Consider the following 55,800-nt stretch of genomic DNA (forward strand, 5'->3'; position numbering starts at 1 on the left):
GCTGAACGCACCGCCATGTTGGAGCGGGCGGCCGATGCGATGCAGGCGGAGATGCCGCTGTTGCTGGGGCTGATCGTGCGCGAAGCGGGCAAGTCGCTGCCCAACGCCATCGCGGAAGCGCGCGAGGCGATCGACTTCCTGCGCTATTATGCCGTGCAGGCGCGTGCTTCCTTCGGCCCTGCGCAGACGGCCCTTGGCCCCGTCACCTGCATCAGTCCGTGGAATTTTCCGCTCGCCATCTTTACAGGACAGGTCGCGGCGGCGCTCGCGGCGGGCAATCCGGTGCTGGCCAAGCCTGCCGAGGAAACGCCGCTGATCGCGGCGCAAGCCGTGCGGCTGCTGCATGACGCGGGCGTGCTCGGCGATGCGCTGCAACTGGTCCCCGGCGACGGCAGCATCGGGGCGGCGCTGGTCGATGCGCCGGAAACCGCAGCGGTCATCTTCACCGGATCGACCGAGGTTGCGCGCCTGATCCAGCGCCAGCTTGCGCCGCGCCTTTCGCCATCGGGCGCGCCGATCCCGCTGATCGCGGAGACGGGCGGGCAGAATGCGATGATCGTGGATTCCTCCGCGCTCGCCGAACAGGTGGTGGCGGACGTCGTCGCATCAGCCTTCGACAGCGCGGGCCAGCGCTGTTCGGCGTTGCGGATATTGTGCGTGCAGGAGGAGGTCGCCGACCGGATATTGACCATGTTGAAGGGGGCTATGGCGGAGCTGCGCATCGGCCGCACCGACGCCCTCAACATCGACATAGGCCCCGTCATCACGGCGGAGGCGCGCGACGGCATCGACCGGCATATCGCGGCCATGCGGGCGCTGGGCCGCGCGGTCGAACAAAGCCCGCTGCCGCCGGGAACAGCCCACGGCACCTTCGTGCCCCCCACGATCATAGAGATCGAATCCATCGCCGATGTCCGCCGGGAGGTGTTCGGGCCGGTGCTCCACCTGCTGCGCTTCCGCCGCGAGGGGATGGATGCGCTGGTGGACCAGATCAACGCTACGGGCTACGGGCTGACCTTCGGCCTGCACACGCGGCTGGACGCCACCATCGCCGAAGTCACGGGCCGGGTGAAGGCGGGCAACATTTATGTGAACCGCAACGTCATCGGCGCGGTCGTCGGCGTGCAGCCCTTTGGCGGGCGCGGCCTGTCGGGCACCGGGCCCAAGGCGGGCGGGCCGCTCTACCTTGGCCGCCTTGCTATGCCCGCGCCTGCCTTTCCCATGCGCGCCAGCCAGCCGCCGCCGCTACAGGCGTTCGCGCAGTGGCTGGAGGAGCGGGGGGAAGGCGATGCGGCCGCCTATGCGCGGCGGGCGGGGAGCGCTTCGGCGCTTGGCGTCGAACTGACGCTGCCGGGGCCGGTGGGGGAACGCAATCTTTATGCGCTGCATCCGCGCGGATTGATCCTGCTGCGCCCCTCCACCGGCCAGGGCCTGCTGCGGCAGATGGCGGCGGTTCTGGCGACCGGCAACCGGGGTGTGGTTGAGGGCATGGCCCTGCCATCCGGCCTGCCCGCCCCGGTCGCCGCCTGTTTCCCGTCGCGCCCTGACGGCCCCTATGCCGCCGCGCTTGTCGAAGGGGACGAGGACATGATCACCGCCATGGCGCAGGAACTGGCCGGTGGCGAAGGTCCGATAGTGCCCGTCCATGCCGAAGGGGAGGGTTATTGCCTCGACCGATTGCTGGAGGAGGTTTCCACCTCCATCAACATAGCGGCGGCGGGCGGCAATGCCAGCCTGATGATGATCGGATAGAAGGGGTTCAGCCGCCCAGCTTCGACAGCATGAAGGCCAGCAGGAAACCGCCCACGGTGATGAGGCCGGAAAATTCATGCGTCTCTTCGGTCGCTTCGGGGATCATCGTGTCGACCAGCATCGCCAGGATCGCGCCAGCGGCAACCGCCGTGGTGGCCGCGATCAGGTCGGCGCTCGCGTCCGCCAGAAGGACATAGCCGAGCAGGGCGGCGATGCCGGAAGCAAGCGCGATGCCGCCCCACACGCCGAAGATGTAGAGCGGACCCCGGCCCGCCTTCTTCATGCCCGCCGCGCTCGACAGCCCTTCGGGAACGTTGGACAGGAACACCGCCGCGACCGTCACCGTGCTGACGCCGCCGCCATGCAGCAGGCTGAGGCCGATGACCACCGATTCGGGAATGCCGTCCAGCAGCGCGCCGATGGCGATGGCCGCGCCGGAGCCGCTGTCCGCCGATGCCTGGCTTTGAGCGGGGTTTGATCCCGATCGCTTGCGATGCTTCGCGCCGGAGCGGGAAACGGCGATATTCGCGATCGTGTAGACCAGCGCCCCGGCCAGAAAGCCCGCCGCGGTCGAATCGAAACCGCCCCGCGCATAGGCTTCGTCCATGAGGTCGAAGGCGACGGCGGAAATCAGCACGCCCGATCCCACCGCCATGATCGCGGCGATCAGCCTTTGCGGCAGGCGGGCGGCATAGCCGACACCTGCCCCGATCAGCAGCGCCGATCCGCCGCCGAAACCCCAGAAACCCGCCTCCAAAGGCCCCGCCATAGACGATCTCCCTGGAGGCGAAACGGCACAGGCGGGCAAAAGGATGCAAGGACCGCCCAAACGGCTGCGGGTTGGAGCGGCTGGGCCTAGTCCGTCAGGCCCAGCCTTCACGATATCATCCCCGGCAACCAGCTTGAAACTCTGCGCCGCCGCCGCATTGTGTCCATCCTGTGCGACGAACAGGCCGCCCTCAATCGCAGGTGATAACCGCGTTGCGCAGTTCATACCCGGTGACGAGCGGGTTCCAGGCGAGGGAGGGCGCGTGTTCCAGCGTCAGGCCCGGCACGCGCAGCAGGCGGTCCAGGAACAGGCAGCTTTCCTGCAAGGCCACCTGCGCGCCGGGACAGCGATGCTCGCCATCGCCGAAGGACAGCCCGGCATTGCCATATTTCGCGCTGACCTGCCGTCCCGGCACCACTTTGCACACCCGGTCGCCGAAGGCGGCAGCATCCGTATTCGCCGCGCGCACATCGACCGCGATGGCCGCGCCCGGCTGCGCGGGGGCATCCTGCGGCATGCGGCGGTAGAGATAGCCGACGACCGGCTCCAGTCGCAGCAATTCCTCCAGCAGGGCGATCTGGCCGCCCTCGTCCGCCGTCAGGAAGGCGGTTTTCAGATCCTCCCGCTCCAGCATGTGCCATGCGGCCATGACGATGAACTCGCGCGTGGTCGCCATACCCGCAGCGCCATAGACCAGGCACTCCGTCAATATCTCGCGCCCGTTATAGCCCTGGCCGATCAGGTGGGAGATGACATCGTCCTGCCGCTGCCTCTTGCGCGCCCGGATGGCGGGCCTGACGTCGCGATAATAGAAGGCGAGCACACGAAACTGCGAGCGCAGGAAGAAGGCGAAGGCCGCCAGCTTGCCCCGTGGACGGTGGAAGTCGCCGGTAAAGAACACGTCCAGCCTCCTGGCGAGACCGGCGGGGTCGCTGTTCGTCAGCCCGACGATCTGGCTGGCCACCGCCACCGCCAGTTCCAGGCTCATCTGGTCGAGCCGTGCGCGCCTGTCCCTGCGAAAGCGGGAAATGAGGCCGTCGCTCAGTTCGATCATCAGCTCGCGATAGCGGGAGGTGACGATCTTCGGCGTGAAGAAGCGAGCCGTGGCGCTGCGCTGGACCCGGTGCGCCTCGCCCTCCAGGAACAGGATGGGCTGGCGCGTGGCGCTGCCGATCCGGCCCACCTGCTCGGCGAGGAAACCCGCCTGCCGCGCCTGATCGCTGCGCAGGACGGCGCGGGCTTCGGCGAAATCGCGGGTGCGCAGGTCCGGGTCGACCGTGCCCCCGCCCGCTGAGGCGGCGGCGGACTTGCGGTCATCGCCCTTCTGACCGAAGGGGCAGGCGCTGGGAAGATGGTCTTCCATGGAGCTTCAACCCTGTCGGATGCGGATCAGGCGCAGATTACGCTCGTCGAGGAGCGCGTCAAGGTGGCCGGAGATCGCGCTGTGGAGCGATTTCGAACGTTGCTCATCGCCGCGCATCGTTCCATATGGCGATATGACAATTCCATTACAGCCCGCGCCCGCTCTTTCGAGGATTCAGGAAAACTGGCTCGCCGCCAGGGAACGGCAGTTGCTGAACTGGCTTTGCGCCCGGATGCCGCGCTGGGTCACGCCCGACCTGCTGACGGCGGTGGGCATGGCCGGTGCGTTCATGATCTTCCTTGGCTATGCCGCCAGCAATTTCGGCTCCTCCTGGCTGCTGCTCGCGATTGCGGGCTATGTCGTGCAATGGTTCGGGGATTCGATGGACGGCAGCATCGCGCGCTTCCGCCGGATCGAGCGGCCATCCTACGGCTATTTCATCGACCATAGCTGCGACGGGCTGGCGACGCTGCTGATCCTGATGGGCATCGGGTTCAGTCCGTTCGTGACGATGGACATCGCGATGGTGGCGCTGGCGGGATATCTGCTGCTGTCGATCCACGCCTATCTTTCCGCCCGCGTGCTGGGCGAGTTCAAACTGTCCTACCTTGCCGCGGGGCCGACGGAATTGCGGCTGATGCTGATCGCGCTGACGGCGGCGATGATGGCGCTGGGGAACGGACCGGGATTGTTCGGCAGAATATCGGGCTTCGACATCTTCGTGGGATCGGCGGGGACGATCCTGATCCTGCTGTTCGTCATCCAGACGTTGAGCACCGGGCGGCGGCTCGCGCGGGCGGAACGTCGTGGCGAATGACGATGATCCAGATACTGGTCGATGCCGACGCCTGCCCGGTAAAGGAGGAAATCTATAAGGTCGCCTTTCGCCATGAGGTGCCGGTCATGGTGGTCAGCAACAGCCCGCTTCGCATCCCCACCCACCCGCTGATCAGCCGCACGGTGGTGAGCGACGGCTTCGACGCGGCGGACGACTGGATCGCGGAGAGGGTGACGGCAGGCACGGTCGTCGTGACGGCGGACATTCTGCTGGCGGATCGCTGCCTGAAAATGGGCGGCACGGTGATCGCGCCCAATGGCAAGCCATTCACCAGCGCATCGATCGGCAACGCCATCGCCGTCCGGGCGATCATGGCCGACCTGCGTGCTGGCGGCGACCAGATCGGCGGCCCCGCCGCTTTCAGCAAGGCGGACCGTTCGCGCTTCCTGTCGGCGCTGGACGAAGAACTGGTCCGGCTGATCAACGCCCGGCGCCGCGCGGGTGGCGGCCCGCTTTGACATTCCCGGCCGATGGCTGCACGGGAAAGCCGGTCAGCCGTGCGAGCAACCATGCAGATCCTGAATTTCGACATCGACCTTTTCCTCCGCGACTATTGGCAGAAGAAACCGCTGCTGATCCGCAATCTATGGACGGCATGGGCCAATCCGCTGGAGCCTGACGAGCTTGCGGGACTCGCCTGCGAGGAAGGCGTGGAATCCCGCCTGATCCGGCAGAAGGGCGGCACATGGACGCTGGATCACGGGCCCTTCGCGGCGGAACGGTTCGGCAAGCTGGGCCGCGAGCGCTGGACCTTGCTGGTGCAGGCGGTCGATCATCATGTGCCCGAAGTCGCCGCGCTGATCGATCCGTTCCGTTTCGTGCCCAACTGGCGCATCGACGATGTGATGGTCAGCTATGCCGCCGATCAGGGCGGGGTGGGACCGCATTTCGATCAATATGACGTGTTCCTGCTCCAGGGCTTGGGCAGAAGGTGCTGGCGGGTCGGCCCGCGCTGCGACGAAAACAGCGCGTTGCTGCCGCATGACGACCTTCGCCTGCTCGCGGAGTTCGAGGCGGTGGACGAATGGGTGCTTGAACCGGGCGACATCCTCTATGTCCCGCCCGGCTTCGCCCATGACGGCGTCGCCGTGGGCGATGATTGCATGACCTATTCCATCGGGTTTCGCGCGCCGTCCCGCAGCGAGTTGATCGGCGGCTGGTGCGATCATCTGCTCGACCGGCTGGAGGAAGATGATCGCTATGCCGACCCGGACCTGCGGGCGCAGGACAATCCGGGCGAGATTGCTCCATCCGCTCTGGCCCGCCTGCAAGCCATGATCGCGGACAGGCTGATGGATGCGGACGGCTTTGCCCGCTGGTTCGGCGAATATAATAGCAGCCCCAAATATGCCGAGGCGGACTGGCGGCCCGAACGGCCGGTGACACGGCGGGAGTTGCAAGCCCATCTGGCGGAGGGCGGCGGGCTGCTGCGCAATCCGGCCAGTCGCTTTTCCTTCATCCGGCGGGACGGCGGCAGCCTGTTCCTGTTCGCCGACGGGCAAAGTTTCGAATGCGCCGGGGCAGCCGCCGCCTTTGCGCGGCAGATTTGCGCGAAGGATCATGTCGTGCCGGGCCCGGAAACCGCCGATGATCCTGCCTGGCTGACGCTGATCGCCGCCCTGATCGATCGGGGCAGCGTCGCGCTGGACGGGGATTGACGGCGTGGCGCGGCTGATCCTGTTCAACAAGCCTTATGGCGTGATGTCGCAATTCACCGACGCGCGATCGGAAACAGCCCGGCCGACTTTGTCCGGCTTCATCGATGCGCCCGGCGTCTATCCGGCGGGGCGGCTGGACCTGGACAGCGAAGGGCTGCTCCTGCTCACCGATGACGGCAGGCTGCAATCGCGCATTGCCGATCCCAAATTCAAGATGCCCAAAACCTATCTGGTGCAGGTGGAGGGCGATCCGCAGCAGGCGGCGCTGGACCAGCTACGGCGCGGAGTGCGGTTGAAGGACGGCATGACCCTGCCAGCGGAGGCGCGGCGCATCGACATTCCCGATCTGTGGCCGCGCGACCCGCCGGTGCGATTTCGCAAAAGCGTGCCGGACTGCTGGATTGCGCTGACCATCCGGGAAGGCCGCAACCGGCAGGTGCGCCGCATGACGGCGGCAGTCGGCCATCCGACGCTGCGGCTGGTGCGGTGGCGGATCGGCGAGTGGACGCTGGACGGGCTGCAACCCGGACAATGGCGCGACGCCTGACCAGCCTCAGCGCTGGTCGAAAGAGGTCAGGATGGGGCAGGGCCCCGCAGAGCCGCTGCCGCATTCTTCGGCGAGCCGCCGCAGCGAAGCGCGGGCCTGTTCCAATTCCCTGATCTTCACGTCCAGCGCGGCGATCCGCTCCCTGGCGAGCGCCCGCGCCCGTGCCCGGTCATCAGTGGCGTCCAGCGCCAGCAGTTCCTTGATCTGCTCAAGCGTGAAGCCCGCCGCCTGCGCCGACCGGATGAAGCGCAGCCGCCTGACATCTTCCTCGCCATAACGGCGCACGCCGCCGCCACTGCTCGCGCTTCCGGGCCGCTCCGGCGTCTCCAGCAATCCTCGCCGCTGATAATAGCGCACCGTTTCGACCCCGACGCCAGCGCCCTGCGCCAGACCGGCTATGGTAAGCTGTTTCACCTCTTGACTCCGTACCATGGTACGGACCCTATATGGGTGTCATCTCAGTGCAATCCAGTCGAAAGCCGCTGTCATGACCAGTTCAACCTACCCCCGCCGCGCCACCTTGTACCGGATGGTGATGGACAAGCATGTCTGTCCCTATGGCCTGAAGGCAAAGCATCTTCTGGAGAGCAGGGGCTTCGCGGTCGATGATAAATGGCTGACCTCGCGCGAGGAAACCGACGCGTTCAAGGCGGATCATAATGTCAGAACCACCCCGCAGACCTTCATCGACGGGAAGCGGATCGGCGGCTATGACGACCTGCGCCGCTATTTCGGGATGACCGTCGCTGACCCCGACGCGACGACTTACAAGCCGGTGATCGCCCTGTTCGCTATGACCGCGCTGATGGCGCTGGCGGCCAGCCATGCGGCCTTCGGAACGGCGCTGACGATCCATGCGGCCGAATGGTTCATCGCGTTCAGCATGGCGGTGCTGGCGCTGCTCAAGCTCCAGAATGTCGAAAGCTTTTCGACCATGTTCCTGAACTACGACCTGCTGGCCAGGCGGTGGGTGCCCTATGCCACCATCTATCCCTTCGCCGAAGGACTGGCAGGCGTGCTGATGATCGCTGGCGCGCTCACCTGGCTGTCGGTGCCGATCGCGCTGTTCATCGGAACCGTGGGCGCGGTGTCGGTGATCAAGGCCGTCTATATCGACAAGCGGGAACTGAAATGCGCCTGCGTCGGGGGCTCCAGTAATGTGCCGCTCGGCTTCCTGTCGTTGACCGAAAATCTGATGATGATCGGCATGGCGGTGTGGATGACGGTATCCGCCCTTGGAGTGGGGGCGGGAGGCTGACCGGCCCGTGTCCCCTGCCGTTCAATTTTCAGGCATGGTGCCAGGGCGCAGATAGGGGAACATATGCGCCACATAATCCGGCTTGCCCAGGCTGACGCCTTCGCTGCGCAGGATGGCGTAGGCGATCATTACATGGAAATAGAATTGGGGCAGCGTCCAGTCGCGGGCATATTGTTCCGCCGTCAGGTCGAAGATGATGCCAGCGGGCAGTTCATGCGCGATCGGCTGATCGGGATCGACATCGAGCGCGGTGGGCGACAGGCCGTCGAGCAAGGCCACCGTCTCATCAATACGCGCCTTGGCTTCGGCGAATGATCCGGGACGCTCGCCCGCATTGCGCCCTTCCTCCAGGAGCGTGTTCACCAGCGCAGGCAATTCCTCTCCCTTGAGCCGGTGGACGCCTTCGATGGCCTGCACGCAGGCAAAGCGGATCTGCGTCGCCAAGGGAAACATATCGGGCGCGAGGCGCGAGGACAGCAGCGCTTCCCCCTTCTCCGGGATTTCGGCCTGTGCCTTGTCCAGCCAGCGGGACAGGGCCTGGAGCATCTGCTTGTAGGTCGGGACGAGAAGGCTGGTGAAAGGCATGGCGCTGCTCCCTTTTCCGGTTGTTTCAGCGCGCTTTCGCCCGATCTCCGGCGGATTGCCAGCCTTTTTCGGTGGCCTTATCGCGCTGTCGCTCACGGGAGCCATGGTTGCTAACTTAAGAAAGTGAGTATACTCATTTATATTAATAGAGGAGAGGTTGATGCCGCCATTTCGATTCGCATATTTTGCAGCCGGACCAAGGATGGCCGGTGCCGTCCTGTTGTCCTGCCTTCTGGCGGCGCCGTTCGCACCGGCTCAGGCGGAGGCCGGAAGTGATGCCGCGCGGGGAGGCGGTTTGTTCGCGCAGCGCTGCGCCATGTGCCACAGCGTGAGTGGCAAGGGCGGCAAGGCCGGGCCGGACCTGACGACCGTAGCTGGACGCAAGGCGGCGAGCACGGCCTATGCTTATTCCCCCGCGCTCAAGAAGCTCAACCTTTCCTGGACGGCCGCCAATCTGGACGCCTATCTGGCTGCGCCCGCCAAGGTCGCGCCGGGCAACCGCATGCCGCTGGCCATACCCAAGGCAGACGATCGCCGGGCGATCATCGCCTATCTGGGCAGCAGAAAATAGCAGCGGGCAAGGTCAGCGCCAGCGGATGATGCTGCCCAGCGCATCGCTCTGCGGCAGCCGCATGAACATGGCGGGCGCATCATCGGCGTCAACCGCTTCGGTGACGATGCGGTCGAGCTTTATCCGGCCATTTTCCAGCAGGCGCAGGAAAATGGCGGCGTCCTCCAGGCTGGTGGGCATGGCCGTGCCCTGGAGCCGCCCGGCGCTGTAGGGCCGCACCGGCCAGTCGAGCGGAGAGGTGACTTCGGTCGCGTCCAGCGACCAGGGCCGCGCGTTGAAATAGGCGCCGACGATCGACAGTCCTTCGATCCAGGCGCGGCCGAATATATCAACCTGATGCCCGCCGGGGATCATCGAGGCGGGAATGACACGTCCGCCCCGGCGCGTCAGCGCAAGGGCGGTCTCTATGGTGGAAGGCACGCCGCTGAGGTCAATGGTCGCGGCTGGGCCGCCGCCGGGAAGCGACCGGGCCAATGCGGCGAGTTCGCCGGACTGGTCAGCGCGAAAGCCATGGTCAGCGCCGAGTTCGCGCGCCAGATCGAGCCGTTCCTGCACCACATCGGTGACGATCAGCGGCGCGGCCCCGGCGATCCGCGCAACCTGCGTGGTGACGAGGCCGATCAGGCCCTGACCCAGGATCAGCAGCGGCGACCCTATGTCGAGGGCGGCGAGGCGGATGGTGTAGACGGCCATCGCCCCGATGGTGAAGAAGGCCGCATCTTCCGACGCGACATTGGCGGGAATGCGAAGGGCGAAGCGCTGATCGATGACGGTGGCGCTGGCGTGGCCGCTATGGACGATCACCCTGTCGCCGGGGGCGAAGGCGGTCACGTCCGGTCCTACGGCGGTCACATGCCCGGCCATGCTGTAGCCCGGCTCCACCGGATAGCGGTGGAATTTGGTCAGCAGCGACCTTTCCGTGCCCGCGCTGACGAGGGAGACATCCGCCTCCACCGCGATCTCCCCGGCTACGGGCGGCGCGAGATCGCGTTCCTCCAATATCGCGCTTCCCGGAGCGTCGAAGACGATTGCGCGCGCCATATGCCTCTTTCCCATGACAATCGAAAATCGCCGCACGATGGCTCAGCGACGAGCCGAACCGAAGGCGATAGCGTGGATGCCTGCTATCATCCCGGTCAATGCGGAATCCAACCATGGCGGCGATGACTCCTATTGATGAGATGGCATTGTCCCGCATCGTGCCGCGCCCTAGACCAGCGGCAGGGGCGAAAGGAGAGACGGCATGCGCTTGGCAACCCTGCGGGACGGGACAGCGGATGGCAGGTTGATCCTGGTTTCGCCTGACGGCGGCCATTATGCCTTTGCCCCGGTCGCGACGCTGCAACAGGCCGTGGAAGACTGGGCCAGTGCCGCACCCGCGTTGCGCGCCATATCCGATTTTCCCGCGAAGCTGGACGTGACGCAGCTTGCCGCGCCGCTGCCGCGCGCCTGGCAATGGCTGGACGGGTCGGCTTATGAAAGCCATGGCGACCTGATGCAGAAGGTCTTCAGCATGGACCCCGTGGAGACCGACAGGCCGCTCATGTATCAGGGCGTGTCCGATCGTTTCTATGGTCCCTATGATGATGTGAAATTCCCGGACGAGGAATTGGGCATCGATTTTGAAGGCGAATTCGGCGTCATCGTCGATGCCGTGCCGATGGGCGTGACGCCGCAGCAGGCGATGGAGCATATCCGCCTGATCGTGCAGATCAACGACTGGTCGTTGAGGGCGCTGGCGGGACCGGAAATGAAGACGGGCTTCGGCTGGATACAGGCAAAGCCGCCGTGCAGCATGGCGCCCTTCGCCATCACGCCCGACGAACTGGGCGATGGCTGGCGGAACGGCAGAGTGTGCATCGACCTGCTGGTGGATTGGAATGGCGACAGGTTCGGCGCGGCCAATGGCGAGCCCATGGGCTATGGTTTTCACGAACTGGCCGCCCATGCGGCGCGCACCCGCGATCTGGCGGCGGGCACCGTCATCGGGTCAGGCACCGTGTCCAACGCGAACTTTCGCGAGGTCGGCTCCTCCTGCATTGCGGAGCGGCGGGGCATCGAGATCGTGGACGAAGGCGCGGCGCGCACGCCCTTCATGTCCTTTGGCGATCGCGTGCGGATGGAAGGGCGCGGGCCCGGCGGCCGGCCCCCCTTCGGGATTCTGGAACAGAGGATCGTGAAGGGCTGATCCGCGCCCCGCATATTCTGGAGAAAGGAAGGCTTTCATGGAGACGAGCGATTCCGGGCTGCCCCCGGTTCAGCGGGTGGTTACGGGCCATGATGAAAATGGCCGCGCCACGTTCAAGTCGGAGGATGTGAGCCCGACGCGGATGATCCCCGGCGGCGATGCGGCTTTCCTGCTGCTGTGGACGACCGCGACGGTTCCCGCCGACAATAATGACGAGACGGACGGCCGCGAACGCGACGCCGGGCTGACGCTCAACCAGGGATCGGTGATCAGGATCGTCGACATGCTGCCGGGCAAGGAAAGCCCGATGCACCGCACCAACAGCATCGATTACGGCATCGTCATGAAAGGCGAGATCGAACTGGAACTGGAGGACGGCCGCAAGAAGATGATCAGGGAAGGCGGCATCGTCATCCAGCGCGGCACCAATCACCTTTGGCGCAACATCAGCGACAAGCCATGCCGCATCGCCTTCGTCCTGATCGAAGCGCCCGCCTATGTGCATGATGGCCAGCCCCTGCCCGAACATAAACCGGACTGATCCGCGATGTTCGGCCTGACCGGCAAGCGGGCGATCATCACCGGTTCCACCAGGGGCATCGGCAGGGCGATCGCGCAGGCGCTTGCCGCCGCGGGCGCACGGGTGATCATCTCCAGCGAGGATGGCGAGGATACAGCCCGTGTCGCGGCCGGGCTGGGCCAGACGGGCATTGCGTGCGATGTCTCTGACGACGGGGCGCTGGAGCGGCTGGTGGATGGCGCCCTGGCTGCGCTGGGCGGGATCGACATTTTGGTCTGCAATGCAGGGGTCACCGGGCAGCCCGGTCCCTTCGCAAGCCTGGACATGGCCGATTATGACCGGGTGATGGCGATCAACCTGCGCAGCCAGGTGAAGCTGTGCAACCTTGCCCTGCCGCATATCGCTGAGGCGGGGGGCGGCGCGGCGGTCCTGATTTCCAGCCTGTCGGGGTTGCGCGGCAATGGGGCGATCAACAGCTATGCCCTGACCAAGGCGGCGATCGCGCAACTGGCGCGGAATCTGGCGGTGGAATGGGGGCCAAGGGGCGTGTGCGTCAACGCGGTGTCGCCCGGCTTCATCGCGACCGAACTTTCCAGGCCGCTGATGGATGACGAGGCATTCATGCGGCGGCGCATGGCGATGACGCCGCTACGCCGCCCCGGCCTGCCGGAGGAGGTCGCGGGCGCGGTGCATTTCCTGGTGTCCGCTGCGGGCGCATTCGTCACCGGCCATAATCTGGTGGTGGACGGCGGCACGCTGATCAGCGACGGGACTTGATGCTCGCTTCGTTTCGCGGGATCAGCGACATTGCTGGCTATTATCAGCAAAGTTGATTCCTGTTCCAGCGCCGCCTGAACTAAATCTCAGCGGAGGAGGGCGAAGAATGATCTACGAAGTCGCGAGCCTGACGATCGATCCGGCCAAGGCACAGGCATTCGAAAAGGCCGTGGCGCAGGCCGCTCCCTTGTTCCGGGATGCCCAGGGTTGCCGCAGCATGTCGCTGGAGCGCGTGATCGAGAATCCCGCCCGCTATCAACTCGTAGTGGGCTGGGACAGGCTGGAGGATCATATGGAGCATTTTCGCGCCTCCCCGGCCTTTCAGCAATGGCGTGCGCTTGCCGGACCCTTTTTTGCGGCGCCGCCAGAGGTGGTTCACACGGCGCGCGCGGCCGATTTCTTTTGACGGGGGCCATCATGTCAGCCCAGCCGTCCGGGTCCGGCCCTGTCCCCTCGCTCGATCTCGATCCTTTTGACGAGGCGTTCCTGGCGGACCCCTACCCCCATCATCACGCCCTGCGCGATGCCGGTCCGCTGCTGTGGCTGGAACGGCTGCAATGCTATGCGATGGCGCGCTATGACGATGTGTCGGCGGCGTTGCGCGACCATCAGCGTTTTTGTTCGGGGCGCGGGGTCGGCCTGACCGATTTCGCGCGCGAGGAGCCATGGCGTCCCCCCTCGCTGCTGCTGGAAGCGGACCCGCCGCTGCACGATCGCACGCGGACGCTCATGAACCGCATCGTGTCGCTGCCTGCCCTGCGCGCGCTGCGCCCGGTCTGGGCGGAGCGGGCCGGGGAACTGGCCGAACGGCTGGTGGCGATGCGCCGCTTCGATGCCGTGCGGGATCTGGGCGAAGTCTATCCGATGATGGTCTTCCCGGACACGATCGGCCTGCGCAGGGAAGGGCGGGAGCATCTGCTGACCTACGCCGGGACGACATTCAACGCCTTCGGTCCGCGCAACGCTGTGCTTGCCCGATCGATGGAACAGGCGGCCGATGCTATCGAGTGGGTGGCCGCATCGTGCAAGCGCGAGAATCTGTCGCCCGGCGGGTGGGGCATGGCGGTCTATGAAGCGGCCGACAGGGGAGAATGCACGCCGGACGAGGCCGAGCGGCTGGTGCGGTCCTTCCTGTCGGCTGGCGTCGACACGACCGTGAACGGGCTGGCGCAGATGATGCTGGCCTTTGCGAGTTTCCCCGGTGAGTGGACGGCCCTGCGCCATCGCCCCGCCTTGCTGCGGCGCGTGCTGGACGAAAGCCTGCGCTGGGATGGGACCGTGCAGACATTTTTTCGCACCGCTGCTTGCGATGTCCCGGTTGGAGATATGGTGATCCCGGAAGGGTCGAAGCTGCTGCTGTTCCTGGCGGCCGCCAATCGCGACCCGCGCAAATGGGAAGCGCCGGACCGTTTCGACATCAGCCGCCAGACGAGCGGGCATGTCGGCTTCGGCTTCGGCATCCATCAATGCCTGGGGCAAATGGTGGCGCGCATGGAAGCCGACCTGATGCTGGAGGCGCTGCTGCCCCGCATCGCTTCGATCAGGCTGGCGGGACCAGTGGAGCGGCGGATCAACAACACGCTCCATGCGCTGGCCAGCGTCCCGGTGGAAATCGAACCGGCCTGAATGACGGTCAGGCCGCGCAGCCGGAGGCGTCAATATTCCTCCGCCAGCCTGTGGAGCGCGCCCGACAGCAGCGCGCCTGCGTCTTCGGCGGGGCCGCCGGACAATTGGATCCGCCCGATTGCAAGGCTGGTGACGACGACATGCTTGCAGCGATCGAAGCGGCGGTCCTCATAGGCCTGCAACCCTTCCGTCACATGCGATGCGCGGGCCAGTTCCTCCACCAGCACCAGCGCGCTTTCCACCGCCATGCCCGCGCCGGAGGCAAGGTGCGGCGTCGTGGCGTGCACCGCGTCGCCCAGCAGGACGATATGGCCCTTATACCAGGGCCGGGGCTGCAAGGCGGCGGCGAGCGGGCGGTAGTTCACCCAGTCGCTGTCCGTCATATGGTCGCGTATCCAACCGGCATTGCCGCCGAAATCGGCGAGCTTTTCACGCAGTTCCGACCGGACTTCATCATCGCCCAGGATGCGGTCGCCATATTCGTGCGGCGGCAGCAAATAGAGATAGCAGGAGTCGGGTGCGCAACAGGTGATCCCCACCGGATAGCGATGCCCGAAGTAAAATTCGCCGCGCTCCACATCGGGCGGCCGCTTCATCGATACCCGGAACGCGCCCTGGCCGGTGGGCGCTGCTTCGCCCATATGCGGAAAGGCGATGCGGCGCACGCCGGAATAGATGCTGTCCGCCCCCACGATAAGGTCGAAGCGCTCGCTGTAACCGTCGCTGAAGACCGCCTCTGTTCCGTCCTGCCACTCTTTCAGTTCCATGACGGTCATGCCCAGGCGAACCGTGACCCCCAGCTCGCGTACCCGGCTTTGCATGATATGGTGTAGGACGGGGCGCATGATCCCGCCGGTCGCGGGCAGGCCTTCTTCCAGCACCGGCTCGTCGAGATCGTGCAGCAACAGGCCGTCATAGCGGAAGATGCGCGAACCATTGGTGATAGCGCCTTTCTCCCTGATTTGTTCGAGAAGGCCAAGCCGCCGGTACGCGCGCAGTGTCGGCCCGGTGATCGTGATGCCCGCGCCATAGACCCGCCAGTTGGGATCGATGTCGATCAAGGTCACGTCCGCCTGCGCTTCGCCAAAGCGGATCGCGGCGGCCATCCCGCCGATGCCGCCACCCACTATGAGGATGCGCCGTCCTGCCAGATCCATGATATCCTCTCCCGTCCGTTGCTCGTGGCTAGAACCGGGGATGGGGGCTGAAAAACGATTTGGCTCGATAGCTTATATTGGGGGTCTGGATAGCTGCGGCGGGATCAAAGGACATCGCGGCTCGGCAATCCGCGTCTTAATCCTCCGGCAATTCGCGCCGGGCGGCGATGAATTCTTCCCGATGTTCCGCGATCCAATTGATCAAGCGGTCGGATTGCGCATTCAGCCGCTGGCCAAGTGGCGACAGCGAATATTCGACATGCGGCGGCATGACGCACTGCACGTTCCGGTCGACAAGCCCGTCCCGCTCCAGCGATCGCAGGCGCAGCGTCAGCATGCGTTGCGATATGGGGCGCTCATCCTTGCCCAGGCGCCAGATAAGGCGCTGCAATTCGGAATAGCGCAGCGGCGCGGCGGCGTTCAGCACCAGCAGGATCAGCTTGGTCCAGCGGTCGCCCAGCAGCGCGCACATATGGCGGATGGGCGCGCCGCGATCGCCCCCGTTCACCTCGATGGTTTCCGCCAGCCTGCAAAGCGCGTCCAGCCTTTTGCCGCTTAGCGCGGGAAATTCTTCAGGCGGGATCAGGCTGCCGGCATCATGCTCTGAAATCATGGGGCGATGATAAACAGGCGCGCGGGCTCCGCAAAGGGGGACGGGCAGGAACATTCATGTGCCTAATTCATCGCGGTTCCGCATGCCGGTATGACCGGGCCAACATATCGCGGAGAGGATGCGGAAATGGCCGATTACGACATCATATTCATTGGTGCGGGGCACAACGGGCTGACCGCCGCCTGCTACATGGCGAAAGCGGGCAAGAAGGTCCTGCTGCTGGAAGCAAAGGATCATGTGGGCGGCGGCGTCGTCACCACGGAACTGACCTTGCCCGGCTATTATCATGATGAGCATTCGACCGCTCACCAGTTGATCCTGGGCAATCCCATGATCACGCAGGACGAGCTGGGCCTGATGAGCAAGTTCGGCCTTGAATATCGCTATGCCGACGTCGCTCTGGCGGCGATCTTCATCGATCAGACGTCGATCAGCGTCTACAAGGACCTGGACCGCACCTGCCAAAGCATAGCGGAAACTTGCGGGGATGAAGATGCGGAGGCCTATCGCGCCTTTGCCAAGGCGTCCATGGCGATGCTGCCGATGTTCGTGAACGGCCTCTATTCGCCGCCATTGCCGATGGGCGCGTTCATGGCGATGCTGGACCAGAGCGAAGAAGGCCGTGACCTGTTCAACGCCATGCAGCGCAGCACGCTGGATATCGTATGCCAGCGCTTCCAGAGCGATAAGCTGCGCCTGTTGCTGGCGCGCTTCATCACTGAAAATCTCCAGATGCCCGATGAACTGGGCACCGGCATGGGCGCGGTGCTGTGGCCGGGGCTGGTTCACACCTTCGGCCTCGCGCAGCCGGTGGGCGGCAGCGGCAAGCTGACCGACGCGATGGTCCGCGCGCTCGCCAGTTTCGGCGCGGAGATACGCTGCAACGCGCAGGTGTCGCGGATACATTCCTCAGGCGGACGGGCGACGGGGGTCGAACTGGCTGATGGCGGCGTCATCACGGCCAGGGATGGGGTCGTGGCGGGGCTTCACCCGGCGGTATTGCGCCGCTTCGTGGAAGGCGTGCCCGAACCCGTCCTGCAACGCGGCGAGCGGGTCACCCAGGCGGCCTTTTCCGTGCAGGTCAGCCATTATGCCTTGAAAGAACCGGCCCGGTTCATCGCCGGAGGCGACGCGCAGAAAGGCGTGCTGCTGGAAATGATCGACACGGTCAAGCTCAGCGAACTGCTCGATGATTTCGACCAGTTGCGCAGGGGGCGGATGTCGGCACGGCGGCTTGCCGGTGGCGGCGACATGGCGATCAACGATCCCACTCGCGCCCCGGCAGGGGGCGGCATCTTCTACGGCGTGCAGTTCGCGCCCTACGAACTGGAAGGCCATGATGCTTCCTATTGGGATGAAGTCAAGGAAGCGGAAGCGGACAAGACGCTGGCGCATTATCAGAAGTTCATTTCCAACCTGACCAGCGACAATATATTGAAGCGCGTCGTGCATTCGCCTCTGGATATGGAGCGGCATTCGCCCAACAGCTTCCTTCGCGGCGACATCCATGGTTGCGCGCCCTATTTCTACCAGACCATGGCGCATCGCCCGACCGCCGATTATGGCAATATCGCCGTGCCGGGGGTGGAGGGGCTCTATCTGGTGGGCCCGTTCATGCATCCGGGCGGAGGCGTGTTCGGCGGAGGCCGCGCGGCCGCGATCAGGATGATGGACGACCTGCGCATGGACTTCGAGCGGCTGATCGGCTGACGGGGAAATATTCCCGGCAAAGTTGGCGCCGGGTGGAGCGGTCATCCCGCTGCATGGATAGAACACATCCAATCTGCCGATTTTGCCGATAAGCCCTCACAGGTTAGTTTTTCCAGATGGACCCCGCGCCAATGCGGGGCGGCAAACAGGCGGCACATAGGGCGGCACAGACCCGGCGCCAGCCATTTGCTGAAAACAATGAAAGGGGAGGGTTATGCGTAACTGGCTGTTCAGTGCGACCGCAATGGCGGCGATCTCTGCGGTTTTGCCCGTCTGGGCGCAGGCGCAGGAGGGCGCTCCCGCAGCGCAATCCGATGCACGATCGCAGGGTGGCCTGGCGGACATCGTCGTCACGGCCCAGCGCAGGGCGGAAAGCGCGCAGAAGGCCGCGATCGCGATCGATGCGGTCAGCGCGGACACGCTGCTGGATCGTGGCATATTGAAGGCGGAAGATATTACGAAGACCGCACCCTCCATCTCCATCACCAACGGCGGTGGCACATCGACGTCCATCTTTATTCGCGGCGTTGGAAACATCACCGTGGCCAGCTATTTCGATCCGGCGGTAACGCCCAACTATGACGGCGTGGTTCTGGGCCGCGCGGCGGGGGCTTTCGGCGCGGCCTTCTACGATCTGGAACGCGTCGAAGTGTTGAAGGGGCCGCAGGGCATTCTCTATGGCCGGAACGCCACGGGCGGCGCGATCAACGTCATTCCCGCAAAGCCGGTGCTGGGCGAATTCAGTGGTGGCTTCAATCTGTCCTACGGCAATTATGATGCGGTGGCGGTGGACGCGCATGTCAATGCCGGGATGGGCGAAAATGCCGCGCTGCGCATTGCTGCTTCGCGCCAGCGGCGTGACGGTTTCAACCGCGACGGCACGGACGACCTGGACCGCAGCGCCCTACGCGGACAGCTGCTATTTGAGCCCAGCAGCGACCTTTCCATACGTCTGGCGGCCGATTATACCAAGATCGGCGGGGTAGGGCCGGGCGGCAACTATTACGGGGCCTACACGCCGGATGGTACGGGCGGCTATGTTTTCAGCCTGTCGGGTATCGACCCGTCGGAAGGTTTCCTCACGCCTTTGTCCAATGCCTATCGGCAGACGCTGCTTGTCGCGCCGGGTTTCGGCTTTGCCGATCCGTTGAACCAATATCCATCCCTGGACGCCAGCTATTGGGGCGTGAATGGCGAGATCAACTGGAAGACCAGCATTGGCACCGTGACCGTCATCCCGGCCTACCGGCATTCCAAGGCGCTCAGCTACTTCAATGGTCCAGCTTTCAATACAGGATATTATGACGAAAAGACCAGTCAGAAGAGTCTGGAAGCGCGGCTGGCTGGCAGCAGCGGACCTATCGACTACATAGTCGGCACCTTCTATTTCAACGAGGAGATCAAGGGCAATGATGAGTTCAACCAGGAATTTATCCTGCCGATCCAGATTTTCACCCAGAAGACGGAGAGCCTGGCGGCGTTCGGCCAGCTGACCGGCCATGTCAGCGATCGTTTCCGTCTGGTCGGCGGGCTGCGGTATACGCATGACAAGAAGGAAATGGACGGCTTCATCAGCAACTTCATCGTCAGTTGCGGACCCGGTCTGGCGCCGCCTGCCTCCTTCGCCGCGGGCTGCGCCGCGCCTGGCGCGCTGCCGCATCTGCCCAACTACACTTCGCGCGCCGATGTCGTGAACTGGCTCGTGAGCAACGGCTGGATCGCACCGGGCTCCACGTCTCAGCCCAACCCGCAATTCTTTCCGCTGCTGAACGGACTGGGCGCCGTGATCAACACATTGAGCCCGACAGTCGGCGATCTGACCTTTTCCCGCGTGACCTGGAAGGCTTCGGCCGAGTTCGACCTTGGCCCCAGCAGCCTGCTCTATGCGACGGTGGAAAGCGGCTATCGCGCGGGCGGGTTGCAGCAGACGGACGGACGTCCGGTCTACCGGCCGGAATATATCACCGCCTACACCATCGGATCGAAGAACCGCTTCTTCAACAACAAGGTCCAGCTGAATATCGAAGGATTTTACTGGAAGTATAAGGATCAGCAGATTAATTACTTCACCGTCGATCCCAGCGGAACCTTGATCAACTCCACGGAAAATGCCGGTAGGGCAACAGTCAAGGGTATCGACGTCGACCTGATGGCCCGGCCGATGCGATATACGACGTTGACGGCCAAGGTTCAGTATCTGAAGGCGACCTATAAGGAACTGCACCTCTATACCGCCGCGCCGTTCGACAATTTCAACTGTCCCTTCACACTGACGGGGCAGGTTGCAGGCGGCGCGCCGGTGAAGGACTTCGACTGTTCCGGCCGTCCGCTGCTCAACGCGCCTGAATGGACGATCAACCTAGGCGGTGAGCAGGTGGTGCCGCTGAGTTCCGCGCTTGAACTGGCGGGTCAGGTCAATAGCGCTTACCGCAGTGCGGCCTATGGTGGTTTCGAATTCCTCGATTTCGAAAAGATCAGCGGCTATTGGCAGACGGACATTGCGCTGACCTTGCGGGATAGCGATAGGTCCTGGGCGCTCACCGCCTTCCTCAACAATTTGGAAGACAAGCGCCGCGTGATCTATCCGCAGCTCTCGCCATTTGGCGCGGCCGTCTACCATTATGGCGCGCCGCAGACTTATGGCGTGCGCTTCTCCGCCGACTTTTGACGGCGAAGAGAGGGGGAGGCAAGGCAGGACCGCGTGAGCGGCCCTGTCTTGCTTGGTTTGCGGCAACCTGAATATGTGCGGCGGTAATGGAGAAACATCGCATGCCCATCATCATTACCGGCGCCGGCGGATTTGTCGGCCGCCATCTTGTGGCGAAGCTCGTCGGCGCGGGGAAGGATGTCGTGGCGATGGACAGCTCGGTCCACGGCATAGCGGCAGGCGCGCGGATCGTGGCGGGTGATATCTGCGCGCCGGAGGTGAGGGGCGAAGCGTTGCGCGACGGATGCAGCGCGCTGGTGCATCTCGCGACGGTGCCCGGCGGCGCGGCAGAGGCTGATCCGGCCGCATCCCGCCGCGTCAACATAGATGCGATGTATGATCTGCTGCTGGAAGCCGCCGCCGCCGCCGGGAAGCGGCCGCGCGTCGTCTATGCCAGTTCGATCGCCGTGCTGGGCGACCCGCTGCCGGAAGCAGGGGTGGACGACACGACGCCGCTCGCGCCACGGATGATCTATGGCGGCCACAAGGCGATGATGGAAGATGCCGTTGCCATGATGCATCATCGCGGCGAAGTGGAAGGCGTAACCCTGCGTTTGCCGGGCATTCTCGCTCGCCCAAAGGGTCCCAGCGGCATGAAATCCGCCTTCATGAGCGACCTGTTCCATGCAATGCGCGCCGGGGAGCCCTTCATCTGTCCGGTCTCGCCCGAAGCGGCCATATGGGCTCAGTCGGTCGATCGCTGTGCGGATAATTTCATCCATGCTCTGACCATGGACGCCGGTCTGCTTCCACCCACACGGGCAGTGACCTTGCCAGCCCTGCGCGTCTCGATCGGTGCGCTGGCGGAGGAGATTGCGCGCCAGTGCGGCGTATCGGCGGCGCTGGTGCGCTACAGCCCCGACGAAGCGCTGGAGGCGGGGTTCGGCCGCCAGCCGCCCCTCGCGACGCCAGCGGCGGACCGGGCGGGCTTTGCGCATGACGGCAGTGTTGCTACACTTGTCAAAAATGCGCTGGCGGTCATCGCGGGCGGATGAGGAGATGGAGCGATGCGGTTCGAACGGCTGGACCTTAACCTGCTCGTAGCGCTGGATGCGCTGCTGTCCGAACGCAGCGTCAGCCTGGCTGCCGATCGCATATTCCTGTCGCAATCGGCCACATCTTCGGCGCTAGGACGCCTGCGCGACTATTTCGGTGACGAGCTGCTGGTCATGAAGGGGCGGCAGATGGTGCTGACCGCGCGCGCCGAAAGCCTGGTGGAGCCGGTGCGCGCGGTTCTGGAGCAGATCCGCACCTCGATCGCCATACCGCCGCCGTTCGATCCTGCGACATCCGATCGCACGATCCGCATCGTCGCGTCGGATTATGTGACCGATGTGCTGCTGGCGTCGGCCATTTCCGAAATTCAGAGCGGCGCGCCCAACATGAGGTTCGAGGTGATACCGATAGAAGACAGCATGATCGAAAATCTGGAGCGCGGTTTCGTCGACCTGCTGATCACCATCGACTACGGCATTTCGCCCGATCACCCCAGCCAGATCCTGTTCGAGGACGATTATGTGGTGATCGGCTGGGCTGACAACCCGGCGATGGCGGAGCCCATGACGCTCGACCGTTATCTGGATCTGGGGCATGTCACCGCCCGGTTCGGCCGGGGCAGGGTGTCCGCCTTCGAAGACTGGTTCGTGCGCCGCCAGAAACGGCAGCGCCGGATAGAGATTGTCGCGCCCAATTTCATGACGCAGGCCGGGTTCATCCTGGGCACGAACAGGATCGGGACGGTTCAGCGGCGGCTGGCGGTGCGAATGGCGGAGTATCTGCCGATCGTGATGCGGGAACTGCCGCTGCAAATCCCGCCCATCCGGGAAGCGATCCAGTGGCATATTTCAAGCAACAATGATCCGGCGATCCGCTGGGTCGTGGAACGGCTGGCCGCCTATGTGCATCAGCCAGGAATGCTGGCTGGCGATGTCATCATGCTGGATGAAGCGCGGCTGGGCGGCATGTCTCGCGAAGAGTTGACTGCCGGTTTCACGGATCATGCGAAAAGCCCGCGCAGGCAATCGAACTGATGGCGCTTGTTCCGGGGGAAATCAGTCCGCTTCCTCCCGCCATAAGGCGCGCGCCTCTTCTATCACCGTCTGATGATGCGTGGTCCAGTCGATCATCATGTGGATGTGCGATGCCAGTTCCCGGCCCAGCGGCGTCAGCGCATAGCTGACCTTGGGCGGCACGTCACCGCTGATGCTGCGGCTGACAAGGCCGTTGCGCTCCAGCTGCCGCAGTTTCAAGGTCATGATCCGCTGGGAAATGCTCCCTTCCGGGCTGAGCCGCGTCAGCAGCCGCCGCAGTTCGGCATGGCGGAAATCATCGATCCAAAGCAGCAGGACGATAAGGTTGGTCCAGCGGTCGCCCAGCAGCGCGAAGATCGTGCGGACCGGCCCGTCGCGGCTGCTGCCGTGCCGCGCCATCTCCGCTTCCAGCGCGTCGATCCTTTCGCTCGTGGAAGCTTCCGCCCGGCCATCCTGCGGCATATCCTCATCCTTGATAACGGTACATAAAAGTGCCCTCTTCCGATTGATCCCGCTTTGGGCGGATAATGCAAGACGCAAGGCGGATATCAATAATTATCCCCGGCGCGGATCAGTCAAGGCGGAGGATGGGATGTTTCTGAAGAACTGCTGGTATCTTGCGGCGTGGGCGGATGAACTGCAACCAGGGGCGATGCTGGCCCGGCAGATCGCGGGAGAGCATGTCCTGTTCATGAGAGGCGAAGATGACGGCGTTTCCGCACTTGCCGATCTTTGCCCGCACCGCTTCGTTCCGCTGTCCATGGGCCGCTATGAAGAAGGGCGGGTGACATGCGCCTATCACGGGTTGCGGTTCGACGGGCACGGGAAATGCATCCACAATCCGCATGGTCCCATCAGCGCGGCGCTGAGCGTCAGATCCTATCCCTTTGTCGAGCGGCATGCCGCGCTGTGGCTGTGGCTGGGCGAGGCGGAACTGGCGGACCCGGCGCTGATCACCGACCTGACCTTCATCGACGAGACAGCGCCTGAGGCGCGGGTTAAGGGACGGCTCCATTCGCAGGCTGATTACCGCGTGATGGTCGACAACATCATGGACCTGACCCATGCCGATTATCTGCACGCATCGACGCTGGGCGGCGGCATCAACACGATCGCGAAGGCGGATGTGGAACAGGATGGCGGCGCCATCACCATCACCTGGACGGCGGAGGATGAAGTGGTGCCGCCGATGATGCGCGGCTTTACGGGTCATGCGGATGGCGTGGGCGACTTTCTGAACCGCATCGCCTGGCACGCGCCGTCGATCATGGTGCAGGATGTGAATGTCGGCAGCACGGGGAGCCTTAAAAGCGGCCGCTGGAACCAGACGGCGCGGGGCTGCCACGTCATGACCCCGGAAACCGAAACATCGACCCATTATTTCTTCATGAACTGCAACAGCAGCACCAAGGCGCATCCAGAAACAGCGCCGATGGTCCGCGCCGCGCTGGTCGATGCTTTCTCGAACGAGGACGCGCCCATTTCCATCGCCCAGACCCAGCGCATCGCCGGGCGGGATTTCTGGTCGCTGCGGCCCGCCATGCTGCCGTCGGACAAGGGCGCGGTGCTGGTGCGCCGGGCGCTTGACCGGATGATCGCCGATGAGGCGCAACGCCTGGTTGCTGCCTGACCGGGCGTGAAAGCTATTTGCGCTGCCGATAGCCAAGCGCCATGAAATGCGTTTTATCTCGCCCGTCCGGCAATCCATAATCCGCGCAGGAAGAGGGAGCCGGTATGACGATTTTGGGTGTTGAAAGCGCGGTATTTGGCGTTGCCGATCTGGCTGAGCATGTCCGGTTCTGGAAGGATTTCGGACTGTCCCTGCATCATGAAGGGGCGGATGAGGCGGTGTTTCAGGTAGCGTCGGGCTCGCGGGTCGTGCTTTACCGCCATGGGGACCCCCGGTTGCCCGCGCCCGATCCCTTTCCCGGCGACGGCCTCAAGGAAACCGTCTGGGGCGTTCTGAACGCGCAGGAGCTTGACCGGATCGCCGCCAGCCTCGCCACGGAGGTCGAGGTGCGGCGTGATGCTGACGGGACGGTGCGGTGCGTCTGCCCCGACGGCCAGCCGATCGCCCTGCGGGTGTGGGCGAAACGGCAGGTCGTAAGTCACGCCAGCCCCGTGAACACGCCCGGTTCCTATCCGCGCTTCAACCAGCACCGCATCTGGCGTACACGCGCCATTCCCAAGACGATAAACCATGTCGTCTTCTTTTCGGCCGACTATGTCGGCAGCTTCGAATTTTACGAACGCCATCTGGGCTTTCGCTATATCGATCACAGCAAAGGCACGGGAATCTTCGCCCGCGCGCCGGGAACGTTCGAGCATCATTCGATCTTCTGGGTCAATTGCGACCTGCCCATCGCACCGGATCATTTCAAGTTCATGCACATCGCATTCGGGTGCGACGACATTGACGAAGTCATGCTGGGGGCGAATATACTGGCGGACAAGGGCTGGAAGAATGCCAGCATGAACAGTTCCGGCGGCATTTCGCGGCACCGCATCTCATCCGCCATTTATTATTATTGCGACATGCCCGGCAAGGCGGGCGAGGCGGAATATCATGCGGATACGGATTATCTGGACGACAACTGGATTCCGCGCGCCTGGGACTTTCGTTTCGGATCGCTTTTATGGGCGCATAATGCGCCGCCGATCTTCCGTGGGGACAATGTTCCCTGGGACATGACGTTCGACGCCGATCGCGCAAGCTTCGAACCTTATCGCAAGACGAAGCCGGGCAAGCGTCCGGTCACGGGAAAGCTGGCGGAGATTACAGAGGATGACGAGCACGCCCTTTAATGGGCGTGCCATCACCGCGCGGCGTTTCCAGATCGGGCAGGCTGACGCCTCAGCCCATTTCCGCGAAGGTTTCCGCGCACCAGTCGGCGATATAGTCACGCATCACCGTGCCATTGTCGGCGCCGCAATGTTCGACCTCGAAATCGGCCCTGGTGAAGATGCGCAGGTGGCGTTTGACTGAATTGACCGCCTGATCGAAGCTGCGATGGGCGTTGTGGACCGGTATCTGCCGGTCATTTTCGCCATGGGTGACGAGGAAGGGCATCTTCATCTTCTCGATCTGGCCGTCCAGCGTGATGTTCGCGCAATAAGACATGAAGTCGTCCAGATTGTCCTTGCCCCAGACCCACATCACATGGTCCCAATAATGCGGCACGGGATTTTCCCCTTCGGATGCCAGCCGCTCCTTCTGCCGCTCGCCCCAGACATGGTTCGCGCCCATGACGGCGCACAGGGCGTAACGCGGCTCGTTGGCCGCCACGCGCGGCGCATAATAGCCGCCGAGCGACAGGCCGAACATGCCGATCTTGGTTGGGATGACGTCGCTGCGGCCCATCAGATATTCAAGCGCGGGCGTGCCCCAGCGTTCGGCATCGTAGACGGCCGCCAGATTGCGCTGCCGCAGCGCCTGCCCTGTCCCCGGCTGGTCCACGAACAGCGTGTTGATGCCCCGTTCCAGATTCACTGCGCCGTGACCGGCGAGGTTGACCTGTTCCTTCATAGAATCGAGGCCGTTGCATGACACAAGCGCGGGACGCGGCGTGCCTGATCCGTCATGAACGAAGATCGCCGGGAAGCTCGTGCCGCTTTCATAGGGGATTTCGACGAAATCCACATGCAGCCCGCGCAGTGCCACCCCCTTGCGATAAAGATCGAGGCCCTTCTGGTAGGCGGCCCACCGGGGCGCATAGTCGCGGCTCTGCATCCGCTCCGCCGCCAGATAATAGCCAGCAGCGCGAAGATATTTGGTGCCCGCCGAAAGCAGATAGCCTTTTTCCTCGTCGGCCGCGGCATTGGCAGCGACCTGGTCCGCCACCCTGATCCAGCTGTCGAACAGCAGGGCCGTGCCCGCATCCGATCCCTGCCGGGCGGCTTCCATGACAGGCCGGTTGGCTGCGTCGATCTCCCCATGATTGCCGCCCGCGACGAGCGCGAGGTTGGTGGCGAGGTTCCAGACATAATTACCGGGGAAGGGTTCGAACATATCCGCTCCTGTGCAGCGCGCGGCATCCGCCACGAACGGACCGCGCATCCAGCATCTAGAAGCGCCGCACCTGCCACCGATCAAATCCAAATTTTCGCTGGAAGCTATCCATGGGCCGCATGCCCCCTCTTCCCGCTGCGATCGAAGGCACATTCATGTGCCTACTTTACCCCTTCCGCCTCGCCCCGCAGAGTGGATGCGAAGCGGCGCTGACCGCGCGGAAAGGCATGAGCAACCTCGCGAAGGTCTGCGGCAATGCAGGAGGAGGACCGCCTTGGCTGGCAAGGAACAGGCGAACGAGATGCTGATACTGGACGGTCAGGGCAAGGAACTGATGAACGTCCGCAAGGTGGAGCGTGACGGCAATGACCTGGTCGTCACCGGCAAGATCATGGGCGCTATGCCAATGAAGGCCCGCCTCACCCCGGCTCAGGCCCGGGCAGGGCTGAAGATGCTTGATTGGAGGACAATCCTGTTCCTGCTAACCCTGCTATTCCGCAAGGGATAGGGCGGCAGTTCCCTGGCGGCTCATCGCTACTTCTTGGCAAAGTCCGGGTTGTTGCGGCTGAGATAAGCGCCCAGGGCCGCAAGATCGGCATCGCTGATCTCCGTCTTGCGATAGGGGGCCATGATCGACACGCCATTGCGCACGAAATAGGCCACCGTTTCCGGCGTCAGGTCCTTCCTTTCGGCGAGAAGGGCGGGCAGTTCGCCCCTATATTTGACCTGCAATGCTTCGGTGCCTGTGCGCCACGGGTGGCCGGGATTGCCAATGCCAGGGCCGTGGCACGACGCGCAATGATATTCGAACAGTGCGTGTCCGCGCTCGACCGCATTGGCGGTTCGCTTACTCGAATGCGCTGCGCCAGCGCCGATGGAAAGGAGGCATGCTGCGCCCAGAAGAAGCATCTTTTTCATGGGCTCAGGCTCCCTTCCGGTAGGTGCGGGGCCAGAAGCCGCCCCGGCCGGGCGCGATGATGCCCCTGGGATCGACCGCATCCTTGAGCGTTTCGCAGAAGGTCCGCAGGATATTGTTGTTGAAATTATAGGTGCTCATCACCTGATCCTGGAAGGCGGGCGGAGTGCGATATTCGCCATAGCCATGCTGAGCCCCCAGGGTGATCAGCTTTTCCATGGTTTCACGCGACAATTTATTGACCTCAGGGTTGGAGCGGGATGTCGGCATGCCGGTGGCGAGGACGAAGGCACGAAAATTCCAGGTGAAGGGCGCGGAGAAGGGGCCATATGCCATGGGATAATCCACCTTCATGTCGCGCATGCCTTCGGTGAAGATACGCTGCGCCCTCAACAGTTCTTCGCCGCTCCGCGCGAAAGTCGGGGAAAAGAGAAGGTGACCGTCGGCCGGTTCCGGGTTGGTCCGGTTGCGGGCGCTCAAGGTGAAGACATTCATGTTGGGCACGCCCACCAGCACCTTATGCTTGACCGCATCTTCCTGTTCGGCGGTCAGCGGGAAGCGCAGGCTTTCATAATCTTCGAACCTGACGCCCGGTATTGCCTTTTGGAACCGTGACTTCGCATATTGCCATTTTGCTTCGTTGACGGCTTCCGGCCCATAGAAGCTGACGCCCAATTCCCATGGCGCGACGCCCTTTTCCGCCGCATAGCGATTGATGGCGTTGCCGTTCCAGACATCAGGTGCAAGGCCGATGGCGCGCAATGCCGGGTCCTGAAACTGAGCGGAGAACATGGGCGATTCATAAAGCGCCATGCCGATCATGCCCTGGTCTTCCAGCTCGTTGGCGACATCGACAAGGGGGATGATGTCTTCACGCCGGGGAGGATAGATCTTCTTGTGCAGGAAATGTTCGGGCTCCGGCATCAGATGGAAACCCATCTTGGTGACGATGCCGAAGCCCGCCTGCGAAAAGAGGCCATCGACATAGGGGCCGAAATTGCTGCGGAAATCGCCCCATGCATTCGATCCCGGCATCGCACCCATGCCGGTGCGCATGACCTCTCCGTTGGGCAGAACCACCTCCATGCCGCAATGGGACCAGAAATGGTCGCGATAAAGATACCAGGTGTGGCCGACGCCGCGATCCAGCGCATTGCCCATCACGCCGCCCCACCCCGGATCGGGAACGTCTATCCACACCTTGAGCTTGCGCTCCTTGATATAGTCATACAGATCGAAATAGGAGACGCCGGGTTCGACGATTGCGTAATTGCGCTTGTCGTTGACCTCGATGATCTTGTTCATGCGCTTGAGGTCGACGACGACGCTGCCGGACATGGTTGGCGCCGACCCGCCATAACCCAGATTCTTGCCGGTGGAGATGGGGTAGAGCGGGATGCCGAATTGATTGGCGATCCGTACGACCGCCTGCACTTCCTCCACGGATGCGGGCGCTACGGCGGCGCTGGGCATGCGCTCCTCCGGCTCATTCCAGTAGGGCGAATAGGCGTCGCGATAGAGGCCCGCGTCCTCGTCGCTGCTGAACACCCATTGCGCGCCCACCGCATTGCGGAAGGCGGTGAGGGCGGATTGCCACTGGGTCGGAGTGACATCGGACGGTGTCGTCATCGGGGATTCCGTTAAAAGGAGGAAAAGGTCAGGCGCGCCGGACTGGCGCGATCACCCATGTGGCGAGCGGATCGCCGGTCTGTCCGGCGGCACGGGCGGGCGCGGCATGGGTGCAATCCCGCCAGGCGGGGCGGGACGCGACGGCAAACCCGGCCGCCTGACGCCCATAGCTTGCTCCGCCGGCGTCAGGCAGGCCGGTCATTGCGGCAGGGATGCCAGCGGCAGCGATATGGCGGCAGTTTCCGCCCTGATCCTCGAAATGCTCGATGCGCAGCATGACGCGCATCCCAAGGTCCCACGCCATCCGCTCAAGGCAGAAAAGCGCGCCCACATGCGTCAGACCGGCTATCGCCTGCGGCCGTTCGCGAAGAGTGGGAGCCAGCGTCCTGCGCCAGAGGCGCGACATATCGTTGGCGAAGCCGAACGTGCGCAGGCCATGGGCAGCCGCTTCATCGCCAAAGTCACGTGCGGCGGAAAAGCGGCTGTCATAGAGGGCGATCTTCACCTGCTGTTCGGCCGGGAGATCACCCGCCAAAGCCGGTTCGATACCCAGTTCCCGCGCAGCGATGGCGGCCGCCGCTGAGTATAGAAAGCTGCGCCGAGTCACCATCGCTCTCTCCATATTTATGAGTGCACTCATTTTTAATGAGGGGCGTGGCGGAGTCAAGCCCGTTGACCCTGCGCCGCCATGATGGTTAGCCACAACAAGGATCGGGCCGGGACACAGGTGAAGCAGGAGAATGACGGTAGCGGGCAAATCCCTCAGCCGCCGCGAGCGCAACAAGCAGGAGAAGCTGGAACGCATCATCGCGGCGTCGCGCAAGCTGTTCCACAGCCATGGCTTTGAGGAGACCACGACCGCCCAGATCGCGCGAGAGGCGGGTGTCGCGGAAGGAACGCTGTTCCTCTATGCCGCGAAGAAGGAAGACCTGCTCATCCTGGCGTTCGTTGAGGAGATGAAGGAGGTCGTGATGGCGGCTTTCGAGACCATCGACCAAAGCGCGCCGCTGATCGAGCAGTTTCTGTCCTTCTTCCAGAAAATATTCGCCTACCATCATGCCGATCGGAAATTGGCGAAGGCGGTCCTGCGGGAAGTGGGATTTTACCGTGAACCGGGCTTGGGCGCGCAGGTCGAGAACATACCGATCGCATATTGCCTGACATTGATTGTGGAGAGAGCGAAAAAGCAGGGCCTGATCGATCCCGGCCTGCCAACGATGAACGCCGCGATGATGGCCTTCTCAGCCTATTGGTATTATCTGCGCGACTGGGTGAATGAGCGGATATCGGCCCAGGACTTCGCATCCGGGCTGCGCGATGGATTGAACATCCTCCACACCGGCCTGCAACCGGCTGCTGCCCGGCAGGACGGCCGGGACGGATCATGACTGCGCCGGCCAGGGAGCAGGCAGGAAAGCGGGGCAGCGCCAAGCGGGAAGCCGCGGAAGCCCGCAAGGCTGCGCTGCTGGAGGCGGCGCGCGCTTTGCTGGAAAAGGAAGGCTTCCACGATGTCAGCCTCAACGAAATATTGCGCCACGCAGGAGGATCGAAAGCCACGGTGGTCAAATATTTCGGTAACCGCAATGGCCTGCTCGCCGAGGCGCTGGCGTCTGGCGCACGGCAGAGAATGGTCGAACTGTTCGAAGAGGCGCGTTCCGCGGACCCTTCATCCTTGCGCACGGGATTGGAGCAGGCGCTTTCCGGCCTTCTGCGCTTCTATCTGCAACCTGAAGTCCTTCGCACCTACCGCGCCGTTTCAGCGGGCGCGGGTTATCCACCGGAACTGGCGCGGGCATTTTACGCCAATGGCCATGGCGTCATCGTCGATGAGCTGGTCCGTTTCCTTGAGCCGTGGCGGGGCAAGGGCCTGAGGCGCGACATCGACCTGCCCACCGCAGTCAGCCGGTTGACGCATATGCTGCGCAGCAATCTCTTCGAACGCGCATTGTACGGCATCCTCCCCGATCCGCCCTCCGACGAGGAGATAAAGGAGGAAGCGGTACAGACCGCCCGCCTCTTCCTGGATGGCGCCATGGATTGACCGGCTCTCCAATGATGTGTACCGATAGTACACATAAAGGTTGGGAGAGCGGTTATGACATTCTTGCGTAACATCTGGTATGTTGCCTGCTGGGATCATGAAATTGCCGAAGGAGCGCTGCTGGGCAGGCGGCTGCTGGACGAGGCGGTGGTGTTGTACCGCGACGCGGCGGGCAAGCCCGTAGCGCTGCGTGACCTTTGCCCACACCGGCTGGCGCCGCTCAGTTTTGGCAGGATCGTGGATGGTAGCCTGCGCTGCGGCTATCATGGTCTGGGCTTCGATGCGCAGGGGCAATGCGTCCATAATCCCTTTGGGCCGCCGTCCCGCACCATGAAGGTGCAAAGCTATCCCGTGGTGGAACGTCACAGCGCGATCTGGATCTGGATGGGAGATGCGCAGGCGGCGGACCCGGCGCTGATCCCCGACTTCGGCTTCAACGACCCGGACGCGTTCTTCGTCGGCAAAGGCTATATCGGGGTCAAGGCAGGCTATGAGCTGGAGATCGAGAATATCCTTGACCTCAGCCATATCGAATTTTTGCACCCGGACACGCTGGGCAGCGACCAGGTGTCACAGGGCGAATATGCCTGTCAGGTGGAGGGCGATGTCGTCTGGTCGAACCGCACCGTCCATGGCGAAATCATGAACGAGCGCCTGTCCGCCCGCATGGGGGTGGAGCCGGGCCAGCCAGCGGACCGCTGGATTCATGTCCGCTGGACGATGCCCGCCAACATGGCGATCTTCGCAGGCGCAGTGCCATCAGGGCGGCCGCAGAAGGAAGGCCGCGAAACCCCGACGGCCCATTTGTTCACGCCTGAAAGCGCGGGCAGCACGCATTATTTCTACTCCATCTCCTTCCCGCGCGCGATGGGCGACTACGGCGCGCAGCTTGCCCGTGAGCAGGTCGAATTTCTTTCGGTTCCCTTCGCCACGGAAGATCTGCCGATGTTGCAGGCGCAGCAGGCCAATCTGGGCAGCGGCGGATTGCGCGACGCGCGGATCGGCTGGCTGCCCGGCGACGCCGCGGGAGCGAGGGCGCGCAAGATATTGTACGAACGGATTGATGCGGAGCGCCGCCTTGCCTCGCCAATCGAGGCCGCCGCAGAAGCACCGGCCGCCTGACCGCACCCGATCACATCTCCAGCAGCTGGTGCCGGTTGCGATAGGCGCTGGGCGTCATGCCGAAGTGACGCTTGAAGGCCAGGTTGAAGGAAAAGGGCGTGGCATAGCCGAATTCGTCCGCCAGGCTTTTGACCCGCGCACCTGCGGAGAGCCGGGCGGCGGCCGCTTCCATGCGCAGCCTTTGAAGATGCTGGTGCGGCGTCACGTCCATCAGTTCGCGGAACCGGGCGCAAAAGCCGGATCGCGAAAGGCCGCTGATGCGGGCAAGCCCGGGGAGGGTCCATCTTTCCCCCGGCCTGTCGTGCATCGCCGCCAGCGCCGTACCGATGGCGGGGTCCACCAGCGCGCGCAGCCATCCCGCCACCTGTTCAGGACGGGTCAGCAATTCGGATCGCACGATCTGCATGAACAGCAGATCGGCGATCCGGCTCGACACGACGGCATAGCCGCCCCTTTGGCTCTCCGCCTCCGCGATCAGGAACTGCATCAACTGTTGCAGCCAGGGCCCTATCTGCGTGTCCGCCGCGCGCAGATGGATGAGGCGGGGCAGGGCCAGCAGCAGCGGATGAGGCGTGTTTTCATCCAGTTCGAAAACCAGAGACAATAGGGTGGTTCGCGGCCCGTCGCCGGGGATGGAAATAGAAAGCGGATGGTCCAGCCATTCGCCCGGCGTCCAGCGCACGCCTTTGCTGCGCGCGACGACTTCGCGGATCGTCAGCGTTCCTTCGGTCTTCGGCGTGCAGGACAAGATGTGCCGGTCCCAGCGGGGGAACATCACCAGATCGCCCGGTACAAGCCGCAGGGGCGGCTCTCCCATACGGTCGAGCCACGCTTCGCCGGACACGATATAATGGGTTGGCGCGCCGGAGTGCGCCGTTTCGAAATCCACGCTCCATGGCGCGGCGAAGTCCAGCATCGCGAGCAGCGATCCGCGCAAATGGGTGTCGGCCAGCGCTTTGCTGAGATGATCCACGGCCACTCCTCTCCCGCTGGACGATTATAGCCTTGTTTCGGACGATGCAGCGGTTTTTCAGCTATTTTCATTTTGTATGATGCGGCGGAAACGACAAATCAACCGGAGAGGGAGCGCCATGATCATCAACGGCATCGACATGCAGCCAGGAAATGCGCCTTATCCCCGCAACCATTGGTATGTCGCCGCCTTTTCCAACGAAGTCACGCGCGAGCCGATGCATCGCCAATTGTTCGGCGATCCTGTCGTGCTGTACCGTACGGAGGACGGGGAGCCGGTTGCGCTGTTCGACCGCTGTCCGCACCGGGGCATGCGGCTGTCGATGGGCGGCACGTTGATCGGCGACAATATCCAATGTTCCTATCATGGTATTCAGTTCGGCAAGAATGGACGGTCCTGCCTGATCCCGTCCGGCGGCGCAGTCAGTTCCGCGCTGTCCGTGCATCGTTACCCGCTCAAGGAAATCGGCGGATGGATATGGGCCTGGGCAGGGGACCCCGCGGCGATGGACGAAAGACTGATCCCGGATCATGAGGAACTGGGCCTCACTGCAAAGGGATTTTATTCCTATTATGGCGTGAAGCTCGAAGCCAATTCCAACTACCTCTTCTCTCTGGAAAATCTGGTCGATGCCACGCACATCACCTATTTGCATCATGGCCTGATCGATTCCGGCAATGTCGCCTCTCATCCCTTCGTCTGCGAAGTCGATGGATCGCGCGTGTCGATGATCCGCGAGTTCAAGGATGAGATTATCGCTCCAATGGTGGCAAAGACCATGCACCTCCAGACGGAAAGGGCGGACAGGACGCTGGAATTGACCAGCTATGCCCCCAATCTGTGCGTCGTGCGCACCCGCTTCATCGAAACGGGGGAAGGCGGCACACGGCGCGACAACAGGCTGATCTTCGGCATCACGCCCGTCAGCCGGACCAAATGCTATCAATTTGTCTGTGTCGCGAACGACTATGAAAACAGGCATGAGACGCTGTTCGACGATCTGCGCTTCCTGCTGATGGAGGATGTGGTCGCGCTGGACGATATTCAGCGGCTCTATGACGAACTTGGGCCGGAGCGCGCGCCTGAAGTGTCCATTCGCGCTGACGAGGGGCAGATCAGGACGCGGCGCATCATTGCCGCCCAGGTCGCCGCCGAACGGGCAGGTGCGGCCATCGCCGCCGAGTAAGCCGCTTCACCAGGGAGACGGGAAGCAATGACGAGCGGATGGGATGCGGGCAGGCGCCTGTTGGTGATCGGCGCGGGCATATCGGGCCTGACGGCCGCGGCGGCGGCCGGTCAGCGGGGCTGGCAGGTGGATGTCGTCGAACGCAAGCCGCAGGTGGAGGATGGCGGCGGAGTCGGCCTGACGCTGGTCGGCAATGCAATGCGCGCGCTCGCCAGCATCGGCGTGGCGGAACAATGTGTCGCGGCCGGGATGCCTGCCGACATCATGCGCATGATGCATGCGGACGGGTCTTTCATGCTGGACAATCCCCTGCCGCGTATCGGCGGCCCTGAATGGCCGGGGGGAACGGGCATCCGCAGAGCCGATTTCCACGCCATCCTCGTCGAAGCCGCAAGGCAGGTGGCGCGCATCCGCTGCGCAACGACGATGGAAAGCTGGGAAGACAGAGGCGACAAGGTGGACGTCCGGTTCAACAACGGTTCCCGTCAAGACTATGAACTGATCGTCGCTGCGGACGGTCTCTACTCGGCCACGCGTAGGGCGCTGATGCCGGAACTTGAGCCAAAGCTCACCGGACAGGCCTGCTGGCGCGTGCCGGTGCGCCGTCCGGCTGAGGTGCGCTGTACCCACCTTTTCCTGGGCGGCCGCCATGGCGCGGTCGGCATATGCCCGGTGTCCGAAGATCAGGCCTATCTCTACATCGTGCAATCCGATGACGGCGGCTGGCGGGATCCGGCGGCGCTGGACCGGCAGATGCGCGAGGAACTTGACGGCTATGGCGGGCTGGTGGCCGAACTGGCCGCACAGATCGTCAGCCCTGCCGATGTGAGCTTTCGCCCGCTGGAATGGCTGATTGCGCCGAAGCCATGGGGACGCGGCCGGCTGGTGATGATCGGCGATGCCGTGCATGCGAACCCGCCTGTGCTGGCGCAGGGCGCGGCGATGGGGATCGAGGACGCCGTCGTCCTTGCCGAAGAGTTGGACGGCGCGCAGGGAGGCATTGAAAGCGCACTCGCCCGTTTCATTACCCGTCGCTACGGCCGCGCCAGCCATGTGGTGGAGGCAAGCTGCCAGCTCGCTCGGCTCGAAACCGACGCGCATGAGGAGGTCGATGTAGCGGCGGTGATGCGGAGCAGCGCGGCGCGTCTGGCCGAACCCGTTTGACCGTGGGAAGAGCTCATGACAGTCGCTGGCAGATGAGATGACGGAGTGCGGCCAGTCTTCGGCGGTCCGGGGGCGCCATCATCAGTGTTCACCTGCGGCCAATGTCCATTCTCCCCTTTTCGACAGGTGAATTCATCCGTTCGACTGGCGGGATGCACCGTTAAACCGAAATATATTGTCAGCACGGAAATGCTCAGCTTGGGAAAAGGCAGGGGGGGCAACTGATTGGGAGAATTTGATGTCGCAGCCTTTAAATAAAATAGTCCCTGCATTCGTGATACTGGCCGGTTCTCTGGGCCTGACGGGCTGCGCGACCAAGGGCTTCGTGCGTGAGCAGGTCGCCACGGTGAACCAGCGGGTCGATGCCCTCGACGCCCGGTTGCAGGCGACGGACGGCACGGCGAAACAGGCCTTGGCGGAGGCGCAGTCCGCATCCGCCCAGGCGCAGAATAACGGCCAGCGTCTGGATCAGATCAACGCCCGCGTGGATAGCGTGGAACAGAGGATGCAGGAAAACCGGCGCAAGCGCGCCCGTAACTGACAGCCATCATCCTTCGCTGCCGGTCGTGCAGCGGATATGGACCGGCGCTTTATCAGGCGCCGGTTATTTTCGAGTGAATCCCTGATGAAAATGATCCTTGCGGCGCTGGCTTCATTGGCGCTTTGTGGCGCCATGCCCGCGCTGGCGGCGGATAAGGTCAAGACTGCCGCATCGCGCAGCGCCGCGCGGGGGAGCAGCACCATCGCCCCGCCGGATGTGCCGCGATCAGCGGACGCCGCGCGCGTCCTCGACTGGATCGCCGCCAGCGGCGACAACAGGTCGCTGCCCTATATCGTCATCGACAAAAATGCCGCCCATGCCTTCCTCTTCGATGCGAAGGGGAAGAATGTCGCCGCCGCTCCCGTCCTGATCGGCATCGCCGTGGGTGACGACGCCACGCCGGGCGTCGGCAAAAAGAGCCTTGCGGAGATCGGCCCGGCCGAAAAGACGACGCCAGCAGGCCGCTTTCTGGCGAAATTCGGCCTCGCCGCCGGGCGCCAGAAAGTGCTCTGGGTCGATTATACCACCTCTGTCGCGCTGCATCCGATCCCGAAGGGCAATCCGAAGGAGCGGCGGCGCAATCGCATGCTGTCCCCCACGATAGAGGACAACCGGATCACCTTCGGGTGCATCAACGTGCCCTTGAAATTCTACAATGGCCATCTTCGCCCGCTATTTTTGCGCAAGGGCGGCTATGTCTATATTCTGCCCGACACCAAGCCGCTGGAAGAGGTATTTCCGCCGATACGCGTCCAACCTTTCCTCAGCGCCAGGGCGGGATGAGCGAAATGAAGTCCAGGGCGATTCACATGGCGGTCCTTGCCATCCTTGGTCTTTCTGCTGCGCCTGCGCCGGCGGGTTTCTATTCAGGCAAGGACCTAGCCGAAGTCTGCCTGGCCAAAGCCGGTTCGCCCGACTATTTCGAAAAGACCTATGAATGCGTCGCGTACATCGCTGGGGCGGTCGATGCCTTCAATACGACGCGAGAGGTCAACAAGCTCAAAAGCTGCATCCCCGCAAAGGTGACCGTCAGCAAGTTGCGCGACGTGACCGTCAAATATCTGAGCACCGATCCGCCCGGCATGAACAAGTCCGCTTCCGCACTTGTCTTTGCAGCGACGCGCAAGGCCTGGCCCTGTCCCAAGAGGAAGTAGGGCCGGTCGCCATTCAGCCGCCGCGCATCAATACATATGCTGACCGCCATTGATCGACAAAGTGCTGCCCGTGATGAATGCGGCATCGTCGCTGCACAGGAAGGCGACGCCGCGCGCAATCTCCTGCGCCTGGCCAAGGCGGCCCACGGGGATCTTGGCGACGATCTTCTCCAATACCGGGGCAGGCACCGCCGCCACCATGTCCGTATCGATATAACCGGGCGCGATCGCGTTCACGGTCACGCCATATCTTGCGCCCTCCTGCGCCAGAGCCTTGGTGAAGCCGTGAATGCCGGACTTCGCGGCCGCATAGTTGACCTGCCCATACTGGCCCGCCTGCCCGTTGACCGATCCGATGTTGACGATCCGTCCCCAACCGCGTTCGCGCATGCCGCCAAAGGCCGCCTTGGCCATGTTGAAGCATCCGCCAAGGTTGATGCGCATGACTTCGTTCCAGTCATCGAAGCTCATCTTGAACAGCACGCCGTCACGCGTGATGCCTGCGTTGTTCACGATGATATCCACCGGACCCAATGCTTCGGCCACCGCAGCGCAGCCGTCCAGGCAGGCCTGATGATCCCCGACGTCCCATTTGAAGGCCGCAATGCCTGTCCGCGCCGAAAAGGCCTTCGCCTTTTCCTCATTCCCCGCATAATTCGCGGCGACCTGATAGCCCATTTCCTTGAGCGCAAGGCTGATCGCCTCGCCGATGCCGCGCGTGCCTCCAGTGACAATTGCAACTCTGCTCATATCCAACGCTCCGTACAATATAGCGGCAAAAAAATGGGGCCGGCAATTTGCCGGCCCAAGTTGGAGAGCCTTCGCAAGAAGGCTCCCGGGTCGCACCTGAAAAAGTGTGAGGATCTGACCGCCGCCACGCTGAAACCAAAGCGTTGGCCGCGCCCAACCGCCTTGTCCGCCTAGTCAGCGGCGCCATCCGCCACGGCCCAGAACCGCTCTTGCAGCGCCTTCGCCGCAGCGCCAGTCAATGGTTGCCGCTGAAGATCGGAATCAGAGGATGACCATGACCTGTGCACCAGGCCGGAAAATTGTCTTGCTCTGCTATACAATCTACCGTTCTTTCTATTCCTGACAGACAACGGCAGACATCCTCTCTAATCGTCAAGATATCGACTGATGCCATATTTGTTGTCAGCATCGTCTAAACTATGATGCTGTTTTACGCACAGGAACGACCTTCCGGGAAGATCAAAACTTTGTACGAAATCGTACATTCAACCGTCGCTTTATTATACAGGCGCGGGTGATTTCCCCAGCCGGAGTACCCCTTTTACGCCCATATTTTTCCGCTCCGGCACCGGAACGATTGCGCGGCCGGAGTGGTTATAAGCAGTTGAAAAAGAGAGATGCCGCCGAGGATTTCGACGGGCACCGCCGCTACAGGAGGGGCTCTGAGCCATGCAAGGCAACGCCATTGTTGCACGTACCGGCAATTACCTGCTGGCAGGCATGGCTCCGCAAGACCGGCAAATATTATGGCCCGATCTGCACAGCGAAGAATTGCCAGCCAGGGCCTATCTGGAACGGACGGGTCATCGTTCGGAAAATATCTATTTCATCGAGGCCGGTGTGATTTCCCTGCTGGAGACCGGCGATCTGCGGGAGCCGGTCGAGGTGGGCCTGATCGGGCGCGAGGGGATGGTGGGCGTCAGTTCGCTGGTGGCCGATCTTTTGCCCCAGCGCGACAGCTATGTGCAGATTGCGGGACGCGCACTGGTCATCACCCGGTCCGGCCTTTTGCGGGCAACCCGCTCCAGCGACGGGCTGCTCACCTATCTGCTGCGCTATGTGCAGACCCAGATCGCGCAGATGAGCCTGAACGTCAGCGCCAGCGTACGGGCCAATGTGCAGGCGCGGCTGGCGCGCAAGCTGCTGATGTATCATGACCGGGTGGGGCTGGACGACCTGCCGCTCACCCATGAAAATATGTCGATCATGCTGGGCGTCCGGCGCGCCAGCATCACCCACGCCATCCACCTTCTGGAAGGGGAGGGGTGGATCAGGGCGCAGCGGGGCCTTGTCACCATCCGCGACCGGCACGGGCTTGAAAGCTATTGCGGCCCTTTCTACGGCGTCGCCGAAAGCCGCTACGATCAGATCATGAATGCGCAGCGGCCGATCCATCCCGTCCGTTCGCCTCAGGCGCCGGGCGCTGCCGGAATAAGCGCCTAGCGCGTCGTGAATTCCGTGCAGCCAGCCGCGGTTTCGCGCGTTTTCTGGAACCAGGCAGGCGATCTGATCTATGTAATCTGCGCCGCAAAGCTGATGTGCGAGGGTCATCTATGTCCGCGACGCAAGCCAAACTTGAAAATCGCCTGGCGCGGGCGGAAGCCGAGCGAGACCGGTATCGCAGCCTCTTCGACTCGCTGGGGCAGGGCTATTGCGAACTGGAGCTTATCCGCGATGCAAGCGGGCGGGCGGTCGACCAGCGCTATATCGAGTTGAACCCGGCCTTCGAACGGTTTTTCGGCGTTCCGGCGGCGCAAGCCAGGGGGCGCACCGCGAGCGAGATCTTCCCCGGCCTGGAGGGCTTGTGGACGGAAGCCTTCGATCGCGTGGCGCGGACCGGGCAGGCGGAGCGGCTGGAATATCCGGTCGCATCCCTGAACCGCTGGTTCGAGGTGTTCGCTTATCCCGCGGGCGGCGACCGGGCCTATGCGCTCTACGAGGATGTGACGGTCCGCAAGCGCACCGAACTGGCCCTGCGCGAGAGCGAGGAGCGCCAGACCTTCCTTCTTAGGCTGGCCGATACGCTGCGGCCGCTCAGCGATTCTTCCAGGATCAAGGCGGAGGCGATGCGCGCGCTGGGCGAACATCTCCACCTCAGCCGCGCGCAATATTATGAGGCGGATGACAGCGGCGAATATTTCGAAGCCGGTGGCGGTTATGCGGACGGCGTGCCCGCGAGTGCCGGGCGCGGCCTGATGAACCAGTTCGGGGCGCATGTGAAGGAAGCCTTCAACCTCGGAATGACCGTCGCCGTGGCGGATGTCGCGCGCGACCCGCGCGTCAGCCCGGCCGAGCTTGAAGCCTATGATGCCATTGGCCTTCGCGCCTTCGTCGGAATTCCGCTCGTCAAGGTTGGCCGCTGGGTGGGGGCGATCGGCCTTCATCACTGCGCGGCGCATGAGTGGACCAAGACAGAGATCGCCCTGGCGGAGGAGGTTGCCGAACGCACCTGGGACGCTGTCGAGCGCGGGCGGACGGAGCAGGCGCTGCGTGAGAGCGAGGCGCGCCTCTCCGCGGCCTTCGAAAGCGTTCCCGCCGGGGTCGCCGTGATCGGCCTCGATGGCAAGGTGGTGATCGGCAACAGCGACTATCTGCGCTTCCTGCCCTCCGGGATCATACCGTCGCGTGATCCGGCGCATAAGGGCCTCTGGCAGGCATGGGATGCGCAGGGCAGGCCGCTCGCGCCGCAGGACTTTCCCGGAGCCCGTGCGCTGCGGGGCGAGAGGGTAGTGCCGGGACAGGAGATGGTCTATCGCGGCGAAGATGGCCGCGAGCGGTGGACCAATGTCGCGACTACCCCCACCCGCGACGCAGCGGGCAATGTCACCGGATGCGTCAGCGTCATCAGCGACATCACGGAGAGCAAGGCGGCCGAAGCGGCGCTGCGGGAAAGCGAGGAGCGGCTGCGGCGGTTCGGCGAAGCGTCGCAGGATGTGCTTTGGATTCGCAGCATCGACACGCTGCAATGGACCTATCTGACGCCTGCGTTCGAACGCATTTACGGCATCACGCGCGAGGAAGCGCTGGCCGGAGACAATTATCGCAACTGGGTCGGCCTGATCGAGCCGGAAGACCGGGCGCAGGCAGATGACGCCATCCGCAAAGTGCTGGCGGGAGAGCATGTCACCTTCGACTACCGGATCAGACGGCCCAGCGATGGCGAGGTTCGCTGGCTGCGCAATACGGATTTCCCCATTCGCGACGCGGCAGGGCGCATCGTCCTGATCGGCGGCATCGGTCAGGACATCACCCGCGCCCGCGAAGCGGAGGAACGGCAGAATATCCTGCTCGCCGAATTGCAGCACCGGGTCCGCAACATCCTTGCCGTCCTTCGCTCGATCGTCAGCCGCTCCGACGATGGCGAACGGTCCACCAGCGATTATGTGCAGCATTTGCAGGGCAGGATCAGCGCCCTTGCCCGAACGCAGGCCCTGCTGACGCGCAGCGCGGGAGCGGGCGTCGACCTGGAGGAGATGATCCGGGACGAACTGGTTGTCCAGGCCGCGCAGCAATCTCAATTCACGCTCAAGGGACCAGCGATCGAACTGTCGCCCAAGGCGGCCGAGGTGCTGACGCTGGCGGTGCATGAACTTGCGACCAACGCGACCAAATATGGCGCCTTTTCGCGTGCTGACGGTCATTTGATGGTCCGCTGGCGGGGGGAGGCGCGGGAAGGCGGGAACTGGCTGGTGCTGCACTGGAAGGAACATGGGGTGCCGATCGTCGATGCCGTTCCGCGACGGCGCGGTTTCGGCGCGGAACTGATTTCGCGGCGCATCCCCTATGACCTGAGCGGCACGGGCAGTTTCGACCTCAAGCCCGGAGGGCTGGAAAGCCTGATCGAATTCCCGCTCAGGCCGGGGGACAGCATTCTTCAGACCAGTGGAGTGAGCCGATGATCGTCCGTAATCTTGAAGGCGCGCGGGTGCTGGTCGTCGAGGATGACTATTTCCTTGCGACCGACTTGCAGACTGCGCTGGAAGCGGCGGGGGCGACCGTGGTGGGGCCCTTTGGCGATGCGTCGGAAGCGGAGCGGGCGCTGCTTGCCGCCAGGCCGGATTGCGCCTTCGTCGACGTCAATCTGGGCCATGGCCCGTCCTTCGACCTGCCGCGCGCGCTTGCGCGGGAGGATGTGCCCTTTGCATTCGTGACGGGCTATGACCCCGGCATCATCCCTGACGAATTTGCAGGCGTCACCCGCTTTGAAAAGCCGATGTCCGCCACAAAGGTGGTGCAGGCGATGGCGCATATGCTGCGCGGAGAGTGACTTAGACGGTCACCGCCCGCACTTCCGTGCGTGGCAATGGCGGCAGATGCAGATAGGCGGGGTCGAACTCTCCGGCGAAGCTGAGCGCTTCCCAATCGAGGATCGTCACCATCCCGCGCGATGTCTGGATCAGGCCCTCTTCGCGCAGCGCCTTGATCGACCGGTTCACATGCACCGATGTCAGCCCCAGCGCGTCGGAAATCTGTTCCTGGGTGATCGGAAAGGGGAAGCTGCCATCCACATATTTGCCGATCTGGGCCGACCGGACCGCCATTTCGCACAGCAGATGGGCAAGACGGCCGCGCGCATCCCTCCGTCCCGCGCTGACCAGCCACTGCGCGACGATATTCCCGTCGATCACGCATTCCCGCCAGAAGGCCGCCGCCAGCGCGGGAAAGCGGAATGCCAGTTCGCTCAAGGCCGCATGCGGTATTTCGAAGATCGTCGTCGCCGTCAGCGCCACCAGCGCCGAGGGCGCGGCCGGAAGCATGAGCGAATATAGATCGACCATGTCCCCGGCGATGTGAAAGGATATATGCTGGCGTCTTCCATCCTCCATCTGCGAAAAGCGGGACACGAGCCCGCTCGCGACGAGGCATGAGTGGCTGACCTGCTCGCCAAGCCGCACGATCTCTCCATGCGCGGCGATCTGGCGCGGCCGCGCGGGAAGGCGCAGCACCGCTTCCTGTTCTTCCGCCGACAGCGGCGAACGCACCTGGACCTTGTTCAGGAAAAGCTGAAAGGTTTCAGTGGCTGGAGCAAAACTCATGATCCTGTCCAACTGTGCAGCGGCACCCGCAAGGTGGGGATACCGGCACAACGCGCGAAACCCGAAACGGTCTCACATGGATGACAGGCATGCGACAGGCCGTTCAGCCGGTCTCCCACTTGAGCGGACGTGCGCGCTGTGGTGCGGGTCAGGCGCGAAGGTACAGGCGCAATCGCCGTCAGGCGGCGTTGCCAGCCATGCTCCCCGCCGCGACATCGATCGCCGAACCGGTGATATGCCGCGCTTCGTCGGACAACAGGAACAGCACGCTGTCACTGACGTCCGATGGCTCGACCCACGGCACGCCCTGCGGCGCGAAGGGGTTTTCGCGCATCTTCGCTTCGAATTTCGCCTGCGTCGGCGCCGGGTCGCCGGGAAGGGCCCGTTTCCAGGCGGCGGCATTGTTGAGCAGCGGCGTGTTGACCGCGGTGGGGCAGACGCAATTGACGGTGACATTGCTTCTGGCGACTTCGAGCGCGGTCGCCTTCACCATGCCGATGACGCCCCATTTGGACGCGCAATAGGCGGCCGTGTTAGGCTGGCCGGTCCGGGCGGCGAGCGATGCGACGGCGACGATCCGGCCCGACCGGCGCTCCACCATGCCGGGCAGGACCGCGCGCATGCTGTGGAACACGCCGTAAAGGTTGGTGCGAAGGATGTCGTCGAACAGGGCATCGCTCATCGACGCCAGCGGAGAGGTGCCGTACACCCCGGCATTCGCGATCAAAAGGTCGATCCTGCCGAACGTCCGTGCGCCCTTTTGCGCCACGTCCGCAGCGGCGGCGGGATCGCGCACGTCCGATTTGAGCGCCAGCACGCGCCGCCCCGCCGCGCGCACCATATCCGCCGTCTCGTCAAGATCGGCCTGCGTGGCCAGCGGATAGTCGATCGTCGGCAGCGAAGCCATGCTGTCGGACAGGATGATGTCGGCGCCCTCCGCCGCAAGGCGCTGGGCATGGCTGCGGCCCTGGCCGCGCGCGCCGCCGGTGATCCACGCCACCTTTCCGGCAAAGCGCCCGGCGGGCCGTTGCGGCGCTGCGGCTTCGGCCGCGCTGCTGGATGCCGAAGCGGCGGCCACCAGACCTGCCGACGCAACGAACTGGCGGCGCGAGATGCTGGGGTCGTCCTCAGCCATGGCTTCATCCTCCCTGAATGGTGGCGTTCAAATCAGCCGCCGGTCATCGCCTTATCTCCACAGGGCCCCATCTCCAAAGGGCCCTGTCTCCGCAGGCGATTCCTCTGCGGTCAAAAGTCTACGATCGCGTTTCCATGCAGGCAAGAGCATGCTTGCTTTCGCGCCCGCCCAATGTGAGATGAGCGGCATGAAAAGGACGGGGCGGCCAACAAAGGAAGAATCGCGTGTGCTGACGGGCGACCTGCTGGGCGTCGCGGCGGAAATGTTCCTTGACCGGGGCTATCGCGCGACATCGATCGAGGCTGTCGCCGCGGAGGCCAGGGTAGCCAAAAAGACGATCTACGCGCAGTTCGGCGGCAAGGCTGGCCTGTTCCGCGCGGTCTATCAAAGCATCGCGGAACGGCGCGGCAAATTGCTGCCGCTCGGCGACCCCGGACCGGGGCGCGAGGGCCTGATCCGAAGGGCCGAAGCGATCGTGGAGGGCGCGTTCGAACGCCACGCGCTCCAGTTCAACCAGTTGCTGATGCGAGAAGGCGCGTCCTTCCCGGAGTTGCAGCAGATCACCGCTGAAATCACCGAAATCCACATCAGCGCGCCCCTGAAAGCCTATTTCGCGCGGGAATTGCCGGATGCGTCCGATGACCGGCTTTCCTTTCTGGCCGAAGCCTTCATCAATGTCCTGCTCGGCCGCTATATCGGCCTTGTCTCGCAGCCGGGCATATCGTCGCTGCGCGCCTGGTATACGAAGGAACGCATAGAAGCGCTGTGCGATCTTTATTGGCACGGTTGCCGATCCTCCTGACCCGATCTTACCCAAACCATCATTCTTCGGTCGCGGCCACAGTCCTCATCAGCTGGCTTTCATGTCGATCACCGTCACCGGATTGGTGCCGTCCCATGTCCGCGTCGCGGCAATCCCTGAATCCATCAGTTCGCGCGTCGCCGGGCTTTCGATGAACTCGTACATCATGCCGGGTTGGCCCTCCGATTCCAGATAGGCGACGCGCGTGCCGGGGCTGGACGCCATGAATGCCAGCGTCATTCCATCGGCTTGCGCGCCAGCGACCGCGGCATCAAGATCGTCCACGACCCAAGCGATATGATGCATGCCGGTCAACAGCGCGCCCGACGCGTCCCGATAGGGCGAGGGCGCGTCATTGGTGATCTGCATCAGTTCGACCTGCGTCTCCCCCTGATAGCCCATGGCGACGTCGCAGGTGACGAGCGTGTCGGCTCCGCGATACTGGCCCCTCATCGTCACGTTGCGGAACAGGGTCCACGGCCCGATGCCCAGACGCGTCATCCATGACTGGACGCCCGCATCCAGGTCCTCGACGATGATGCCGATCTGATCGATCCGGCCCATTTTTGCCTGAGTCATTATGATAGCCTTGTCATGATAATATTCGCTCTCTCGCCATGTCGCGTCCGGTTATCGTGCGGTTGTAAACTGCCGGTCCGGCATGTCCCTGCGCCCGGATGAAGCTGGCCGGGGACAGGCCGGTGGCCCGCCTGAATGCGGTGGAAAAGCTGCTCGCCGATCTGAAACCGATCTGCTTCGCCACCTCTCCGATCGGCAACTGCTGCTGCGCCAGAAGAGTCTTTGCGCGCAATATCCTGATCATCGCGGAATAGTCTGCCAGCGTCGATCCGGTCGCTTGGCGGAAGCTGCGCGACAGGTGGCAGCGGCTGATGCCGCACGCATCCGCAAGGCTGTTGACCGATGGCCAGTCACCCGTCGTTTCATGCAGCATTTCCCTGATCTTGCGCAATTGCCATCCGGTCAGGCCGCCTTTGGCCCCGTCATCCTCCTCGCGCGCGTCCGCCTGAAACAGCCGGGCGAGATCGACCAGCATCGTTCGCAGCAGGGATTCGATCAGCATCTCGCTTCCGAATCCCGGCTGCTCCAGTTCCTGACTGACCCGCCTGATGCTGCGGCTGATGCTGTTCGACCTGATGTCGATGCAGCGGCGCAGGCGGGCCGGGTCCCAATCGTTCAGCCCCGTCAGCCCTTCGAAGGACGCCGCATCATATTCGCAAATCAGGATCCGGGACGGCCCGCCCTTCCCATAAGCATGCAGCGGATGCCCCGGCGGGCGGAGGATCACCGCGCCAAGGTCGGACCATGTGTCGAGTGCGGGCACGAAGCGGCCCTTGCCATCCGGGCCGTCTGCCCTGGGATAGGTGAAGGACAGGATGGGCCGATCCTCATCCTCTATCACCTCATGGGGCGTGGGAAAATCATAGTGGCGCAACTGCACCGTCGCGAGCGGCGCCTTATGCGCAGACTGAACCGTCCACAACCCAGGTGAAACAGCCACTTCCCTCTCCCATCGTTGCGTATTGTTTAATGGCTTTTACCGTCATGATAAACATGAATCTCGGCCCAAATGCATGTAAATGCGTAACAGAAGAGAAAGATAAGCACAGAGACGAACTTGCCTCTCCGCCCGGCGGGGGAATATTGTCCGCATCATAAGGGGGAGAGCGCGGGAGCATGTTCACAGGATATGCTCCCGCCTTTCCAGGCGCGGCTGCAACAACGGGCTGGCCTGCTCCGGGCCATGCGATTTTCGCACAAATGCAAAAGCTTGTCACATCTGCGTAGCTGCCAAGCGGATGCAGCCTGCATAGGCTCCCCTGATCGACCGCCCGGACCAACGGGCGGCAAAAAACCGGACATTGGGAAAAGGGAGAGGCATTTTGTTTCAGTCTCGCACGCTGTTTTTAACTACCGCAGGGTCGATCGCGCTTGCCGCCGCTTCACCTGCTCTGGCTCAGCAGCAGCCCGCAGCGGGCGCCGCCGCCCCGACCGACACGGGCATCGCGGACATCATCGTCACCGCCAACCGCCGTGAGGAAGCGATCCAGAGCGTGCCGGTCGCCATCACCGCGCTCAATAACGAGACGCTGCGCGAGCAGAATATCTCCAGCCCCACCGACCTGCTTGGCCGCATCCCCTCGCTCAACGTTGCCTCCAACGGCACGCAACGCGATGCGGAGACGATCACCATTCGCGGTCAGGGCCAAAGCTATCTCGCGCCGGTGGGCGTCGTGAACTATTTCGCCGAAGTGCCGCTGATCCAGGGTTCGATCATCGCGAACCAGGGCGGGCCGGGCACCTTCTTCGATCTGGAATCGCTTCAGGTGCTGCGTGGGCCGCAGGGCACGCTGTTCGGCAAGAACACCACCGGCGGCGCGCTGCTGCTCGGTCCGCAAAAGCCCAAGGATTCCTTTGGCGGCTATGTTCAGGCTCAGATCGGCAATTATGACGACCGGGAGTTCGAGGCCGTCCTCAACGTCCCGCTCGTGGCCGACAAGCTGCTGCTGCGCGTCGCGGGGAAGAAGGTCGACCGCGACGGCTATACCAAGGATGTCGGCCCGGCAGGCGTCGTCACGACACTGCCGTTCCAGGATTTCACGCAGCCTCCGCCCTTCTTCATCGGCCAGGCGCCCGGACAGGTGCTGCCCGGCAACCGGCCCAACTCCGGCGTCAACGGCCTGCCGGGCCCGGCCGATACGAACAATGGCTACCGCGGCAAGGATTATGACGACCGTCATTACTGGACCGTCCGCGCCGGTTTGACCTTCCGCCCTGTCGATGGCGTCGAAAATTATCTGGTCGGCTATTATACCAAGGCGCATAATAACGGTTCCGGCCAGGTGCTGACGAGCGTGAACACGACCAGTAGCAACCTCATCAACCTGGTCGCCAATAGCTGGGGCAATGGCAGCGGCACTGGCATTCCCTTCGATGCGACCGACTCCACGATTTCCGAAGCCGTTCTGGCGGCGCAGAAGGCGCGCGGTCCCCGCCGGGTGATCCTCAACAATGATCAATTCTACCGGCTGACGAACTGGGCCATCACCGACATCCTCACCATCGACATTTCGGATCAACTCACCTTCCGCAATGTCTTTGGCTATCAGCGGATGAAGCAGTCCTATAGCTGGGATCTGGACGGCAGCTTCCTTCCCGTGCTCGCACAGGTGCCCGGTGTCGTGCGGCAATCGGCGATCACGCGTTTCGGCAATGTCTATGGGGCGCAAGCCGGTGACGTTGCCCACGTCACAAATGTCAGCCTGATCACCGAAGAACCGCAGCTTCAAGGCAGGCTGCTGGATGGCAGCCTGAACTTCGTGCTGGGCGCCTTCTATTCCAAGCAGAAGCCGGAAGGATTGCAGGCGACCGGGTCCTATAACGGGGCCGCGAACGGTGGCGGCTTCTTCGCCATCACGACCAAGAGCAAGGCGCTTTACGCGCAGGGCACGCTGGATTTCGGGGCGTTCAGCCCGTCGCTGGACAGCCTGAAGCTGACCGCCGGTATCCGCCGGACGGAGGATAGCTATTCCGGCAGCCGCATCTCGCCGGATTATGTCGTCCTGCCTATTGGCGCGGCGAGCGAAAAGACGCGCGCGACCACCTGGACCCTTGGCCTTGATTATGAGGTGATGAACAACGTCCTCCTCTTCGGCAAGATCACCAAGGGATATAAGGCGGGCGGCTTCAACTATGCGGCCGTTCAGCAGGCAGGCCTGACCTTCGCGCCGGAATATGTGAAAAGCTATGAAGTCGGCGCGAAGACCGACTTCACCCTGGGCGCCGTGCCGGTGCGGGCCAATATTTCGGCCTATCATCTGGACTATGACGGCATCCAGCGCACCTTCTCGGAAAATGTCGCGAACGGTTGTCCCGATCCGGCCAATCCCTTCTGCAACACGACCGGCATCGACCAGGGCGCGCGCACGTTCAACGCAGGCACGGCGCGGGTCAGGGGCGTGGAACTGGAACTGACGGCCCGTCTGACCAAGGAATTCACGCTGTCCGGGGGCTATTCCTACACCAGCGCCAAATATAAGCGCTACTTCCTGGACGTGCCGCCCGATCCGGTCACCGGCCCGCAGCAGGGGGTGAAGGACTCGTGCAACGGCCCGGTGCCGATCCCGCAAGGGCCGGGCGCTCCGCCCACAACCGTGGACCTGTCGTGCACGCCTTTCCCCTTCACGCCAAAGAACCAGTTCTCGATCAACGCGCGTTACGAATATGAAATGGATCGCTCGGTCGGCACATTCGTCCTTTCGGGCGGATACACCCATGCCGACAAGTCCTGGACCGCGCCCGCATCGACCGTGGCGAGCGAGCCGGGCGGTTATGTAGACGCCTATGATGTCTTCAACGCGTCAGTCGAATGGAACGGCATGATGGGCACTTCGCTGGACGCGCGTTTCTTCGTCACCAACCTGACGAACGAAACCTACCGGATCAGCAATTCGAACGGCGACAGCAACAATCTGGGCTATTCGACCAGCATCTATAGCGAACCGCGCATGTACGGCCTGTCGATCCGCTACCGCTTCGGCGAGCAATAAGGCAAGGCATTCATCGCCGGATGACAAGGAAGGAGCGGAGCCAGGCGGCTTCCGCTCCTTTCCTGTGCTGCGGCGGCCCCAGTCTGAACGAACCGCAGGAGCTTCCCATCAGAAGGCCCTGTTTCCTCCAGAGGCTAAGGCAGCCGCGTCGCATGATAGGCCACTTGCCGCCACAGTCCGCCGCTTTCCCTGCGCCAGACCTGCGTCGCGAAGGTGCGGCTGGTCAATTGCTCGCCCGTGGCCCGCCGCATCAGGGATGTCGTCACCGCGCCGCTGACGATCGCGCCATTGTCTCCGGCTGGGCGCACGGCCGCTTCATGCTGGGCGATGTCCACAAACCGCATGACCTCCAGCGCATAGGTCAGGAACTCCCCCTTGTTCTGGACCGCGCCAGAGGCATGGACGTGGATCAGATCGTCCGCGAGCAAGTCCTCCAACGCGTGCCGGTCCTGCGCGATGAGGGCGGCGCGGCGCTCTCCCCCGCGCTGCTCCAACATCGTTTCCAGATCTTGCATCATGCCCGGGTCACGCGCACAACCGCCCCCGCCCCCGGCATTCCCATCCCGCACCTTATTCGGTGCCCGGCATCGTCATGTTCGACGGCAAGCCGCAAAGCTGCCGCCCATAGGCCTCCATCACCGTATCGATGTTGATCGCGCCATGCTGCGTCCCTGCGCGGACATCGCGCCAGACGCGGTTGAGCGGATGGGAGGATGCGATGAACGACCCGCCGGATGCGGAGGCGAGGAGGTCCACCGCTTCCCACACCATCGACGCCGCCATGCCGCAATCGCGCCTGATCGCGAAACTTTCCATATGGGTTAGGGTGTCGCCGCGCCGGGCGGTTTCCTCAAGCAGGTGCGCGGCGCTGGACGCGATCGTCAGGGCGGCGTTGACCTTCGCCGTCGCACGGCCAAGATGCTGATGGATGACCGGCGCATCCGCCTGCCTGAGATACTGGGTATATTGGATGCCGCGCTTTTCGACCTTTTCCAGAAAGTGATCGATCGCGCCCAGCCCGCCGCCGATGATGGGGAAGGTCAGGACCAATGCGCCCCAGCCCGTTCCCGATATCCGGTACAGCAGCTCATTTTCCACGTTCGGCGACACATAGCCTTCGCGGCGCATCTTGCCGAAGGCGCCGATATAATCGGGCTTGACGACATAGTCGCGCAGCCTGACCGAATTGCTGCCGGACCCGCGCAGCGCGATGACGTCCCAATCGTCCAGAATCTCCAGTTCCCCGCACGGGATCAGGGCCAGGCCTTCGTCAATGACCTGGTCGCCGCTATCCTTGATCGGTACGCCCAGCATGTCCCAATTCGCGTGATTGATGCCGGAGTTGAACGCCCAGATGCCGTCCTCCACATGCAGTCCGGCGGCCGTCTGGCGCGACTTGAGCGTACGGGCGGAAAATACGCCGGCCAGCCTCGCCCCGCCCGGCGTTGAAAAGATCGTATCGGCGGTTTCACGGGGCAGGATCATCGCGCCCCCCCAATTGGAAATGTTGATGATGTTCAGCGCCCAGGCGACGCCCATGTCGCCGCGCGCCGTTTCGACGATGGTGTGCAGATAGGTCTGCAAATCGACCTGCGCGCCGCCATATTTTGCCGGGCTCAGCATCTGGAACGCGCCTGCCTGGTCGAGCTTGTCGAAGATCGCGTCGGGAATCCGGCCGAGTGCTTCGGTTTCCGACGCGCTGGCGCGCAAGTCCGTCCTCAGTCCCTCCGCCATGGAGATGAAGCCGTTCGCTTCGGTTGGAACGGACCGGGCGGCTGATGTGGCGGTCATTGATCTTCTCCAGCTTTGATAGGGGCATTCCCCGGATCGGCGATTCGTTGCGCCGATTCTTGTTTCAAAACATGGATGACATTAATGGCATATGCAAGGCCATGCCCGCCGAGGCGTGAAAATGCCCGACAATAGCCGAACTGGCGCTGGACAATCGTACGGTTTAGCAGTAAATGATGATCAGGACGAGAGCGTTGCCACATATCGTCCATAAATAATGTGGCGATGGGATTTTGAAAAAATCGTGAGCGGCGGGCGCCGGTTCACCTGGTTACGGAGAGAGCGCATGGCGGGTTCACCCCCTCAACTCAAGCATGTCGGAGTCTATGTTGCGGATATTGAACGCATGCGCCGCTTCTATGGCGACGTGCTCGGCATGGTCGAAACCGACACAGGTGAGGTCGCGCGCTATGGCAATGCGCCGATCGTATTTCTCAGCGCCGACGCAAGTGCGCACCACCAGCTTGTGCTGTTGCAGTGGCCCGAAGGCATGGAGCGGGGACCGAGCACCGTCAACCAGCTATCCTTCGCGGTTGAATCGCTCCCCCAGATCCGCGACATCCACGACCGGCTGAAGCAGGAGCGCGTGACGAAGCTGCTGCCGATCAACCACGGCACTTCGATCTCGCTCTATTCGGAGGATCCCGAAGGCAACGGCCTGGAAATCTATATGGACCTGCCCTGGTACATCTCCCAGCCGCACGGCGATCCGCTTGACCTCAGCCTGTCCGATGAGGAAATCATGCGCAGGACGGAGGAGATGGTGCGGGCCGACCCCAGCTTCCGCCCGTTCGCCGACTGGTCGTCCAGCATCAATGAAAAGATCAGGCAGCGGGCAGGGCAGGAGGCGTGAGCCACGCGAATCCGCCGCCCTTCCTTCTGGTGCACGGCGCCTATCATGGCGGCTGGTGCTGGCGCGATGTCGCGCGGCGGCTGCGCACCAGCGGGTTCGACGTCTTCACGCCGACCCAGACCGGACTGGGCGAACGCCGCCACCTGCTGTCCGCTCATCTCACCATGGAAACGTTCGTCCAGGATATCGTCAACGTCATCCTCGCCGAGGAACTGGAGGATGTCATCCTGGTCGCGCACAGCTATGGGTCGCGCGTCTGCAATGGCGTTGTCGACCGCATGCCGGAACGTGTGCGCCATCTCGTTCATCTCGACGGCGGCTTTGCCTTTGACAATCAAAGCCGCCTTGAAGGCATGACGCCTGAAATGCGGGAGGCGCGCATCGCCAAGGCGATGCAGCATGACGGCGGTATCAGCGTGACTGGTCCGTCCGCGGCCGAATTCGGCATTGCCGATCCCGATCTTGCCGCCTGGGTTGACCGCCGCATGACGCCCCAGCCGTTCGGGCCGGAAAGGACCGCGCTCGTGCTGAACAATCCGCTGGGGAACGGCGTCCCCGCCACCTACATTGCCTGCATGGCGCCGCAGCTTGCGGCCGTCGCGAAAAGCGCCGCTTATGCAAAGGGCAGGGATGACTGGACCTATATTGAAATCGACGCGGGGCACGACGCGATGGTGACCCATCCCGCGCAGGTGGCGGACATTCTGGAAAACATCGTTCACAACGGGGCTCGTTCATGACGCGTATCGAATTGCAATCACGGGAAACGCAACCGGACCATCAGCATGTGTGGGACATGCTGGAGCGGGAGCGGCAGCGCCCCAATTCGAACATCTTCCGCGCCATAGCCAATCTGCCGGACGTTCTGGACCGCTTCATTCCCATGGCGAACGCCATTCGCGACGCGGGCGGGCTGGATGCGGAGCTGCGCGAACTGGTCATCATCATGACCTGCCTGACGATCGGTTCCTCTTATGAAGAGGGCCGGCACTGGAATATCGCCGTCCGCATGGGTGTGCCCAAGGACAAGCTGGCCGCGATCTGGGGCTTCGAACATTCCAGCCATTTCGATGAGAGAGAAAAGGCGGTACTGCGGCTCGCCCGGCAAACGGCGCGCGCCCCGGCGCAGGTGAGCGAAGATGTCTGGCGGGACGTGGAGCGCCATCTTGGCTCCGGGCCTGCGCTGGCGGTGCTGTTCACCGTGGGCTGGTACAAGATGACGGCGTGCGTCACCGGGCCGCTCGACCTGGATGACGAGCCCGGCTTCACCCGCTTGTAGGCTGCAAGGGACAGGCGTTCAGAGGAATTTGCGGATCGGCGTGGGTGGCGTCAGCGCATGTTCGCGCAGGGCCTTGTCCAGCACGTGGGCCAGGTCAACCTCGCCGATGGCCGAAAAGGCCTGCTGCATGTCGGTCAGCATCTCCTCGTCCGGCACCGCGCCGCGCTGGGCCCAGGCTTCGTTGATCATGTCGAGCATGCTGGCCAGGATGCCCGATATCAGCCTGCACATCGGCCCGTGGCCGCTATAGGGTTGCTGACGGCTCAGCCGTTCGAAGATGATCGACTGGCTTTCCATGATGAACAGTCCGCGCCGCGCCAGGAAATTGGGCGAACTATAGGCCCGGCGCATGCGGTCGCGATTGATTTCAGAGTGGGTCATCGCCAGCGTGCTGGTGAACCAGGCGATCAGCACCTGCTCGACCGGCTTGTCATGGGGAAGGCGGCGGTCAAGCTCCATGCCCAGGTCGCGCAGGCCGTAACTCAGATCCAGATAGATGACATCCATCTTGCTCTGGAAATAGCGGAAGAAGGTGCGGGTCGACACTCCGGCCTCCGCTGCGATCGCTTCCGCCGTCGTCGTTTCGAACCCGCCGCCCTGCTCGCCGCCATTGCGGTGGAACAGTCTCTGCGCCGCCGCGATGATCTCCAGCCGGATGCGGCGGCCGCGTGCGGTGATGGGCAGCGGTTCGGCGCTGGCAATCGGCAGAAGGGGGAATTGCGCGCTTTCCCTTCGCTTCTTCGCGGCTTGCATGTCCGACGCGCGGCGGATGGCCACCGCATCGCACAAGGGCCTCAGTTCAGGATGGTCGAGCAGTCCCTGATGTTCCAGCGCTTCGATCAATCCGGCCTTTTCCCACTGCCGGAAACGCGCGTGCACGGCGCTGCCGCTGCCATAGACATCGCCGGTCAGGTCGCGCCATGCTTGCCCGGTCGCGAATTTTTCCAGCACCGCCGTGAACATCAGCCGGTCGTCATTGCGCTTGCGGCCGCCGCCTTCCGCGCGCTTGTACACGCGATCGGCGGCGCGCCCGTTGCGCGGCAGAAGCGGCTCTATCTCCTTCCAGAGTGTGGCGGAAATCATCCCCTGTCCGTGTCCCTGTCAGCCATGCGGACGATCGGGCGAGGGCTGCCCCAGCACGTCGAGGATCACGGCGGCGATCGGCGGCCGCGGCTCGCGCCAGGCAAGCGCCAGGTCCACGCCCGCCTCGAAATCGTCGAGCGGGCGGAAACACAGGCCGCCGATATTCATGTTGGTCAGCGATCGCGGCGCCAGCACCACGCCGCCTCCGCTCGCGGCGATGCAGGCGGCCGTCAGGAAATCGCTGCAATCGATGAAGGGGGGCGTCGCAAAGCCGCCTGCCTGCGCCAGGGACTGCACGAAGCGGGGCAATCCCATGCTCCGCGCCGCCTGCGGGATGATGAACGTCTCCCCGGCCAGATCGGCGCAGCGCAAACGCTCCTGCCGGGCGAGGCGATGCGCCGCGCTCATCGCGATGATCATGCGCTCGCTATGAACGATGCGCGCAGACACGCCCGGCGGATAATCGTCCTGCGGGCGCAGGAAACCCGCATCCGCGCGCGCGTCGCTCAGTGCGGCCAGCTGTTCGGGCGTTTCCATGGGCACGCAGTTGACGTGGAGCAGCGGCAGCCGCCCGGCAACCCCTTTCAGCGCTTCGGTCAATATTCCGCTCAGCGCCGCGGAAAAGACATAGTGCAGCCGCGCCGGGCCTGCTTCCCCTCGCGCCGCCGCCCGGCCGATGCGTTCCGCCCGGTCCATGCGGTCGAGCGTGGCGCGCGCCTCCTCCAGGAAGATCGCGCCGAACGGGGTCAGGCGCACTGCCGCGCGGCGTCCGCGTTCGAACAGGCATGCGCCCAGATTGTCCTCCAGCCGCCTGATCTGCCCCGACAAGGCGGATTGGGCGAGCCCCAGCCGTAAGGCCGCGCGCCCGAAATGCGCCTCCTCCGCCACGGCGATCAGGCAACGGAGCTGCCGACTGTCGATCAAGCATTGATCTCCATAAAGATCATAGAATGCAATTTCTAATGTTTAACCGATCAGCGGCGAAGTTCAACATCGCCCCGAACATGGGAGCGTGAATTGATGCCGGACAAATTTGCATTTGCGTGGGACGATCCGATCCTGCTCGATGATCAGCTGACCGACGATGAGCGGATGGTGC

General features: G+C 63.5%; 59 protein-coding genes and 1 pseudogene (1 of these 60 only partly in view). 37 read left to right on the plus strand and 23 right to left on the minus strand.

Translation table 11 applies throughout. From position 1 onward, the window contains the following. Nucleotides 1-1,752, plus strand: a 1,752-nt coding sequence (locus L288_RS35620) for an L-glutamate gamma-semialdehyde dehydrogenase (RefSeq protein ID WP_021238939.1), incomplete at its 5' end; no start/stop codon positions are given. Between the two features lie 7 nt (nt 1,753-1,759). Here the strand turns inward: L288_RS35620 and L288_RS35625 are convergent. Beyond that, nucleotides 1,760-2,521, minus strand: coding sequence for a ZIP family metal transporter (locus L288_RS35625; protein ID WP_021238940.1), 762 nt, complete (start codon nt 2,519-2,521; stop codon nt 1,760-1,762). A 190-nt stretch (nt 2,522-2,711) separates the two neighbouring features. Continuing rightward, complete coding sequence (locus tag L288_RS35630; RefSeq protein ID WP_021238941.1) at nt 2,712-3,884, minus strand: cytochrome P450; 1,173 nt, start codon at nt 3,882-3,884, stop codon at nt 2,712-2,714. Nucleotides 3,885-4,017: 133 nt separating this feature from the next. Between L288_RS35630 and L288_RS35635 the strand changes: the two genes are divergently transcribed. From L288_RS35635 to L288_RS35650, 4 genes are read left to right on the plus strand one after another with little or no spacing between them, the layout of a single operon-like run. Next, the gene (locus L288_RS35635) at nt 4,018-4,701 is read left to right on the plus strand and encodes a CDP-alcohol phosphatidyltransferase family protein (protein ID WP_031304592.1); all 684 of its coding nucleotides are present in this window, start codon (nt 4,018-4,020) and stop codon (nt 4,699-4,701) included. Between the two features lie 5 nt (nt 4,702-4,706). Continuing rightward, nucleotides 4,707-5,180, plus strand: a complete 474-nt coding sequence (locus L288_RS35640) for a YaiI/YqxD family protein (RefSeq protein WP_051209695.1) — start codon at nt 4,707-4,709, stop codon at nt 5,178-5,180. Nucleotides 5,181-5,231: 51 nt separating this feature from the next. Further along, nucleotides 5,232-6,380, plus strand: coding sequence for a JmjC domain-containing protein (locus L288_RS35645; protein WP_021238945.1), 1,149 nt, complete (start codon nt 5,232-5,234; stop codon nt 6,378-6,380). Nucleotides 6,381-6,384: 4 nt separating this feature from the next. After that, entirely contained in the window at nt 6,385-6,927 is a 543-nt protein-coding gene (locus L288_RS35650; protein WP_021238946.1) for a pseudouridine synthase, read from the plus strand. 6 nt (nt 6,928-6,933) lie between these two features. Here the strand turns inward: L288_RS35650 and L288_RS35655 are convergent, their stop codons facing one another. Continuing rightward, nucleotides 6,934-7,359 (minus strand): MerR family transcriptional regulator, encoded by a 426-nt coding sequence (locus tag L288_RS35655; protein WP_031304594.1) that lies wholly within the window; start codon nt 7,357-7,359, stop codon nt 6,934-6,936. Nucleotides 7,360-7,414: 55 nt separating this feature from the next. Here L288_RS35655 and L288_RS35660 point away from each other — a divergent pair, with 55 nt between their 5' ends. Then, on the plus strand, nt 7,415-8,185 hold the full coding sequence (locus L288_RS35660; protein WP_031304595.1) for a glutaredoxin family protein: 771 nt from the start codon (nt 7,415-7,417) through the stop codon (nt 8,183-8,185). A gap of 21 nt (nt 8,186-8,206) precedes the next feature. Here L288_RS35660 and L288_RS35665 read toward each other — a convergent pair whose 3' ends face one another. Beyond that, on the minus strand, nt 8,207-8,770 hold the full coding sequence (locus tag L288_RS35665; protein ID WP_031304596.1) for a DUF1993 domain-containing protein: 564 nt from the start codon (nt 8,768-8,770) through the stop codon (nt 8,207-8,209). Between L288_RS35665 and L288_RS44130 the strand changes: the two genes are divergently transcribed. Continuing rightward, on the plus strand, nt 8,769-8,897 hold the full coding sequence (locus L288_RS44130) for a hypothetical protein (protein WP_269077984.1): 129 nt from the start codon (nt 8,769-8,771) through the stop codon (nt 8,895-8,897). The genes L288_RS35665 and L288_RS44130 overlap by 2 nt on opposite strands. A gap of 75 nt (nt 8,898-8,972) precedes the next feature. Then, a complete protein-coding gene (locus L288_RS35670) occupies nt 8,973-9,341 on the plus strand; it encodes a c-type cytochrome (protein WP_021238950.1) in 369 nt (122 codons plus the stop codon). Between the two features lie 12 nt (nt 9,342-9,353). On the opposite strand, the gene L288_RS35675 is transcribed toward L288_RS35670, so the two are convergent. Beyond that, the gene (locus tag L288_RS35675) at nt 9,354-10,382 is read right to left on the minus strand and encodes a zinc-binding dehydrogenase (RefSeq protein WP_021238951.1); all 1,029 of its coding nucleotides are present in this window, start codon (nt 10,380-10,382) and stop codon (nt 9,354-9,356) included. 202 nt (nt 10,383-10,584) lie between these two features. Between L288_RS35675 and L288_RS35680 the strand changes: the two genes are divergently transcribed. From L288_RS35680 to L288_RS35700, 5 genes are all read left to right on the plus strand, one after another. Beyond that, nucleotides 10,585-11,529 carry a fumarylacetoacetate hydrolase family protein gene (locus L288_RS35680; RefSeq protein WP_021238953.1) on the plus strand — a complete coding sequence of 315 codons (945 nt, stop codon included), beginning with the start codon at nt 10,585-10,587 and terminating at the stop codon, nt 11,527-11,529. Between the two features lie 37 nt (nt 11,530-11,566). Beyond that, complete coding sequence (locus L288_RS35685; RefSeq protein WP_021238954.1) at nt 11,567-12,070, plus strand: cupin domain-containing protein; 504 nt, start codon at nt 11,567-11,569, stop codon at nt 12,068-12,070. A gap of 6 nt (nt 12,071-12,076) precedes the next feature. Beyond that, entirely contained in the window at nt 12,077-12,826 is a 750-nt protein-coding gene (locus L288_RS35690) for an SDR family NAD(P)-dependent oxidoreductase (protein ID WP_021238955.1), read from the plus strand. A gap of 106 nt (nt 12,827-12,932) precedes the next feature. Continuing rightward, complete coding sequence (locus tag L288_RS35695; protein ID WP_021238956.1) at nt 12,933-13,232, plus strand: putative quinol monooxygenase; 300 nt, start codon at nt 12,933-12,935, stop codon at nt 13,230-13,232. An 11-nt stretch (nt 13,233-13,243) separates the two neighbouring features. Next, the gene (locus L288_RS35700; protein ID WP_021238957.1) at nt 13,244-14,452 is read left to right on the plus strand and encodes a cytochrome P450; all 1,209 of its coding nucleotides are present in this window, start codon (nt 13,244-13,246) and stop codon (nt 14,450-14,452) included. Between the two features lie 29 nt (nt 14,453-14,481). Here L288_RS35700 and L288_RS35705 read toward each other — a convergent pair whose 3' ends face one another. Next, nucleotides 14,482-15,609 (minus strand): FAD-dependent monooxygenase, encoded by a 1,128-nt coding sequence (locus L288_RS35705; protein ID WP_021238958.1) that lies wholly within the window; start codon nt 15,607-15,609, stop codon nt 14,482-14,484. Nucleotides 15,610-15,745: 136 nt separating this feature from the next. Beyond that, nucleotides 15,746-16,222 carry a winged helix-turn-helix transcriptional regulator gene (locus tag L288_RS42545; protein ID WP_152522093.1) on the minus strand — a complete coding sequence of 159 codons (477 nt, stop codon included), beginning with the start codon at nt 16,220-16,222 and terminating at the stop codon, nt 15,746-15,748. A 90-nt stretch (nt 16,223-16,312) separates the two neighbouring features. Between L288_RS42545 and L288_RS35710 the strand changes: the two genes are divergently transcribed. The 4 genes from L288_RS35710 (at nt 16,313) to L288_RS35725 (ending at nt 22,669) form a co-directional block, all read left to right on the plus strand. Then, entirely contained in the window at nt 16,313-17,932 is a 1,620-nt protein-coding gene (locus tag L288_RS35710; RefSeq protein WP_236613044.1) for a phytoene desaturase family protein, read from the plus strand. Nucleotides 17,933-18,146: 214 nt separating this feature from the next. Beyond that, a complete protein-coding gene (locus L288_RS35715; RefSeq protein WP_021238961.1) occupies nt 18,147-20,600 on the plus strand; it encodes a TonB-dependent receptor in 2,454 nt (817 codons plus the stop codon). A 101-nt stretch (nt 20,601-20,701) separates the two neighbouring features. Next, the gene (locus tag L288_RS35720) at nt 20,702-21,634 is read left to right on the plus strand and encodes an NAD-dependent epimerase/dehydratase family protein (RefSeq protein ID WP_031304598.1); all 933 of its coding nucleotides are present in this window, start codon (nt 20,702-20,704) and stop codon (nt 21,632-21,634) included. 12 nt (nt 21,635-21,646) lie between these two features. Next, nucleotides 21,647-22,669, plus strand: a complete 1,023-nt coding sequence (locus L288_RS35725) for a LysR family transcriptional regulator (RefSeq protein WP_021238963.1) — start codon at nt 21,647-21,649, stop codon at nt 22,667-22,669. Nucleotides 22,670-22,690: 21 nt separating this feature from the next. Here L288_RS35725 and L288_RS35730 read toward each other — a convergent pair whose 3' ends face one another. Beyond that, nucleotides 22,691-23,131, minus strand: coding sequence for a winged helix-turn-helix transcriptional regulator (locus L288_RS35730; RefSeq protein ID WP_021238964.1), 441 nt, complete (start codon nt 23,129-23,131; stop codon nt 22,691-22,693). A gap of 130 nt (nt 23,132-23,261) precedes the next feature. On the opposite strand from L288_RS35730, the gene L288_RS35735 reads away from it, so the two are divergent. Further along, nucleotides 23,262-24,299, plus strand: coding sequence for an aromatic ring-hydroxylating dioxygenase subunit alpha (locus tag L288_RS35735; RefSeq protein ID WP_031304600.1), 1,038 nt, complete (start codon nt 23,262-23,264; stop codon nt 24,297-24,299). Nucleotides 24,300-24,403: 104 nt separating this feature from the next. Then, entirely contained in the window at nt 24,404-25,474 is a 1,071-nt protein-coding gene (locus tag L288_RS42025; protein ID WP_021238966.1) for a VOC family protein, read from the plus strand. Nucleotides 25,475-25,523: 49 nt separating this feature from the next. On the opposite strand, the gene L288_RS35745 is transcribed toward L288_RS42025, so the two are convergent. Next, nucleotides 25,524-26,678, minus strand: a complete 1,155-nt coding sequence (locus tag L288_RS35745; RefSeq protein ID WP_021238967.1) for an alpha/beta hydrolase family protein — start codon at nt 26,676-26,678, stop codon at nt 25,524-25,526. A 274-nt stretch (nt 26,679-26,952) separates the two neighbouring features. Here L288_RS35745 and L288_RS35750 point away from each other — a divergent pair, with 274 nt between their 5' ends. Continuing rightward, a complete protein-coding gene (locus tag L288_RS35750; RefSeq protein WP_021238968.1) occupies nt 26,953-27,186 on the plus strand; it encodes a hypothetical protein in 234 nt (77 codons plus the stop codon). A gap of 26 nt (nt 27,187-27,212) precedes the next feature. On the opposite strand, the gene L288_RS42550 is transcribed toward L288_RS35750, so the two are convergent. Genes L288_RS42550 through L288_RS35760 form a run of 3 tightly spaced genes read right to left on the minus strand, consistent with a single transcriptional unit; the run spans nt 27,213 to nt 29,833 of the window. Further along, nucleotides 27,213-27,596: a c-type cytochrome gene (locus tag L288_RS42550; protein ID WP_021238969.1), complete on the minus strand. Its 384-nt coding sequence runs from the start codon at nt 27,594-27,596 to the stop codon at nt 27,213-27,215. Between the two features lie 4 nt (nt 27,597-27,600). Further along, nucleotides 27,601-29,223 (minus strand): FAD-binding oxidoreductase, encoded by a 1,623-nt coding sequence (locus L288_RS35755; RefSeq protein WP_021238970.1) that lies wholly within the window; start codon nt 29,221-29,223, stop codon nt 27,601-27,603. A 28-nt stretch (nt 29,224-29,251) separates the two neighbouring features. Continuing rightward, nucleotides 29,252-29,833, minus strand: a complete 582-nt coding sequence (locus L288_RS35760) for a hypothetical protein (RefSeq protein ID WP_021238971.1) — start codon at nt 29,831-29,833, stop codon at nt 29,252-29,254. A gap of 130 nt (nt 29,834-29,963) precedes the next feature. Here L288_RS35760 and L288_RS42030 point away from each other — a divergent pair, with 130 nt between their 5' ends. From L288_RS42030 to L288_RS35775, 3 genes are read left to right on the plus strand one after another with little or no spacing between them, the layout of a single operon-like run. After that, entirely contained in the window at nt 29,964-30,611 is a 648-nt protein-coding gene (locus L288_RS42030) for a TetR/AcrR family transcriptional regulator (protein ID WP_021238972.1), read from the plus strand. Beyond that, nucleotides 30,608-31,264, plus strand: coding sequence for a TetR/AcrR family transcriptional regulator C-terminal domain-containing protein (locus tag L288_RS44135; RefSeq protein ID WP_021238973.1), 657 nt, complete (start codon nt 30,608-30,610; stop codon nt 31,262-31,264). The genes L288_RS42030 and L288_RS44135 overlap by 4 nt, the downstream gene beginning before the upstream one ends. 54 nt (nt 31,265-31,318) lie before the next feature. Continuing rightward, nucleotides 31,319-32,386, plus strand: coding sequence for an aromatic ring-hydroxylating dioxygenase subunit alpha (locus L288_RS35775; RefSeq protein ID WP_021238974.1), 1,068 nt, complete (start codon nt 31,319-31,321; stop codon nt 32,384-32,386). A gap of 10 nt (nt 32,387-32,396) precedes the next feature. Here the strand turns inward: L288_RS35775 and L288_RS35780 are convergent, their stop codons facing one another. Beyond that, on the minus strand, nt 32,397-33,359 hold the full coding sequence (locus tag L288_RS35780; protein WP_021238975.1) for an AraC family transcriptional regulator: 963 nt from the start codon (nt 33,357-33,359) through the stop codon (nt 32,397-32,399). Nucleotides 33,360-33,477: 118 nt separating this feature from the next. Between L288_RS35780 and L288_RS35785 the strand changes: the two genes are divergently transcribed. From L288_RS35785 to L288_RS35805, 5 genes are all read left to right on the plus strand, one after another. Then, nucleotides 33,478-34,545, plus strand: coding sequence for an aromatic ring-hydroxylating dioxygenase subunit alpha (locus tag L288_RS35785; protein WP_021238976.1), 1,068 nt, complete (start codon nt 33,478-33,480; stop codon nt 34,543-34,545). A gap of 27 nt (nt 34,546-34,572) precedes the next feature. Continuing rightward, nucleotides 34,573-35,709 (plus strand): FAD-dependent monooxygenase, encoded by a 1,137-nt coding sequence (locus tag L288_RS35790; protein ID WP_021238977.1) that lies wholly within the window; start codon nt 34,573-34,575, stop codon nt 35,707-35,709. Nucleotides 35,710-35,947: 238 nt separating this feature from the next. After that, a complete protein-coding gene (locus tag L288_RS35795) occupies nt 35,948-36,250 on the plus strand; it encodes a hypothetical protein (protein WP_021238978.1) in 303 nt (100 codons plus the stop codon). An 84-nt stretch (nt 36,251-36,334) separates the two neighbouring features. Next, nucleotides 36,335-37,033 (plus strand): hypothetical protein, encoded by a 699-nt coding sequence (locus L288_RS35800; RefSeq protein ID WP_021238979.1) that lies wholly within the window; start codon nt 36,335-36,337, stop codon nt 37,031-37,033. 5 nt (nt 37,034-37,038) lie between these two features. Further along, complete coding sequence (locus L288_RS35805) at nt 37,039-37,404, plus strand: Rap1a/Tai family immunity protein (protein WP_161625669.1); 366 nt, start codon at nt 37,039-37,041, stop codon at nt 37,402-37,404. Nucleotides 37,405-37,431: 27 nt separating this feature from the next. Here L288_RS35805 and phbB read toward each other — a convergent pair whose 3' ends face one another. Then, on the minus strand, nt 37,432-38,154 hold the full coding sequence (phbB, locus tag L288_RS35810; RefSeq protein WP_021238981.1) for an acetoacetyl-CoA reductase: 723 nt from the start codon (nt 38,152-38,154) through the stop codon (nt 37,432-37,434). Nucleotides 38,155-38,823: 669 nt separating this feature from the next. Between phbB and L288_RS35815 the strand changes: the two genes are divergently transcribed. The 3 genes from L288_RS35815 (at nt 38,824) to L288_RS42560 (ending at nt 42,421) form a co-directional block, all read left to right on the plus strand. Then, nucleotides 38,824-39,597: a Crp/Fnr family transcriptional regulator gene (locus L288_RS35815; protein ID WP_021238982.1), complete on the plus strand. Its 774-nt coding sequence runs from the start codon at nt 38,824-38,826 to the stop codon at nt 39,595-39,597. 110 nt (nt 39,598-39,707) lie between these two features. After that, nucleotides 39,708-42,053, plus strand: coding sequence for a PAS domain S-box protein (locus L288_RS42555; protein WP_021238983.1), 2,346 nt, complete (start codon nt 39,708-39,710; stop codon nt 42,051-42,053). Next, nucleotides 42,050-42,421 (plus strand): response regulator, encoded by a 372-nt coding sequence (locus tag L288_RS42560; RefSeq protein ID WP_021238984.1) that lies wholly within the window; start codon nt 42,050-42,052, stop codon nt 42,419-42,421. Before L288_RS42555 ends, L288_RS42560 begins: the two co-directional genes overlap by 4 nt. A 1-nt stretch (nt 42,422) precedes the next feature. Here the strand turns inward: L288_RS42560 and L288_RS35825 are convergent, their stop codons facing one another. Continuing rightward, complete coding sequence (locus L288_RS35825; protein WP_021238985.1) at nt 42,423-43,190, minus strand: Crp/Fnr family transcriptional regulator; 768 nt, start codon at nt 43,188-43,190, stop codon at nt 42,423-42,425. Nucleotides 43,191-43,368: 178 nt separating this feature from the next. Further along, nucleotides 43,369-44,325: a mycofactocin-coupled SDR family oxidoreductase gene (locus L288_RS35830; protein ID WP_021238986.1), complete on the minus strand. Its 957-nt coding sequence runs from the start codon at nt 44,323-44,325 to the stop codon at nt 43,369-43,371. Nucleotides 44,326-44,473: 148 nt separating this feature from the next. On the opposite strand from L288_RS35830, the gene L288_RS43495 reads away from it, so the two are divergent. Further along, nucleotides 44,474-45,127, plus strand: coding sequence for a TetR/AcrR family transcriptional regulator (locus L288_RS43495; protein ID WP_051768121.1), 654 nt, complete (start codon nt 44,474-44,476; stop codon nt 45,125-45,127). 48 nt (nt 45,128-45,175) lie between these two features. On the opposite strand, the gene L288_RS35840 is transcribed toward L288_RS43495, so the two are convergent. After that, nucleotides 45,176-45,706 carry a VOC family protein gene (locus tag L288_RS35840; RefSeq protein WP_030539697.1) on the minus strand — a complete coding sequence of 177 codons (531 nt, stop codon included), beginning with the start codon at nt 45,704-45,706 and terminating at the stop codon, nt 45,176-45,178. A gap of 13 nt (nt 45,707-45,719) precedes the next feature. Beyond that, on the minus strand, nt 45,720-46,646 hold the full coding sequence (locus tag L288_RS42045) for a helix-turn-helix domain-containing protein (protein ID WP_152522094.1): 927 nt from the start codon (nt 46,644-46,646) through the stop codon (nt 45,720-45,722). A gap of 382 nt (nt 46,647-47,028) precedes the next feature. Between L288_RS42045 and L288_RS35845 the strand changes: the two genes are divergently transcribed. Beyond that, entirely contained in the window at nt 47,029-49,695 is a 2,667-nt protein-coding gene (locus L288_RS35845) for a TonB-dependent receptor (protein ID WP_021238990.1), read from the plus strand. A gap of 134 nt (nt 49,696-49,829) precedes the next feature. On the opposite strand, the gene L288_RS35850 is transcribed toward L288_RS35845, so the two are convergent. From L288_RS35850 to L288_RS43190, 3 genes are read right to left on the minus strand one after another with little or no spacing between them, the layout of a single operon-like run. Beyond that, a complete protein-coding gene (locus tag L288_RS35850; RefSeq protein WP_021238991.1) occupies nt 49,830-50,213 on the minus strand; it encodes a nuclear transport factor 2 family protein in 384 nt (127 codons plus the stop codon). Nucleotides 50,214-50,265: 52 nt separating this feature from the next. Beyond that, nucleotides 50,266-51,486 (minus strand): acyl-CoA dehydrogenase family protein, encoded by a 1,221-nt coding sequence (locus tag L288_RS35855; RefSeq protein ID WP_021238992.1) that lies wholly within the window; start codon nt 51,484-51,486, stop codon nt 50,266-50,268. Beyond that, nucleotides 51,483-51,698: a hypothetical protein gene (locus L288_RS43190; protein WP_152522095.1), complete on the minus strand. Its 216-nt coding sequence runs from the start codon at nt 51,696-51,698 to the stop codon at nt 51,483-51,485. The genes L288_RS35855 and L288_RS43190 overlap by 4 nt, the downstream gene beginning before the upstream one ends. A 74-nt stretch (nt 51,699-51,772) precedes the next feature. Between L288_RS43190 and L288_RS35860 the strand changes: the two genes are divergently transcribed. Genes L288_RS35860 through L288_RS35870 form a run of 3 tightly spaced genes read left to right on the plus strand, consistent with a single transcriptional unit; the run spans nt 51,773 to nt 53,618 of the window. After that, on the plus strand, nt 51,773-52,339 hold the full coding sequence (locus tag L288_RS35860) for a VOC family protein (protein WP_021238994.1): 567 nt from the start codon (nt 51,773-51,775) through the stop codon (nt 52,337-52,339). Next, nucleotides 52,336-53,079: an alpha/beta fold hydrolase gene (locus L288_RS35865; protein WP_021238995.1), complete on the plus strand. Its 744-nt coding sequence runs from the start codon at nt 52,336-52,338 to the stop codon at nt 53,077-53,079. Before L288_RS35860 ends, L288_RS35865 begins: the two co-directional genes overlap by 4 nt. Continuing rightward, nucleotides 53,076-53,618, plus strand: a complete 543-nt coding sequence (locus L288_RS35870; protein ID WP_021238996.1) for a carboxymuconolactone decarboxylase family protein — start codon at nt 53,076-53,078, stop codon at nt 53,616-53,618. The genes L288_RS35865 and L288_RS35870 overlap by 4 nt, the downstream gene beginning before the upstream one ends. An 18-nt stretch (nt 53,619-53,636) precedes the next feature. On the opposite strand, the gene L288_RS42050 is transcribed toward L288_RS35870, so the two are convergent. Next, nucleotides 53,637-54,701: a transposase gene (locus L288_RS42050; RefSeq protein WP_021238997.1), complete on the minus strand. Its 1,065-nt coding sequence runs from the start codon at nt 54,699-54,701 to the stop codon at nt 53,637-53,639. A gap of 18 nt (nt 54,702-54,719) precedes the next feature. Then, nucleotides 54,720-55,625: a LysR substrate-binding domain-containing protein gene (locus tag L288_RS35875; RefSeq protein ID WP_021238998.1), complete on the minus strand. Its 906-nt coding sequence runs from the start codon at nt 55,623-55,625 to the stop codon at nt 54,720-54,722. Between the two features lie 96 nt (nt 55,626-55,721). Here L288_RS35875 and L288_RS35880 point away from each other — a divergent pair. Next, nucleotides 55,722-55,800, plus strand: a pseudogene (locus tag L288_RS35880) (acyl-CoA dehydrogenase) (it continues 1,104 nt past the right edge of the window).

It is taken from the genome of Sphingobium quisquiliarum P25, from assembly GCF_000445065.1.
Taxonomy (GTDB): Bacteria; Pseudomonadota; Alphaproteobacteria; order Sphingomonadales; family Sphingomonadaceae; genus Sphingobium; species Sphingobium quisquiliarum.

Bases quoted from the DNA above. Each gene is read 5' to 3' on its own strand.
- L288_RS35625 (WP_021238940.1), bottom strand. From the start codon at position 2,521: ATGGCGGGGCCTTTGGAGGCGGGTTTCTGGGGTTTCGGCGGCGGATCG.
- L288_RS35630 (WP_021238941.1), bottom strand. From the start codon at position 3,884: ATGGAAGACCATCTTCCCAGCGCCTGCCCCTTCGGTCAGAAGGGCGAT.
- L288_RS35635 (WP_031304592.1), top strand. From the start codon at position 4,018: ATGACAATTCCATTACAGCCCGCGCCCGCTCTTTCGAGGATTCAGGAA.
- L288_RS35645 (WP_021238945.1), top strand. From the start codon at position 5,232: ATGCAGATCCTGAATTTCGACATCGACCTTTTCCTCCGCGACTATTGG.
- L288_RS35655 (WP_031304594.1), bottom strand. From the start codon at position 7,359: ATGGTACGGAGTCAAGAGGTGAAACAGCTTACCATAGCCGGTCTGGCG.
- L288_RS35660 (WP_031304595.1), top strand. From the start codon at position 7,415: ATGACCAGTTCAACCTACCCCCGCCGCGCCACCTTGTACCGGATGGTG.
- L288_RS44130 (WP_269077984.1), top strand. From the start codon at position 8,769: ATGGCGCTGCTCCCTTTTCCGGTTGTTTCAGCGCGCTTTCGCCCGATC.
- L288_RS35665 (WP_031304596.1), bottom strand. From the start codon at position 8,770: ATGCCTTTCACCAGCCTTCTCGTCCCGACCTACAAGCAGATGCTCCAG.
- L288_RS35670 (WP_021238950.1), top strand. From the start codon at position 8,973: ATGGCCGGTGCCGTCCTGTTGTCCTGCCTTCTGGCGGCGCCGTTCGCA.
- L288_RS35675 (WP_021238951.1), bottom strand. From the start codon at position 10,382: ATGGCGCGCGCAATCGTCTTCGACGCTCCGGGAAGCGCGATATTGGAG.
- L288_RS35680 (WP_021238953.1), top strand. From the start codon at position 10,585: ATGCGCTTGGCAACCCTGCGGGACGGGACAGCGGATGGCAGGTTGATC.
- L288_RS35685 (WP_021238954.1), top strand. From the start codon at position 11,567: ATGGAGACGAGCGATTCCGGGCTGCCCCCGGTTCAGCGGGTGGTTACG.
- L288_RS35690 (WP_021238955.1), top strand. From the start codon at position 12,077: ATGTTCGGCCTGACCGGCAAGCGGGCGATCATCACCGGTTCCACCAGG.
- L288_RS35695 (WP_021238956.1), top strand. From the start codon at position 12,933: ATGATCTACGAAGTCGCGAGCCTGACGATCGATCCGGCCAAGGCACAG.
- L288_RS35700 (WP_021238957.1), top strand. From the start codon at position 13,244: ATGTCAGCCCAGCCGTCCGGGTCCGGCCCTGTCCCCTCGCTCGATCTC.
- L288_RS35705 (WP_021238958.1), bottom strand. From the start codon at position 15,609: ATGGATCTGGCAGGACGGCGCATCCTCATAGTGGGTGGCGGCATCGGC.
- L288_RS42545 (WP_152522093.1), bottom strand. From the start codon at position 16,222: ATGATTTCAGAGCATGATGCCGGCAGCCTGATCCCGCCTGAAGAATTT.
- L288_RS35710 (WP_236613044.1), top strand. From the start codon at position 16,313: ATGACCGGGCCAACATATCGCGGAGAGGATGCGGAAATGGCCGATTAC.
- L288_RS35715 (WP_021238961.1), top strand. From the start codon at position 18,147: ATGCGTAACTGGCTGTTCAGTGCGACCGCAATGGCGGCGATCTCTGCG.
- L288_RS35720 (WP_031304598.1), top strand. From the start codon at position 20,702: ATGCCCATCATCATTACCGGCGCCGGCGGATTTGTCGGCCGCCATCTT.
- L288_RS35725 (WP_021238963.1), top strand. From the start codon at position 21,647: ATGCGGTTCGAACGGCTGGACCTTAACCTGCTCGTAGCGCTGGATGCG.
- L288_RS35730 (WP_021238964.1), bottom strand. From the start codon at position 23,131: ATGCCGCAGGATGGCCGGGCGGAAGCTTCCACGAGCGAAAGGATCGAC.
- L288_RS35735 (WP_031304600.1), top strand. From the start codon at position 23,262: ATGTTTCTGAAGAACTGCTGGTATCTTGCGGCGTGGGCGGATGAACTG.
- L288_RS42025 (WP_021238966.1), top strand. From the start codon at position 24,404: ATGACGATTTTGGGTGTTGAAAGCGCGGTATTTGGCGTTGCCGATCTG.
- L288_RS35745 (WP_021238967.1), bottom strand. From the start codon at position 26,678: ATGTTCGAACCCTTCCCCGGTAATTATGTCTGGAACCTCGCCACCAAC.
- L288_RS42550 (WP_021238969.1), bottom strand. From the start codon at position 27,596: ATGAAAAAGATGCTTCTTCTGGGCGCAGCATGCCTCCTTTCCATCGGC.
- L288_RS35755 (WP_021238970.1), bottom strand. From the start codon at position 29,223: ATGACGACACCGTCCGATGTCACTCCGACCCAGTGGCAATCCGCCCTC.
- L288_RS35760 (WP_021238971.1), bottom strand. From the start codon at position 29,833: ATGGTGACTCGGCGCAGCTTTCTATACTCAGCGGCGGCCGCCATCGCT.
- L288_RS42030 (WP_021238972.1), top strand. From the start codon at position 29,964: ATGACGGTAGCGGGCAAATCCCTCAGCCGCCGCGAGCGCAACAAGCAG.
- L288_RS44135 (WP_021238973.1), top strand. From the start codon at position 30,608: ATGACTGCGCCGGCCAGGGAGCAGGCAGGAAAGCGGGGCAGCGCCAAG.
- L288_RS35775 (WP_021238974.1), top strand. From the start codon at position 31,319: ATGACATTCTTGCGTAACATCTGGTATGTTGCCTGCTGGGATCATGAA.
- L288_RS35785 (WP_021238976.1), top strand. From the start codon at position 33,478: ATGATCATCAACGGCATCGACATGCAGCCAGGAAATGCGCCTTATCCC.
- L288_RS35790 (WP_021238977.1), top strand. From the start codon at position 34,573: ATGACGAGCGGATGGGATGCGGGCAGGCGCCTGTTGGTGATCGGCGCG.
- L288_RS35795 (WP_021238978.1), top strand. From the start codon at position 35,948: ATGTCGCAGCCTTTAAATAAAATAGTCCCTGCATTCGTGATACTGGCC.
- L288_RS35800 (WP_021238979.1), top strand. From the start codon at position 36,335: ATGAAAATGATCCTTGCGGCGCTGGCTTCATTGGCGCTTTGTGGCGCC.
- L288_RS35805 (WP_161625669.1), top strand. From the start codon at position 37,039: ATGAAGTCCAGGGCGATTCACATGGCGGTCCTTGCCATCCTTGGTCTT.
- phbB (WP_021238981.1), bottom strand. From the start codon at position 38,154: ATGAGCAGAGTTGCAATTGTCACTGGAGGCACGCGCGGCATCGGCGAG.
- L288_RS35815 (WP_021238982.1), top strand. From the start codon at position 38,824: ATGCAAGGCAACGCCATTGTTGCACGTACCGGCAATTACCTGCTGGCA.
- L288_RS42555 (WP_021238983.1), top strand. From the start codon at position 39,708: ATGTCCGCGACGCAAGCCAAACTTGAAAATCGCCTGGCGCGGGCGGAA.
- L288_RS42560 (WP_021238984.1), top strand. From the start codon at position 42,050: ATGATCGTCCGTAATCTTGAAGGCGCGCGGGTGCTGGTCGTCGAGGAT.
- L288_RS35825 (WP_021238985.1), bottom strand. From the start codon at position 43,190: ATGAGTTTTGCTCCAGCCACTGAAACCTTTCAGCTTTTCCTGAACAAG.
- L288_RS35830 (WP_021238986.1), bottom strand. From the start codon at position 44,325: ATGGCTGAGGACGACCCCAGCATCTCGCGCCGCCAGTTCGTTGCGTCG.
- L288_RS43495 (WP_051768121.1), top strand. From the start codon at position 44,474: ATGCTTGCTTTCGCGCCCGCCCAATGTGAGATGAGCGGCATGAAAAGG.
- L288_RS35840 (WP_030539697.1), bottom strand. From the start codon at position 45,706: ATGACTCAGGCAAAAATGGGCCGGATCGATCAGATCGGCATCATCGTC.
- L288_RS35850 (WP_021238991.1), bottom strand. From the start codon at position 50,213: ATGATGCAAGATCTGGAAACGATGTTGGAGCAGCGCGGGGGAGAGCGC.
- L288_RS35855 (WP_021238992.1), bottom strand. From the start codon at position 51,486: ATGACCGCCACATCAGCCGCCCGGTCCGTTCCAACCGAAGCGAACGGC.
- L288_RS43190 (WP_152522095.1), bottom strand. From the start codon at position 51,698: ATGGACGATATGTGGCAACGCTCTCGTCCTGATCATCATTTACTGCTA.
- L288_RS35860 (WP_021238994.1), top strand. From the start codon at position 51,773: ATGGCGGGTTCACCCCCTCAACTCAAGCATGTCGGAGTCTATGTTGCG.
- L288_RS35870 (WP_021238996.1), top strand. From the start codon at position 53,076: ATGACGCGTATCGAATTGCAATCACGGGAAACGCAACCGGACCATCAG.
- L288_RS42050 (WP_021238997.1), bottom strand. From the start codon at position 54,701: ATGATTTCCGCCACACTCTGGAAGGAGATAGAGCCGCTTCTGCCGCGC.